Here is a 55995-nt window from a genome sequence, read left to right on the forward strand (position 1 = left end):
CGCGGTGTCGAAATAGCGCATGCCGCCGTCGAAGGCAGCCTGCAGCGTCGCCTGCGCGTCCGCTTCCTCAACCCTGCGATAGAGATTGCCGAGCGGCGCGCCGCCAAATCCCATGCGCGTCAGCGTTACCGGCTGCGCGGTGCTGGCGCGCAGCGCAACCGGATCCGAAGCTCTCATGCCGGCACCCGCTCCCCGGCTGCGCGGTGGCGGTATTTCTCCAGCGAGGCCGGTTTCATCTCGATGGAGAAGCCCGGCGCCCGCGGCGGCATATAGGCCGCGTTGCGGACCACGCAGGGTTCGACAAAATGCTCATGCAGATGGTCGACATATTCGATGACGCGCCCCTCGCGTGTGCCGGCGATGCACAGATAGTCGATCATGGAGAGATGCTGCACATATTCGCAAAGGCCGACGCCACCGGCATGCGGGCAGACCTTGAGCCCGTGCTTCGCCGCCATCAGCATGACGGCGAGAATCTCGTTCACACCGCCGAGCCGGCAGGAATCGATCTGCACCACATCGACGGCCCCACGCATGATTAGCTGCTTGAAGATGATGCGATTCTGGCACATTTCACCGGTGGCAACCTCAACCGGCGCGACACCTTCGCGGATCCTGCGATGCCCTTCGATGTCGTCCGGGCTGGTGGGCTCTTCGATGAACCAGGGTTTGGCGAAGGAGAGCCGGTTCACCCATTCGATGGCTTCGTCCACCTCCCACACCTGGTTGGCATCGATCATCAGATTGACGTCCGGGCCGACCACTTCGCGGGCGATGGTCAAACGGCGAATGTCGTCGTCGATATCCCGGCCGACCTTCATTTTCACATGGTGGAACCCGGCATCCACAGCCTCCCGGCAGAGCCGCCGCAACTTTTCATCGTCATAGCCGAGCCAGCCGGCGGATGTGGTGTAGCAGGGGTAGCCCTCACGCTCGAGCGTGGCGATCCGTTCTTCCTTGCCTGCCGTTTTTTCGCGCAGGAAGGAAAGCGCCTCTTCGGGCGTGATGCAGTCGGTGATGTAGCGGAAATCGATGCAGCGCACGAGTTCCTCGGGGCTCATCTCCGCGACCAGCCGCCAGACGGGCTTGCCTTCGATCCTTGCCCACAGATCCCACACGGCATTGACCACCGCGCCCGTCGCCAGATGGATCGCGCCCTTGTCCGGCCCGATCCAGCGCAACTGGCTGTCGGAGGTGACGTGACGCCAGAAACGGCCCATATCCTCGGCCACCCAGTTCATGTCGAGCCCGACGACGAGATGGCGCATGGCCTCGATGGCCGCACAGCAGATCTCGTTGCCGCGTCCGATGGTGAAGGTCAGGCCATGGCCTTCGTGGTCTCCGTCGGTTTCAAGGATCACATAGGCTGCCGAATAATCCGGATCCGGGTTCATCGCATCCGAGCCATCCAGATGGTCCGAGGTGGGAAAGCGCACATCGATGGTACGCAGGCCGGTAATCTTGGTCATTTTGCGCTCACGACTTTCTGTGTCTGTACGCCCAGCCCTTCAATGCCGAGGCGCATCACTTCGCCACCTTTCAGATAGACCGGTGGCTTCTGCCCCATGCCGACGCCGGGCGGCGTTCCGGTGGAGATCACATCGCCGGGCTGCAGGCTCATGAAGCGGCTGACATAGGCAATCAGCTCCGGCACGCGGAAGATCATCGTTGACGTGGAGCCGTCCTGATAGCGCCTGCCATCGACCTCCAGCCACATGCCCAGACTGTCGACGTCTTTCACCTCGTCTGGCGTCACCAGCCAGGGGCCGGTGGGGCCGAACGTGTCGCAGCCCTTGCCCTTGTCCCAGGTGCCGCCGCGCTCGATCTGGTACTCCCGCTCCGAAACGTCGTTCACCACGCAATAGCCGGCTACATGGGAAAGGGCATCCTGTTCCGCGATGTATTTCCCGCCCTTGCCGATCACCACGCCGAGCTCCACTTCCCAGTCGGTCTTCTGAGAGCCGCGTGGCAGTTCCACATCGTCGTCCGGTCCGACAATGGACGAGGTCCATTTGTTGAAGATGATCGGTTCTTTTGGAATGTCCGCGCCGGTTTCGGCGGCATGGTCGGCATAGTTCAGACCGATGCAGATGAATTTGCCGATGCTTCCCACGCAGGGCCCCAGCCGCAGACCGTCCTGCGGCATGCCTTCGACCGCCGGCAGGCTGGCCGGGTCGAGCGCCTTCAGCCTGGCGATGCCCTCGGGTTCAAGCGCGGGGCCGGCCAGATCGGCAATCACGCCGGAGAGATCGCGCACGCGGCCCTCATTGTCCAGGAGGCCCGGTTTTTCCTGGCCGCGCGGGCCGTAGCGGAGAAGCTTCATGTCATGTCCTGTTGGCTTGAAAGATGCTCCGGGGAGGGTTTCCCCGGAGCGGTCGTGAAGATCCGTCAGTCGTAAAGGACGGCTGCGATTTCCGGATCGTCTATGTTGGTCTTGTCGTAGTAGTAAAAGCCCGTATCGATCGCCGCGGGCACGTCTTCGCCCTTGGCGGCGGCCACGGCGGCCTTGACCGTCTCGTAGCCGATGCCCACCGGGTTCTGCGTGATCGCGCCGGCCATCAGGCCATCGCGGATTGCCTCTTTCTGCTGTGCACCGGAATCGTAGCCGATGATCACCACATTGGTGCGGTCCATCTCGCGCACGCCATTGACCACGCCGATGGCGGAGCCTTCATTGGTGCCGAAAATACCCTTCAGATCCGGGTTGGCCTGTAGGATGGACTTGGTGATCTCCGTCGACTGCAGGTGATCGCCGCCGCCATACTGGATGGTGACGATCTCGATGTCCGGATATTTCTCCTTCACCTGATTGACGAAGCCGTCGCGGCGGTCGATGCCGGTGCGGCTCGTCTGGTCGTGGGCGACGACGGCAACCTGCCCCGCGCCGCCGATCAGCTCTGCCATCTTGTCTGCGGCAAGGGCGGCGGCGGCCAGATTGTCGGTCGAGGCCGTCGCTTTCGGGATGTCGCTGTCGACACCGGAGTCAAAAGCGATCACGGGAATGCCCGCCTCATCTGCCTGTTTCAGAAGCGGGATGGCCGCCTGGCTGTCGAGGGCGGCAAAGCCGAGTGCTGCCGGCTTCTTGGCAAGGGCCGCCGCCAGCATGTCGATCTGGCGGTCGACCATGGTTTCATTGTCCGGCCCCTCGAAAGTGACCTCCACGTCCAGCTCTGCCGCGGCCTTGTCGGCACCGGCCTTCACGGCCTGCCAGAACTGGTGCTGAAACCCTTTCGAGATCAGCGGGATATACATCTTGTCCTGTGCCGAAGCGGCCATACCGCTTGCGACGAGGGCTGCGGCGCTGATGGCGCCCAGCATTGCGCGTCTCGTGAACATGTTTCCTCCTCCGGTTTCTTGTTCACACTCACTCATCTGGTCGAAACCCGGGGCGTTCACCGCCCTCTTCGTGTTGAAACTCATCCCATGCGCCGCTTGCGCATCATGTCGGCATAGACGGCGAGAATGATGATCGCGCCCGTCACCACGGTCTGCCATTCCTGCGCCACCGAGAGGATGCGCAGGCCATTGGCCAGAACCGCCATGATCAAGGCGCCGATCAGCGTGCCGAGGATCGTGCCGCGCCCGCCGGCAAGCGAGGTTCCGCCGATGACGACGGCGGCAATCGCCTCAAGCTCGTAGCCGAGGCCGAGAGCGGGCTGCGCGGAATTGAGGCGCGAGGCGATAAGCAGGCCGGCAATGCCGCATATGCCGCCGGCCAGCGCATAGACCGCCATCTTCCACGCATCCGTGTTGACGCCGGAAAGGCGCACCGATTCCTCGTTGGAACCCAATGCAAAAGTGTAGCGCCCGAGTACGGTGCGGCCCAGAATGTAGCTGGCTGCGATGGCCACGAGAAACAGGATCAGCACGCCATTGGGGATAGGCAGGGCGGGGATGACCTCGCCGATCAGCGACCCGCGCGAAATCTCGGTAAAGCCCGGCGTGTCGTTGAAATAGATCGGCCGCGTGCCGGAGATGACCAGCGACAGCCCCTTGAGCATCAGCATCATGCCGAGCGTGGCGATGAAGGGCGGGATCTTCATCTTGGCGACGAAAGTGCCGGAGGTGAGGCCGCACAGCGCACCGGCGCCAATGGCCGCGAGAACGCCGAACGGCAGCGGCAGGCCCCAATATGTCAGCACCACACCGGCGATAACGGCGCAGAACGTCATCAGCGTGCCGACCGAAAGGTCGATGCCGCCGGTGATGATGACGAGCGTGGCTGCAATGGCCAGAACCCCGTTCACCGAGGTCGCCTGCAGAATGGCGATGATGTTCGAGGTCTGCATGAAGTTGGGTGAAGCCAGCGAAAAGCCGATCAGGAGTATGATCAGGCTCATGAAGGCCAGCAGTTTCTGGTGCGCGCCCGCCTGCAGAAGCCGTGCGGCAAAGCCGGCCTGCGGAGTGGCTTCCACGGTGCTCATTCTTCTCCTCCCACCGGTTCCATGGCGCTCTCGCGTTCTGTGGCAAGGCGCATGATGTCTTCCTGGCTGGTCTCCGCCCCTCCCGGCAGAATGCCTGTCAGCCGCCCCTCGCACATGACGGCGATGCGGTGGCTGAGCCGAAGCACTTCCGGCAGCTCGGACGAGATCACGATGATGGCCCGCCCCTGTGCCGCCAGCCCGTTCAAGAGTTTGTAGATTTCGCTCTTCGCGCCGACGTCGATGCCGCGTGTCGGCTCATCGAAGATGAGGATGTCGCAGTCGCGCAGAAGCCATTTGGCAATGACCACCTTCTGCTGGTTCCCGCCGGAGAGCAGCCGCACCTCCTGCCGGTCGGAAGGGGTGCGAATGGCGAGCTGGTCGATATAGCCGCGCGCGGCGTCGCGCATGCCCGCCTCGTCAAGCGCGCCGAGCCTGCCGGTAAAGCGCTCCAGGCTCGCCATGGCGACGTTGGCGCGCACGTCCATGCCGACCGCAAGACCGAAATGCTTGCGGTCTTCTGAAAGGTAGCCAATGCCGGCAGCGACCGCATCGGCGGGCGTGCGAATGTCGACAGGTGCTCCATGGATGGAGATCTCGCCGGCCTCGCGCGGATCGGCGCCGAAGATCGCCCGCGCCACTTCCGTGCGGCCGGCGCCCATCAACCCGGCAAAGCCGAGGATTTCGCCTTTTCTCACCGAGAAACTGACATTGCGGATTTCGCGCCCGCGCGTGAGACCCTTCACTTCGAGCGCGACTGGCGCCTGATCGAGGTCCGGCACCTCCACCGCGCTGTCGGTCAGCGCCCGCCCCACCATCATGGAGATGATCTCGTTCACCGGCGTGTCGGCGGCGGAAACGGTGTCCACATATTGCCCGTCGCGCATCACCGTTACGCGATCGGCGATGCGCTTCAGTTCGTCCATCTTGTGCGAGATGTAGATGATGCCGACACCTTCCGCCTTCAGCCGGCGGATGATGACGAACAGTTCCTCGATCTCGGCATTGTTCAGGGCCGCCGTCGGCTCGTCCATGATCAGCACGCGCGAATGGAAGGAGAGCGCCTTGGCGATCTCCACCATCTGCTGCTTGGCAATAGTCAGCCCGCCCACCTGTGCCCGGGGGTCGAGCTTCAGGTTCATGGAGGCGAAGATTTCCGCCGTCTGACGGTTGAGCGCGGCCTCGTCCAGCCGGCCGAAACGCAGGCGGGGCTCACGGCCGATGAAGATGTTCTGGGCGGCGGTCAGATCGTTCATCAGGCTGAGCTCCTGATGAATGATGCTGATGCCCAGATCCTGCGCCGCGCGCGGGCTTTCGATCATGACCGGCTGGCCGTCGACCAGCACCTCGCCGTCATCCTTCGGGTAGATGCCCGACAGGATTTTCATGAGCGTGGACTTGCCCGCCCCGTTTTCCCCCATCAGGGCGTGCACTTCGCCAGGCATGAGCTCGAAGCGCACATTTTTCAGTGCGTGCACGCCGGGGAAGCGCTTCTCGATGCCGCGCATGGAGACGACCGGCCGGACACCATCTGTTCCGGCTTCGGTCGTCACGATTGTTGACACCGTTGCCATGGCACGATCCTCAGATCGTCACGCCGCCGTCGACGAGCACCGCCTGCCCGGTGACGAAGCGGCTTTCATCCGAAAGAAGATACAGCACCAGCGGTGTGATGTCGTCCACCGTGGCGAGCCGCCCCATGGGCTGGCGCGCGATGAAGTCCTTCTCCGCCTGCACGGGATCGGCCGCCGAGGCGATGCGACCGCGCAGCGATGGCGTGTCGACCGTGCCGGGGCATAGCGCGTTGCACCGCACGCCCTGCCTGACGAAGTCGGCAGCGACCGATTTCGTCAGGCCGATCACCGCCGCCTTGGTGGTGCCATAGACCGCGCGGTTGGCGAAGCCTTTGATCGAGGAGGCCATCGAGGCCATATTGAGGATGGAGACACTGCCCGTCTCACCTCCCCTCTCCAGCATGCCCGGCAGGAAAGCCTGCGTCATGCGATACATGGAGGTGACGTTGAGATCCGTACTGAACGCCCAGTCTTCCTCCGACACGTCGAGAATCGTCCCGTTGTGGACAAAGCCGGCGCAGTTGAACAGCCCGTCGAGCCCGCCGGTCTTTGCGGCGAGCGCATCGATTGCCGCGCGATCGCGCACGTCGAGACGGTGCGTCTCTATGGCGTCGCTTCCGGCGGCCAGCGAGGCAAGCCCCTCTTCATTGATGTCGACGGCGATGACCGACGCGCCTTCAGCGGCGCAGGCAAGTGCACTGGCGCGGCCGATACCTTGAGCCGCCGCGGATATCAGGATCCGCTTCCCTTGTAGACGCATACGATGACCTCCTCCCTGTTGAGCCGCAGCTCCATCATCGTTTATATACAAATAGTCTATTCATATATAAAAGAGCATTGCAACATCAAAGTTGACAAGAGGCTCAATTCCTCATCAAAGCAGCCGGTCGGAGGACATGACGTGAACAGCAAGAAGACCACCGAAGACCGCTATCGCGCGCCCGCGCTCGACAAGGGGCTCGACATTCTCGAGCTTCTGTCCAGTCAGCCCTACGGCCTCACCCGCGCCGAAATCGTCAAGGCGATGGGCCGGGGGCCAAGCGAAATCTATCGCATGCTGGAGAGGCTCGTCGCGCGGGATTATGTGAGCCGCTCAGTGGAGGGTGACCGCTATGCGCTGACCATGAAGCTGTTCGTGCTCGGCAGCCAGCATCCGCCGCTGCGTCGTCTCGCCGCCCGCGCCCTGCCGCTGATGGACATGTTCGCCCGCGAGACGCATCAGTCGGTGCATCTGGTGGTGCCCGAGCGCGGTTATGCCATCGTGGTCGCCCAGGCGAGCAGCCCCGCCAACTGGGAGTTTCGCCTGCGTCCCGGTGCCCAGCTCGATCTGCTCACCACCGGTTCAGGTCAGACGCTGCTCGCTTTCCAGAGCCCGGACCGGCGCAACGAGACCCTGGCGATCTGGGGCAGTTCCGCGCAGGTGAAACATCTGGCGGAGATGGAGCCGGCGCTGGAAGAGGTCCGCTCGAAAGGCCACCGCATCGGCAACAGCCTCCAGCTCGTCGGGGTGCGCGATATCTCCGTCCCCGTCTTCGGCCCTTCGGGCGATGCGCTCGCTGTGCTGACCTGCCCTTACTTCGAGCAACTCGACGATGCGCAGGCGGCGAATGTCGAAACGGCTCTCGCCAGTCTGAAAAACGTGGCAGAAAGACTGTCGATCTCCTGAGACTTTGAGCAACTTCACTCGTAAACTCTGATTTTTGTTGCCGCCCGGTCATCGCGCTGTAACATAGCGGGAATAACGCCTGCGATCTCAACGCAGAAATCAGGGGAGTGCATTCATGACACTGATCAAACGACGCAACTTCATCAAGGGCGCTGCTTCGGTGGCCGGCCTTTCGCTTGCCGCTCCGTTCATCTCGCGCAGCTATGCGCAGGGCTCCTCCGGTTCGGTCAACATCTTCGCCTGGGCCGGCTATCTGAACGACGAGATGCTCGCCGCCTTCGAAAAAGAGACCGGCATCAAGGCGAACTACACGCCCTACGGCACCAATGACGAGCTTCTGAACCAGCTTCGCGCCAACAATGGCGGCGGGTTCGACATCATCTGGCCGACGGTCGACCGCGTGCCCAACTATGTCGAGTTCGAGCTCGTGCAGCCCATCGACGAGAGCAAGGTCAACGTCGATAACTGCCTGCCGAGCGCCTGGACGAATTCCGCAAATCTCGGCGCGGTGATCGACGGCAAGCGCTATCAGGTGCCCACCGACTGGGGCACGGAAGCCGTTTCCTTCGACAAGGATCAGGCGCCGCTCGAATATGGCACGGCCTCCTATGGCGACATCTGGAAGCCGGAAATGAAGAGCAAGGCAACGGTGCGCGGCCATTCGGGCCTCGTTGGCCTCGGCCTCTGGCTCGAAGGCGAAGGCAAGTTGCCCATGCCGATGACCGATGCCTTCAAGTCCGAAGAGAACATGGTCAAGATCTACGACGTGATTCTCGAGGAAGCGATTGCCCGCAAGGCCAACATCGCGCAGTTCTGGTCCAACGAGAACGAGGCGCAGGGCGCGTTCCGCGTCAATGGCTGCGCCATCGGCCAGACCTGGGATTCGACCGCCGCAGCGCTTTCCAAGGAAGGCCTGCCCATCGGCTTCATCGCGCCGAAGGAAGGCGCGCTGGCGTGGATGGAAGGCGTGGCGATCCCGAAGGGTGCGGAAAATCTCGACCAGGCCTATGCCTTCATCAACTGGTTCCTGACGCCGGAAGCCGGCGCCATGTACACCAACGCGACCTCGATCAACTCCACCGCCGTGGGCGCCGCCGACATGACGTCTGACGACGCCAAGGCGTTCTTCGCCGCCGCCTATCCGGGCGACGCGCTGGACAAGCTGTGGTGGTGGCCGATCCAGGAAAGCTGGTTCGTCGCCAAGCGCAACGAATATCAGGACCGCTTCCTCTCGGCCTGAGGGAACTGGATGAACTGACGGCGCTCGCCCCTCACCCTTACCCTCTCCCCGCAAGCGGGGAGAGGGGGGCATAGACGTTGCGGCCATCTTCCTTCTCCCCGCTTGCGGGGAGAAGGTGCCGGCAGGCGGATGAGGGGCGGGCGCCACCGGACAATCCTTGCGAAAGCCCACAAAACACCGGGGGACCCCGGGGGAGGACCATGTCACATTCCGTAGAGCTCGATCATGTCGGCGTCACATTCGGCGCGACCCGCGCCGTCGACGACGTCTCCTTCACGGTTGAAGGCGGAGAATTCTTCTCCATTCTCGGGCCGTCCGGCTGTGGCAAAACCACGCTCCTGCGCGTCATTGCCGGTTTCCTGAACCCGACCGAGGGCCGCATCCTGATCGGCGGGCAGGACATGACACCGCTCGGTCCCAATCAGCGCCCGACGGCGATGATCTTCCAGTCGCTTGCGCTTTTCCCCCTGATGCCCGTGTGGGAAAACATCGCCTTCGGGCTTGAGGCGCGCGGCGTCTCGAAGGCCGAGCGCCGCAAGAAGGCGAACGATCTTCTGAAACTGATCGCGCTTGAAGGCTATGGCGACCGCATGCCGGGCGAGCTTTCCGGCGGCCAGCGCCAGCGCGTCGCCATTGCACGCGCGCTCGCGGTCGAGCCGCAGGTGCTGCTGCTCGATGAGCCCTTATCGGCGCTCGATTTGAAGCTGCGCCAGCACATGCGCGCCGAGCTTCGCGCCCTGCAAAAGCGCACCGGCGTCACCTTCATCTACATCACGCATGACCAGTCGGAGGCACTTGCCATGTCGGACCGCGTGGCGGTGATGAGCGCCGGCGTGGTGCAGCAGGTGGGCGCGCCGCGCGAGCTTTACGACAACCCGGCCACGCCCTTCGTCGCCACCTTCGTTGGCGAGACCAACGCGCTCTCCTGCACGGTGAAGGGCATCGACAACGGCATCGCCACGGTGGAAACCGCCCATGGCACGCTGACCGGCCGCGCCGGCGACGGGCTTTCCGGCGGCGCGGCGGCAAAGCTTTATGTGCGGCCCGAAGCGCTGAAGCCCAGGGGTGGCGCCAACCGGCTCGCGGCCACCATCGAGCGCATCGATTTCGAGGGCGCCTTCGCGCTGGCGCACGGCGTTGCCGAAGACGGCACGCCACTGGTCGCCTCCATCGCCAGCACCGAACTTGCGAGCGCCCCCGCCATTGGCGAAAAGTCCGGTTTCGGCTTTGAAAGCGCGAATGCGGTGGTGCTGCCCGATGTCTGAGCTTTACAGACGCTTCGGCGGTGGCCTCGGCACGGTCTTTCTGGCGCTGGTCGGCGTGTGGCTCGCCGGCATGGTGCTCGCGCCCAATGTCATGATGATCGACTACGCGCTGCGGCCCAATCTTCCGCCCTCGCAGCTTGGCGGGCCGAACGACGTCTATTCGCTCGACAACATTCTCTATCTCGCCAATGAGGGCGTCCACCGCGCGATCTTCTTCAAGACCGTATGGGCGAGCGCGCTTGTCGCCTTCATCACCTTTCTGGTCTGCTATCCCATGGCGTTCTGGCTTGCCCAGCACGCGACGGTGAACCAGACGGCGGTTGTGCTTCTGGCCCTCACCATTCCGTTCTGGATCAACGAGGTTTTGCGCACACTCGCCTGGTATATCCTGCTCGCGTTTCGCGGGCCGCTGAATGCCTTCCTGCTTTCGCTCGGCATCATAGACGAGCCGGTGCGCTGGTATGGCGATGGCGGCGTGCTGGCCGGCATGACCTATGCCTACATCCTGTTCATGCTGTTCCCGATCTACAACGCCATCGAATCGCTCGACAAATCGCAGATCGAGGCCGCGCGCGATCTCGGCGCCTCCACCTGGCGCATTCACTGGCGGGTGGTCATCCCGCACGCCAAGGCAGGCATCGCCACGGGCTGCGTCTTCACCTTCATGCTTGCCGCCGGCAGCTATGTCGCGCCTGCCCTTCTCGGCGCGCCGGGCAGCCGCTGGTTCACCGAGATCATCTACAACTGGTTCTTCGAGGGCGGCGACTGGAACCGCGGTGCGGCTTACGCGCTGGTTCTTCTGGTGCTGTGCCTTGCGGTGGTGCTCGTCACGCTGCGCATTGCCCGCGTCAGCCTGACGGAGGTGGCGAAATGAGCGCCGTGGCCATCTACAAGCGTGGGCGCTGCCCCTCATCCGCCCTTCGGGCACCTTCTCCCCGCGCACGGGGAGAAGGAAACGCGCCGAGATGCCCATTGCCTTTCCTCGCCCCGTTTACGGGGAGAGGATGCCGGCAGGCAGGTGAGGGGCAGCACCGGCCTCTCCGGCCAGCCCCGGAGGATCGCGCATGAATGCCGCCGACCGCATCGCCCGCGCCCTGTTCGGCTTCTATATGGTGGCGTTCTTTCTCTACCTGTTCGCGCCGCTCGCCATCATGGGCATCGCCACATTCAACACGAGCCGCTTCCCGACCGTGACGCCGTGGCGCGGCACCACTTTGCAATGGTTCGACGCATTGTGGAGCGACAGCGGTATGTGGCAGTCGCTCTGGACGTCCTTTGTCGTCGCCTTCTTCGTCGTTATCACCGTCCTGCCCATCGGCACCGCGGCGGCCCTTGTTCTCACCAGCCTTCATGCGCGCGCCCGCAGCTTCATGTATGCGGTCATGGTCTCGCCGCTGCTTACGCCGGGCGTTGTCATCGGCATCGCCACGCTGGTTCTTTGGCGGCAGCTTGGCGTCGGCGGCGGTGTTTTCCTGATCGTGGTGGCGCAGGCAAGTTTCATCATCTGCTATGTGATGCTGATGATCACGGCGCGTCTCCAGCGTTTCGATCCCACGCAGGAAGAGGCGGCCCTTGGCCTCGGCGCGTCGAAATTCATGGTCTTCCGCCGCGTGCTTTTGCCCTTCCTGAAGCCGGCGCTCATTGCCGCCGGCTTCCTTGCCGTTCTCCAATCCATCGAGAACTACAACACCACGCTCTTCGTGCGCGGGTTCGACACGCCGCTCACGGTCTACATCGCCACCAAGGTGCGCACGGGGCTGACACCCGCCGTGAATGCGCTTGCGCTCATCATGATCGCGATCACGGTGCTGGGCGCCATCGCCTACGAGATTGCCCGCAGGCGGGGAGCGGCGCGGATGGCGGTGGAGTAGCGGTGCAACTTTGACGTCATCCCGGAAGTCCGGAGGGAGAGCCGGGACCCATTGAGCGGCAAGGCCGATCTCCGCAGAAGGCGCCACCGGCATCCATCCAGCCGAACCACTGCCGGGCCGCGCTCCATGGCGTTCTTCCAATGGGTCCCGGATAGCCCTTCGGACTTCCGGGATGACGGTTTCGCGTCAGCGGATCGCTGAAGCCTTACCGGTCGATCCGCGTAGACAGGATGATCGAGCTCATTGTCCGGTCAACGCCCTTCAGCGCGCCGATCGTGTCGATCACCGCGTCGAGCTCGGCCACCGAAGGCGCTTCGACGATGATGATCATGTCGAACGACCCGCTCACCGAGTGCACCGTGCGCACGGCCTCCATCTTCTCCATCGCGGTGATCACGTCGCCGGAAAGCTTTGGCGACACCGTGACGAGCAGATGCGCGCGGATCTGCGCGGCATCATATTCGCCCGAAAGCCGAACCATATAGCCGGCAATCGTTCCGCTGCGCTCAAGCCGCTCGAGCCTGCTCTGCGCGGTGGAGCGCGAGACGCCCAGCCGCCGGGCAATCTCCGACACCGGCATGCGCGCATTCTCACGCAACAGTGCAATCACCGCCCGGTCTGCGTCTGTTGTCGTCATATTGCTAATTCCATTCGTCGATATGCATAAAATCGTGAGTGAAATTACCCGGATTGATACTTCGATTCAACGTCGATCGAAGCCAGACTGGACAAACATCCAGGCAAAATCGCCAGATACAATCGCCAGACAAATTCGAAAGGGAGCGGGATGAAAGAAATCGTTGTCACGGGAGCCGGGCGCATTGGATCCGCTATCGCAGACATGCTGGTCGCCTCGGGCGATTACACGGTCACCGTCGCCGACCGGTCGGCGGAGCAGCTTGCGGCCCTGCCCTCTCACCCGCAGATCTCCGGTGTCGCGGTCGACCTCTCCGACACGAAAGCTCTGGCCGCAGTTCTCAAGGGCAGATTCGCCCTGCTCAACGCCGCCCCCTATCACCTCACGGTTCCCATTGCCGAGGCGGCTGCCGAAGCGGGCGTTCATTATCTCGACCTGACCGAGGACGTGAAAAGCACGCGCCGCGTCAAGGAAATCGCCGCCTCCGCCGAGACGGCCTTCATCCCGCAATGCGGGCTTGCGCCGGGCTTCATCACCATCGCCGCCAATTCGCTGGCCAAGCGTTTCGACACGCTGCACGATGTGCGCATGCGCGTCGGCGCGCTCCCGCAGTTTCCGGCCAATGCGCTCAACTACAATCTCACCTGGTCGCCGGAAGGCGTCATCAACGAATATTGCGAGCCCTGCGAAGCCATCGTCGATGGCGAGATGAAGGAGGTCGCGCCACTTGAGGGCCATGAGGAGTTCTCGCTCGACGGCGTGCGCTACGAGGCATTCAACACCTCCGGCGGGCTCGGCTCCATCTGCGAATCGCTCAAGGGCCGCGTGCGCAATCTCAACTACCGCACGATCCGTTATCCGGGCCATGCATCGATCATGAAGATGCTTCTGAACGATCTGCGCCTCAGCGAACGCCGCGATCTTCTGAAAGAGATTTTCGAGCACGCGCTGCCCACCACCATGCAGGATGTGGTGGTGATCTTCGTGACCATCACCGGCCTGAAAAATGGCCGGCTGGTGCAGGAGAGCTATGCCAACAGCGTGTTTGCGGACCCGGCCGGGCCGAATGCCCGCAGCGCCATCCAGAAGACCACCGCCGCCGGCATCTGCACCGTGCTCGACCTGCTCGCCAACGGCAAGCTGCCATCCAAGGGCTTTGTCCAGCAGGAAGACATCGCGCTCGAGGATTTTCTGGCAAACCGCTTCGGCCGCACCTACCAGCCCGACACCGGCCCGAAGGCACAGGCCGCTTAAGGCCAGTTCGGCCAGCGCGGGATTTCCCTCGCTGGCCGTACCGTTTCGCCGCCATGTGACATTGCGCGGTCTGGCTTCGCTCCATAGGGTCGCGCAATGTCAAACGATCGGCCGCTTGTCGGCATACTTCTGATGATCGGGTTTTGCGCGGTCGCCCCTCTGGGCGACTCGATCGCGAAGCTGTTGGGCGAGACCATTCCGCTGTTCGAGCTTCTGGTCGTGCGTTTCGCCGCTCAGGTGGTGTTCCTCCTGCCTGTCGTGTGGTGGAGCGGCAAGTCGCTTCTTCTGCCGTCGCGCGTCATGCGCCTCACCGTGCTGCGCACGGCTCTCCACATTGCCGGCATCGGCGCGATGTTCATGTCGCTGCGCTATCTGCCGCTGGCCGATGCCGTGGCGATCGCCTTTGTCATGCCCTTCATCATGCTGGCCTTTGGCAAGTTCTTTCTCGGCGAGGATGTGGGGCCACGGCGGCTTGCCGCCTGTTCGGTGGGCTTCGTCGGCACCATGCTCGTTGTGCAGCCGAGCTTCCTCAGTGTCGGTGCGCCCGCGCTTCTGCCGCTTCTCGTGGCGGTCGCCTTCTCCGGCTACATGCTGGTGACGCGCCAGATCTCGCGCGATGCCGATCCCATCGCGCTTCAGGTGGTGAGCGGCATCTATGCCATGATCGGCTTCGGCGCGCTGGCCTTCGTCAATCTCGGGCTCGACCTGCCGCAATTGCGCATGGTGCAGCCCGATCTGCGGGAGATGCTGCTGCTGGCCGCCTCCGGCTTCTTCGGCACGTTCGGCCATCTCCTGATGACATGGTCGCTGCGCTTTGCGCCTTCGGCCACGGTGGCGCCGATCCAGTATCTGGAGATCCCGTTCGCCACGGTCATTGGCTGGCTCATATTCCGCGACCTGCCCAATGGGCTGGCGGCCCTTGGCATCGCCATCACCATGGGTGCGGGGCTCTACATCGTGTTCCGTGAGCGGGCGCTGGCAAGGCCGGTCACTCCGGTTCAGCCAGCACCCGATCCGCAAAGCGTGCAATAATGTTCTGAGCCGCCTCAGCCGGCCAGCGCCTCGCGGCTGGCGGTGAGGAAGATCTCCGCGTTTCTCGAAAGCGAAGGCCCCAGATAACCGCCTTCCTGGATCAGCGCCGTTGGCAGCCCCAGAGCCGTGATTTCGCGCGCCATCGTGGCAAAGCCGTCGCCGGTGAGCTTCACCTCCGAGAGCGGATCGTCCGCCGCCATGTCGAGCCCGAGCGAGATCACCAGCGCCTCCGCGCCGAACGCGGTGATGGCCGAAAGCCCCTCGCGGAAGCGGCCAAGGATCGTTTCCGTATCCGATCCGGGTTTCAGGCAGAGATTGAGCGTCGCCCCCTCGCCTTCGCCCTCGCCGCGCTCGTCCTCATAACCGAGATAATAGGTCGGGTAGAGGTCGGGGTCCGTGTGCAGCGAGCAGACGAAAACGTCGCCGCGATCATAGAAGATGTCGAGCGTGCCATTGCCCGTATGCGTGTCGATGTCGAGCACCGCGACCTTGCCGAAGCGTTCGCGCAGGCTTTGCGCTGCAATGGCAGCGTTGTTGAAGAGGCAGAAGCCGTTCGACGCGTTGGAAAGCGCGTGGTGTCCCGGTGGGCGGCACAGGCCATAGACCATGCGCTCGCCTTCCTTCACCCGTTCGGCAGTCTCAAGCGCGGTCTGCGCCGACCAGTAGACGGCATCCCATGTGCCTTCCGTCAGCGGAACCGACGTGTCGGTCGCCCACCAGCCAAGTTGGCCGAAAACGGATGAGGACGGCCGCCCCCGGCGCGGGCCGGGGTGGCAGTTGGGGATCGGTTCCTGATCCGGTGCCTCCGCGCGCCAGCGCTGATAGGCGTCCTTCCAGAAATCCACATAGTCCGGGTCATGCACGGCCTTGATCGGCCCGTCGCCGAAATCGCGGGGTTTCTCGATGGGGAATTCATTTTTGATCAGCATGTCGCGGATCAGGATCGCGCGTTCGGCCTGTTCGGGATGGGGCATATAGGCCCCGCGCCGGAAATAGCGCTCCGGCGTATGCCGCAATTGGCGTTCGTCGAAAATGGCTTTCATTGTCGTCCTTCAATATCCGTTGGATCTGTCGACCACCGTTTCCGGTATTTCTCCTGCCACCACAGCCTGCGCGGCGCGGACAAGCTGTTCCGCCATCCGGTGCGGCGAGCAGTCGCCCGCCTGATGCGGCGTGACGAGAATGCGTTCATCCGCCCAGAAGGGGTGCTCTTTCGGCAATGGCTCCACGTCGAAAACGTCGAGCGAGGCGGAGGAGATGCGTCCGCTGTCGAGCGCGCGCAGAAGATCGGCCTCGATCAGATGTTCGCCCCGACCCAGTTGAATGAGCGACGCGCCTTGAGGCATCCGGTTGAAGAAATCGAGATTAAGCAGCCCGCGCGTCTCTCCCGTCAGCGGCAGAACGTTGATCAGGATGGCGGCCTGTTCCGCCACCCGGTGGGCGGCTCCTTCCCCGCTCTCGAAGCGTACGCCGGGCATCGTCTCCCTGGGCGCGTTTCGCGCGGCAGCCACCACCGGAAACCCCATGGCCGTCACCGCGCGGGCAATGGCCCGCCCCATCAGGCCGAAACCCAGAATGCCCACCGGCGTTTCACGCGGCGGCTTCATGATGGAGGGGATGAGCCGCGCCCATTCGTGCTTCGCCTCATGCACTATGTGATGGCGCATGTTGCGGTGATGCCAGATCACATGCCATGCTGCGAACCCGGCCATCACATCGCCCTGGTCCTCGTCACGCACCCGCGCAACCAGCGCGTTTTCGGGCAGGCTCGGACAGTTGATGATGCTGTCGACGCCGGCGGCGATGGAGTTCGCCAGGCGCAGATTCGGATAGGGCAGAAAAGCATCATCCGCCGGCCGCCAGCACAGGGCGAAGCGGATTTCCTCCGGATCGTCGATCTCATGCGGGTGTCGCAGCCGGATCGCTTCTGCATGCGGTGCCAGCGCATGGCCATAAAGCGCGTGAAGATCGAAGGCGGTGCTGAGATAAACACCCTCGATCACCTGCCCGTCAGCCATGTGCAGCCTCCGCTTCGATGGGTTCCACCCCGCACCAGTCGGCGATGAAAAGCGCGATAGCGCCCGTCACCCGCTTGATGGAGGAAAGGCTCACGCGCTCATCGAACCCGTGGATGTTCTCGGTGATCGGGCCATAGACGAGGCACGGCATGCCCGCATAGATCACGAAGACCCGCGCATCGAGATAGCCCGGCGTCACGAAGCTTTTCAGTTCGCTCGCGGTCGCCGCGCGGTGCGCTTCGGCCAGCGCCTTTTCGGCATCCGTGCCTTCCTCCAGCACATAGCCGCGCGCGAAAAATCCGTTCCAGATCACCTCTGGAGGACGATTGCCCAGAAAGGGATCATCGGCCAGCTCACGCGCCAGATGCGCCTCGATCTGCGCTGCGCGATCCTTCGGGTCGTCACCGGGATAGATGGCGATGCGGCAGGAGAGCCTGCACCAGGCCGCCACGGTGGAGGCCCAGTCGCCACCCTCGATCTTGCCGACATTGAAGTTGATCGGATGGTCCACATCCTCGAAATAGGGGTAGTTCGCCTTTTCGGCGTTCCACGCCTCGGTCAGGCGTTTCAGGCTTTCGATCACGCGGAAGCTCGCCTCGATGGCGTTGGCCCCCGTGCCCGCCTCGCGCACATGCACGGGGTGGCCCGACACATTGACCTCGAACCACAAAACGCCGGTGTTGGCGCGCACCAGCATCTCGTCTTCCGGCTCGGGGATGATGGCGGCATCCGCCGTATAACCCTCCACCAGACAGGCGAGCGCGCCATTGCCGGTGCATTCTTCCTCCACCACGCTCTGCACATGCACTTTCGCCGCCGGCTGCAGGCCTATGCGGCGCAGCGCGTCGAGTGCGAAAATGTTGGCCGCGATGCCGGCCTTCATGTCTCCGCCGCCGCGTCCGTAAAGCCAGTCGCCCTCGCGCTTCGGCTCATAGGGTGCCGAGACCTCCCACATATCGTGCGGGCCTTCCGGCACCACATCCATATGGCCGTTGAGGATCAGCGACCGGCCCCTGTTTTCACGCGGCTCGTGGGTGGCGATCACGTTGACGGCGTCGGAATAATCGACGGCCACGGGTGAAAAGCCCGGATGATCCTTGATCTTGTCTTCGTCGATATGGAAGGTTTCGACCGCGTAGCCACGCGCTTCAAGCGCCTTGTGCACGAATTCCTGCGCGGGCTTTTCCTTTCCGCGCAGCGAGGGGAAACGGATCAGGTCTTCTGTAAAGCCGATCTGTTCTTCAAAGCCTTCCTCGACGGCTGCGAGGATTTTCTGTGCCAGTTGTTCGTCCACGTTGGTGGTTCCTACGGATTAGTGTTGAGAGTGGTGAGCGATGGCGCGCGTCATCCCGCCCTCGCCCTTCGACAAGCTCAGGATGAGGGCTTGTGGTAGCGAAAGCTCGCTGAGAGCTGGTCTTGGCGACTGCTGGCTGAGCGGTGCAGCTGAGAAACGGCTAAGGGCCGGTGTCGGAAGCGCGGGCGTTTTGCAATCCTTCGCCACAGACGCCAGCCTCTCCCTGCCCGTTCCCTCATCCTGAGCTTGTCGAAGGGCGAGGGAATGGGCACGCACCGCGCTGAAGTGAGCTCCAGTCGTCACCGCGTCACCCCGCCGCCGCCAGCTCCTTCTCGCGGCCGGGAATGGCCTCGATCAGGGTGCGCGTGTAGTCGCTCTGAGGGTTGTTGAAGATGGCATGCGCCGGCCCCATCTCGACCACTTTGCCCTTCTGCATCACCGCGATGCGGTCGCAGATCTGGGCGGCGACCCGCAGGTCGTGGGTGATGAAAATCAGCGCCAGATTGAGCCGTTCCTTCAGCTCCGCCAGAAGATCGAGCACCTGCGCCTGAATGGAAACATCCAGCGCAGAAACCGCCTCGTCGGCAATGATCACGCGCGGCTCCAGCGCCAGAGCGCGGGCAATGCCGATGCGCTGGCGCTGGCCGCCTGAGAATTCGTGCGGATAGCGGTCGATGGCAAGCGCATCGAGGTCCACCAGCTCCAGGAGCTTGACCGCACGCGCATAGGCTTCCTGCTTGGAAACCCCATGCGCCATCGGCCCTTCGGCGATGATGCGGCCCACCTTGGAGCGCGGGTTGAGCGAGGCATAGGGGTCCTGAAAGATCATCTGGATCGATTTGCGCGCCTCGCGCAGCGCCTCGCCGGAGAGTTGCGCCATGTCGTGGCCGGCGAGCTTCACCGTGCCGGAATCGGGCTGCATCAGCCGCACAAGGCAGCGCCCGACGCTCGATTTGCCGGAGCCGGATTCGCCGACAATGCCCAGTGTCTCGCCCTCGCTGAGCGTCAGGTTCACATCGTTGACCGCATGCACCACGCGCGGCTTGGAAAAGAGCAGGCCGCCGCCGGTCACATAGGTCTTGTTGAGCCCTTCCACTTCGAGGATCGGCGTCTTGCTCACTGTCTCCCCGCTCGCCCCGGCGGCAAGCTTCGGGATCGCCGCGATCAGCTTCTGCGTGTACTCATGCTGCGGATTGTCCAAAACCTCGTCGGCGGTGCCGGCCTCGACGATCTTGCCATATTGCATCACCGCCACGCGGTCGGCGATCTCGGCAACGACGCCGAAATCATGGGTGATGAACATCACCGCCATGCCGTGCTTTTCCTGCAGATTGCGGATCAGCTCCAGTATCTGCGCCTGCGTGGTCACGTCGAGCGCGGTGGTCGGCTCGTCGGCGATCAGCATGCGCGGTTCGAGCGCCAGCGCCATGGCGATCATGACGCGCTGCCGCTGGCCGCCGGAAAGCTGGAACGGATAGGCCCGCGCGGCCTTTTCAGGGTCGGGAATGCCCACTTCCGTCAAAAGCTCGATGGCGCGCGCTGCACGCTCCTTCGGTGTCAGGAGACCATGCGCCTCGAACACTTCGGCAATCTGGTCTTCCACCCGCATCAGCGGATTGAGCGCCGACATGGGCTCCTGAAAGATCATGGCGATCTTCTTGCCGCGCAGATCCATCATCTCGGTTTCCGAGAGTTTTAGAAGGTCCATGCCCTCGAAGAGGATCTCGCCGCCCACCGGCCGCACCAGATCGGGCAGAAGCCCCATGGCCGCATTGGCCGACATGGATTTGCCGGAACCCGATTCTCCGACAATGCAGAGAATTTCACCGGCATGAAGATCATAGGAAACATCGTTGACGGCAAAGTCGCGGTCGGCACCCTCCGGCAGCGCGATCTTCAGGTTCCTGATTTTGAGAACGGGGTCTGTCATCGCGCCCTCCTATTTGCCGCGCCGCGCAAGGCGCGGGTTGAGCGCATCGTTCAGCCCTTCGCCGATCAGGTTCAGCGCCAGAACGGTGAGCAGAATGGCAACGCCGGGGAAGAAGGAAAGCCACCAGGCCTGCCGGATCACCGTGCGCGCCGCGCCGATCATGTAGCCCCACGACATGAGGTTGGGATCGCCGAGCCCAAGGAAGGAAAGCGAGGATTCCAGAAGGATCGCCGTTGCCACCATCAGCGAGGCAAGCACGATGATGGGCGAGATCGTGTTGGGCAGAACCTGCCGCAGAATGATCGTCAGGCTGGTCTGGCCCGAAAGGATCGCCGCCTCCACATATTCGCGCGAGCGCAGCGATAGCACCTCGCCGCGCACGAGGCGGGCGACCGGCGGCCAGCTCACAATGGCGATTGCCGCGATGATCGATTCAATCGAGGGCTGGAAGATCGCCACCAGAACGATGGCGAGCGCAAAGCTAGGCACGGTCTGGAAGAACTCGGTAAAGCGCATCAGCGCGTCGTCCACCCAGCCGCCGAAATAGCCGGCAAGCGCACCGATGGGGATGCCGATCAGAAGGGCGGCGACTGTCGAGACGAGGCCGACCAGAAGCGAAACCTGCGCCCCATAGGCAAGGCCGGAGATCACATCGCGGCCAAGCGCGTCCGTTCCCAGTGGATACTGGTCCATGGAAAACGGCGGCAGGAAGGGCCGCTGCACCATGCGCCACGGCGATTGCGGGAAGATCAGCGGCGCAAGCAGCGCCACCAGAATGACGATGGCGAGGATCGCAAGGCCGATCACGGCGCCACGATTGCGGGAGAAGCGTTTCCAGAAATCAGCCATCATGCCACCCGGATTCTTGGATCAACGAACCGATAGAGAATGTCGGTGATGAGGTTGAACAGGAGCACCATGGCGGCGGACACGAAGAACACGCCAAGAAGCAGATTGTAATCGCGCTGGGCGAGCGCCTCGAACATCAGGCGTCCGATGCCGGGCCACGCGAACACGGTCTCCGTCAGCACCGCGCCGCCGACGAGCTGGCCCGCCTGAAGGCCGGCGAGCGTCACCACCGGAAGCATGGCGTTGCGGAAGATGTGGCGGCGCTGGATGATGCCGGGTTTCAGCCCCTTGGCCCGCGCCGTCTTGACGAAATCGAGCTGGCTCACTTCGAGCATCGAGGCCCGCGTCATGCGCATGTAGACCGCCATGAAGAAGAGGCCGAGCGTGGTGGCCGGCAGGATCAGGTGCTGGCCGATGTCGAGCGCACGGCGCAGGCCGGTGTAGTTCGCGCCCACCGTCTCATAGCCGAAGCCCGGCAGCCAGTTGAAATAGACGGAGAACAGAAGCACCGCCATCAGTGCCGCCCAGTAGAGCGGCGTGGCGTAGAAGAGCAGCGCCAGGGTGGAGATCGCCGTGTCCGACCATTTGCCGACACGCGCGGAGGCGAGAACCCCGGCCAGCGTGCCGAGCAGCAGCGAGATGACGAAGGCCGTCATGGTCAGGAGCAGTGTGGCGGGCAGCCGGTCGAGAATGAGATCGGCCACCGGCATCTGCTGGCGATAGGAAAAGCCGAGATCGAACTGAAGCACGCCCTTGAGGTAGATCCCGAGCTGGGTCAGCAGCGGTTTGTCGAGGCCGAACTGCTCGCGAAGCTGCGCGATGAACTTGGCGTCGGCGGCCCCCGCCTCGCCTGCCATCACCGCAGCGGGATCGCCGGGCGCGGCATGGATCAGGAAGAAATTGAGCGTCAGGATGGCAATCAGGATGATCGCCGCCTTGCCCAGGCGCATGAGTATGAAGCGTAGCATCGGGCCCCTGCAGGATCGGACTCAAGGTGAGGATGCGCGGGCGGTTCGCCCGCGCATCCCCGGATCGGGCAGTCGCCTATTTTTCGATATAGGCGTCCTTGAAGCCGTCATTCACGCCGATGGCCGTGGTGACGAGATCCTTCACATTGCAGCGATAGATGGTCGGGAAACCGAGTTCGAGCAGCCAGGCAACCGGCACGTCATCCACCAGCTTCTGCTGCACTTCGGTGTAGAGCTTCTGGCGCTCCTCCGCCGTCACGGCCACCGCGGCCTTGGCAAAGAGATCGTCGATCTCCTTGTTCTCGTAGCCCTCCACATTGTTCCACTGCGAGCCCTTGGCAATGTTCGTGGAAATGTAGGTGCGGGCGACGCCCAGTGCCGGATCGCCATACTGGTAGAGATAGGTGAAGGCCATGTCGTAGTCCCACTCGGCCAGCTTCTGGTTCCAGCCGGCCACATCGGTGGAGACGATCTCGACATTGATGCCGACCTCGCCGAGGTTCTGCTTCACGGCCTCGGCCCAGCGCTGCCAGGTCTCGCCATAGGGCAGCGGCAGAAGGCGCACGGTCTCGCCGTCATAACCCATTTCTTCGAGCAGGGCCTTGGCCTTCTCCGGGTCGTGGTCATATGCGGTCACGTCGTCGGTGAAGAAACGCGTCGACGAGGACACCGGACCTTTCGCAACCTTGCCGAGGCCGTTCCACAGCGCGTCGCGGGCGAAGTCGCGGTCCATCGCATACATCACCGCCTGGCGGAAGCGCTTGTCGGCGGTCGGGCCTTCGCGGTTGTTGAGCCACATCCACGACAGCGGACCGAAATACTCCCAGCCCTTGTCGGTGATGCAGGTGTTCTCCATGTCAGCGATCCGCTGGACGTCGAAATTCTCCACCGAGCCGCCGGGCAGGATGTCCACCACGCCCGTCTCATAGGCGACCGCGCGCGAGGCAGCGTCCGGGATCACATGCCAGTAGATCTCGTCGAGATAGGGTTTGCCCTCCTCGTAATAGTCCTCGAACTTGGTGAGCAGGATGTGCGAGCCCTTCACCCATTCGGCGAACTTGAACGGCCCGGTGCCGATCGGCGTGTTGTTGGCCGGGTTGTTCTTGTAGTCAGTGCCTTCATAGATGTGCTTGGGCACCATCGGCATCGTGCCGGCCTCGAAAATGCCGAGGAAGGGGCCGAAGGGCTGCTTCAGCTTGAAGACGACCGTGGTGTCGTCGGGCGCGGTGATGGATTCCACATGCTCCAGCGAGGTGCGCAGGCGGGCATGCGTCTCACGCAGGAAGACATCGGCGGAGAACACCACATCGGCGGAGGTGAACGGCTCGCCGTCATGCCACTTCACATTGTCATGCAGCTTGAACGTATAGGTCAGGCCGTCCTCGGAAACCTCCCAGGATTTCGCAAGTTGCGGCATGGGCTGCAGCTTTTCGTCGTAGCGCAGCAGGCTTTCATAGATCTGGCCGGCGACCATCTGCGTCGGACCGTTCTGCACCAGGCCCATCATCAGGCTTGGCGGTTCGGGCTGGATCACGACATTGGCGCGCCCGCCCGAAACGGGCTCTGCGTTGAGCGCCGTCGACACCAGCATGGCGGCGGCAAGTGTGGTCAGTCGTTTAAGCATGGCTTTCGTTCCCCTTGTCTGTCGCCCGGCGCAAGATCGTTCTCCCTTGATCGTGCCGGGCAATTGGCTTTGCTTCAGTTCGGTCTCACTCCACGAGGTCGGGATAGTGCTTGATGGCGAGGCGCTGGAAGGCATCCCATTGCGGGTCGGGCTTGTTGCCGGTGTGATGGGTGTCCCAGCCCTCATATTGGCGCGCCGTTTTCTCGGCCAGCTCCTCGGCAATGCGGATCTGCCTGCCGCCCGAAGACATGATGGCGAGCTGCGCGCGGCAGGCACGCTCCATGTTGAACATCAGCGCGAAGGCCTCGCCCACCGTGCGCCCGCAGGTCAGAAGCCCGTGGTTGCGCAGGATCATGACATTGCGGTCGCCGAGATCGGCAACAAGCCGCTCGCGCTCGCCGAGATCGAGCGCAATGCCTTCATAGTCGTGAAAGGCAAGGCGGTTGTGAAACTGCAGCGACCACTGGTTCAGCGGCAGGATGCCCTCTTCCATTGAGGAGATGGCCACACCCGCCACCGTGTGCGTGTGTAAAACGCAGTGCACGTCTGGCCGCGCCGCATGCACGGCGCTGTGGATGGTGAAGCCGGCCTTGTTGATGCCCGCGCCATGATTGTCGCGCAGGATGTCGCCATTGATGTCGACGGTCACGAGGCTCGATGCCGTCACCTCGTCGAAGCGCAGCCCGAACGGGTTGATCAGGAAGGCGTGCTCGCCCTCCTCTGCCGGTGCGCGGGCCGAGATGTGGGTGAAGATGCTGTCATCCAGGTGATAATGCGCGATCAGGCGGTAGGCGGCGGCCAGCTCGATCCTCTCGCGTGGCTGCCCGGTATCGGCTGCCGAAACCGTTTGGGGCTGAACGTTCATCAACATCTCCCTCGCGCGAACCGTCCGGTGCCGAACGGTGTCCATGTCGTTTTTGCGCGGCTCCCCTCAGAGCCGTTTGTTGGACGACAGGCAAGCACAGGCGTGACAGAGTGTCAATTGTCGACAATCGGCATTTTGCCTGTCATAGTGGAACGGCATCCGCCGCGCCTGCGCTGCGATGCCATTGGGAGGGGAAGTTTTGGGAAAACGGCGGTGAGCGTGTTTTCGGAAGTGTCCACGACGGATCTGGTGACGCAGATTGCCCGGCAGATTACCGAGGCGATTGTCACGGGGCATCTGAAGCCTGGCGAGCGGCTGACCGAGCTTCAGCTCTCGCGCGAGTTCGGCACCAGCCGCGCGCCCGTCCGCGAGGCGGCCCGGCTTCTGGAAAGCCAGGGCCTTGTCACCTTTTCACCGCGTCGAGGCTTCTTTGTGCGCACCTTCAGCGCAAGCGAGATGCGCGACATTTACGAGCTGCGCATCGGCTTGGAGCTGCATGCGGGCTATCTCGCCGTGGAACGTGCCACGGATGCCGACATCGCCGCTCTGGAAAAGCAGCTCGGCCGTCTTTACGGCACGGCAGGTCAGGCCTCGATCGAGACACAGATATTCGAAGACTTCGCCTTTCACCGCATGATCTGCAAGGCAAGCGGGAATGCCCGTCTCATAAGGGTCTACGATGAACTGGCAACCGAGATGCGCGCCGGCATCACCCTGATCGGCAAGATCTACGACGATCCGCAGCGCATGGCCGAGACCCACGAGCCGATCATGGACGCGCTGAGGAAACGCGACGGAGACGAGCTGCGCGAGGCCCTGCGCTATCACATCGCCGTTGCCCGCGATGCGGTGGTCGCGCTGTTTGAGGAGCTGGAAAAGGGCGCCTGACGACGCCCCCTTCCCGCGTTCACATCACTGCTTTGACTTCGCGGCTTCGCCGATCATGCCGTTCAGCTTCTGGGCAAGCGCCTCATCGGTCTGGGCCGACTGGATGATCTGGTTGTACTCATCCACCGAAATGCCCTCCGTCTTGTCGACGGCCTGTTCCATCTCTTGTGTCGCTTCGACCTGAACCTTCTGCTTCTCGTCATCGGAAGGGGCCTGACGGAACCGTTCCGTATATCGCTCCTTCACATCGCTGACGGCAAGAAATGCCACCGTGAAGGCCTGCAGCTTCTGATCGTCGAATGATTGCGCCTGCGCCTGGGGTGCCGGCGCAGGCGACGGCACGGCATCCTGGGCCAGGGCCGGCGAGATCATGGCCGCGCCCGCGGAAATCGTGAGGGCAGCCGCGACGGTACGCAGTCCTGTTCGAAGAATCATCATGGAACTCCTTCCTTTCGGGTGTCCCCCTTCCAGCTCTTCAACATGGGGGGAAATGAAATGCCCGACCCCGGGTTCATCCCGGGTGCCACCCTCATCAAGAATGTGGCGAGAAGGAAGGACACGCCCGGGCGCTCCAATCAATTCGGATTGCCGGGGAAAACAAAAAATGAGCCGGCTGCATGGCCCAAAAGAAAGGCCCCGCCGAAGCGGGGCCTGACCTTGCTGCTATTCAGCGGCCGGCGCGGGCTGCGCCTGTTCGTTTGGGTGGTCGTCTTCCTCGGTCACCAGTCTCGCCTTGGCGATGAAGGTGTAGAACATCGGGACCACGAAAAGGGTGAAGGTGGTGCCGATGATCAGGCCGGTGAAGATGACGAGACCCATCGAGTAGCGCGCCGCGGCACCCGCACCTGCAGCCATGATCAGCGGCACGACGCCGAGCGCCATGGCGGCCGTGGTCATGAGGATCGGGCGCAGGCGCACCTTGGCCGATGCGACGATTGCCTCAACGCGCGACAGGCCATGCTCCTCACGCTGCTGGTTGGCGAACTCCACCATCAGGATGCCGTGTTTGGTGATCAGGCCGATCAGCGTGATCAGGCCCACCTGGGTGTAGATGTTCAGCGTCGACAGTCCCAGATTGAGCGGCAGAATGGCGCCGAAGATCGACAGTGGCACCGTCATCATGATGATGAGCGGATCGCGGAAGCTCTCGAACTGTGCCGCAAGCACCAGATAGATCACCACCACGGCGAGCGTGAAGGCGATCAGGATGGTGTTGCCCTGCTCCACTTCAAGCCGCGACTGGCCGGAATACTCAATGAAGAAGCCGTCCGGGATGGTGTTTTTGGCAATGTCCTCGATCACCGCGAGGCCGTCACCGGTCGAAACACCGGGCACCGGCAGGGCCGAGATCGTTGCCGAGTTCAACTGGTTGAACTGCTCGATCGCTGCGGCGGCAACATCCGTCGACACGGTGATGACCGCCGAAAGCGGCACCATCTCGCCCGTCGCGCTGCGCACGAAGAAATCGCCCAGCCGCTCCGGGTTCTCGCGGTATTCCTGCGGCACCTGCATGATGATGTCGTAGCTGTTTGAATCGCGGTCGAACTGCGCGATGGAACCGCTGCCGACAAGCAGGCTGAGTGTCGTGCCGACATCGGAAACCGGCAGGTTGAGTGCCGCCGCCCGGTCGCGGTCCACCGTCACCACCACCTGCTGCGCATTGTAGGCGAGCGAGTTCTGCACGACGATGAAGCGGCCCGAGGCCTGGGCCTCTTCCTTGATCTTCTCGGCCACTTCGAAGACGCGCGCCGAATCGCTTGTCGACTGGATCACGAGCGAGATCGGCAGACCACCGCCGGCGCCGGGAAGCGAAGGCGGCGCGAAGACGAGGGCCTCGACACCGGCGATCTTGGAGAGCCGTGCCTGGATATCCTGCTGGATTTCCTTCTGCGACCGCTCGCGATCCGCCCAGTCCTTGAAGGCCCAGAGCGCGATGCCCGAATTGGTCTGCCCACCAAAACCGACGATGGAGAAGCTGGCCTTGAGCTCGGGGAGATCCTTGGTCAGTTCACGCATCTGCGTCGTGTAGAGGGTGGTATAGTCGGTCGTCGCATAGGATGGCGCGGTGATCAGCGAGAACAGTGCGCCCTCGTCTTCCTCCGGTGCCAGCTCGCTGGATGTGTTCATGAACATGAAGCCGGTAAGCCCGAGAAGGACGAGCACCACCAGCATCGTGACGGGGCGGTATTTGAGCGAACCGCTGACCATCCGTTCATAGAAATTGGCGAGCCTTTCGAACGTGGTGTCGACGATCACCTGGAACCGGCTGTGATTGCCGCGCTTGAGAATGCGCGCCGACATCATCGGCGTGATCGTAAGCGCGACAACACCAGAAATGACCACCGCACCGGCAAGTGTCATCGCAAACTCGCGGAACAGCGAGCCGGTCAGACCGCCGGTGAAAGCCAGAGGCGCGAACACCGCAGCAAGCGTGATCGTCATGGCGACAACCGGGCCCGTGATCTCCTTCATGCCGACAAAGGCCGCGCGGCGCGGCGAAAGCCCTTCCTCGATATGCCGGTGAATGTTTTCCACCACGACGATGGCGTCGTCCACCACCAGGCCGATGGCCAGCACCATGGCCAGCAGCGACAGGAGGTTGATGGAGTATCCGAGCGCGAACAGCACGAAGCAGACGCCGATCAGCGAAAGCGGAATCGTCACGATCGGCATCAGCACAGAGCGGAAGGAACCAAGGAACAGGAGGATGATAACGATAACGATCAGCACCGCTTCCATGATGGTCTTGAAGACCTCGTCAATGGACGCGCTGATGGATTCCGTCGCGTCGTAAAGAACCTCGATGCTCATGCCTTCCGGCAGGCTTGCCTGAATGGACGGCAGCTCCTCCGTCACGGCACCCGCCATGTCGAGCGGGTTGGCGCCCGGCGTCGGGAAGACGCCGATGAACGTGCCCGGCTGACCGTTGAAGCTCACCACCATATCCGTGCTCTCGGCGGCAAGCTCGATATCGGCCACGTCGCGCAGACGCACCACATCGTCGCCCGTTGCCTTGAGCGGCAGGGCTCCAAACGCTTCCGGCGTCTGCAGCGTGGACTCCATCGAGATCGCGTAGGCGACATATTCGTTTTCGGTCTTGCCGGGTGCGGCAAGGAAGTTCGATGCCTTGATGCCGGCTAAGACCTCGGCCGCGGTGAGCTGGCGTGCCGCCAGCCGCACGGGGTCGATCCACACGCGCATCGAATAGTTCGCCGCACCGATGATCTGCACCTCGGCAACGCCGGGGATGGTCGACATGCGCGGGCGGATAACGCGTTCGATGTATTCGGTGAGCTGTTCGCTCGACATGTTCGGGTTCTGCATCGCCAGATACATGGTGGCGAACTGCATGCCCGTGCCCTTGACGATGGTCGGGTCCTTGGCGTCCGCAGGCAGTTCACTGCGCACCTGCTGCACCTTGGACATGACCTCCGTCAGCGCGACGTCCGGATCGGAGCCAAGCCGCATCTGCACGCTGACCGTGCTCGCCGAAGGACGGCTCTGCGACGTGACGTAATCCACGTTTTCCGTGGTCGCCACGGCGCGGGCGATGGGGGCCGTGATAAAACCCTGGATCAGGTCGGCGCTGGCGCCGGGATAGATCGTGGTGACGGTGATCACCGTCTCCTCGACCTCCGGATACTGACGAACCTGCAGGTTGAACAGTCCCTGGAAGCCAAGCAGCAGGATCAGCAGTCCTAGGACGGTCGAAAGGACCGGCCTGCGGATGAAGATATCGGAAAAACTCATTGGGCTGCCGCCTCTTCCGCCTTGGCGTCATCGTTTGCCGGCTTCTGCCCGGTGTCGGGCGTGCCAGAGCTTTGTGAATTGCCGGGATTGATCGTGTTGTCGATCGCAACCGGGGTGCCGTTGGAGAGGCGGTTTTGTCCGGCTGTCACGATGATGTCGCCGGGTTTGACGCCCGAGCGGATTTCCACAAGGTTTCCGGAACGGCGACCGACCTGCACGAAGGTCTGGCGGGCCTCGAGTTTCGTCTCGCCTTCCTCGCCTTCACCTGCGTTTTCCGGCTTCCTGGCGACAAACACGTAGTCGCCGTAGAGGCTGGTAACGACTGCGGTCTGCGGCAGCGAGATCACACCGTCTTCTTCCGGCAGGATGACCTGCACTTGCACGAACTGACCGGGTGTGAGCTTGCCGGACGTGTTGTCGATGCGCGCGCGCAACGAAACGAGGCGGCTCGAAGGATCGACCTTCGGGTCGATGCCGGTGATTTCGCCTTCGAACTCTTCGCTGTCATTGTTGAGCGAAAGCCGCACCGGCTGGCCGATCTTCAGGTTTCCGAGCTGCTGCTCGGGAACGGTGAAGTCCGCGCGCATCGTTTCGATGTCCTGCAGCGTGGCGACGATCGTTCCCGGCGAGAGATACTGACCCTTGTCGATGCGCGGAATGCCGATCGTGCCGGAGAACGGCGCGCGAAGCTGACGCTGCTGCAGGACGGCTTCCGCCTTCTGCACCTGCGCTGCGGACGCCTGGGCGGCGGCCTCGGCATTGTCGAGGGAAACGCCGGAACTCACGCCGCGGCTGCGCAGTTCACGGGCACGATCGAGCGCCTGCTGGTCCAGTGCTGCCTGGGTGCGCGAGGCGCTCAGCTCGGCCTGCTGGATGTTGTCCTCAAGCTGAAGGAGAACGTCGCCGGCCTTGACCTGCTGGTTGGCTTGAAAACGGATCTCCGTGACGATGCCGGTGGTCTCGACCGTGAGGTCAACGCCCTGGTTGGCGTTGACGGTACCGATAGCCTCGATTGCGGGCGTCCATTTCCCCTCTTTCGCTTCGACAGTCGAAACGGTGACGGTGGGAACGGGCATGTTGGCGAAGAACTGCTGGATCGCCTGATCCCGGAACATGTTGAAACCGACTATGCCGCCCGCAACGAGCGCAAGCAGGACGATGGCAATGAGAAGACGCTTGATCATGTCGTCAGACCCCGGAGGCATTGGGAATAATATCGATTAGTTTACATAAGAGTGGCGCAGATAGCGACGCTGCCGCTCCCGAACAAGAGCGCGGCGCTATCTTGGCTTGCCAAATGTCGGCGCTTTACTGTACCGTCTGGACGGTATTGTCAAGCTTCAGGATGTCAGGAATGGTGAGACCGAGCTCCGGCGCACGGGAAAAAATCCTTGATGCAGCGGCCGAGATTGTCCGCGAGGCGGGTGCTGCCAGCATGTCTCTGGATGCGGTCGCCGCGCGCGCCGGGGTCTCGAAAGGGGGGCTGCTCTATCACTTTTCCAGCAAGTCGAAACTGTTCGAAGCCCTTGTCGAGGGCTTCATCAGCGAAGAGTACGACAAGTTCCAGGAGCGCAAACAGGCGCATGAGAAGAGCACCAATGGCGTCGTGCAGGCCTATATCGACCTGTTTGTCGAGGAGCGGAAGGAATGCCAGCCGCCGCCGTCCGGCCTGCTGGCCGCGCTGGCCGAAAACCCGGATTTCCTGAAGCCGGTCCAGAAATACGAGCGCGAAGTGCTCGACCAGATGAAAGCCACCGCGAGCGATCCGTCCCTCGCGGTGATCGCTCTTCTCGTGGTGCACGGGGTGCGGGCGATGGAACTGCTCTCCATCAATGTGGTCAACAATCAGGAAGTTGCCGAAATGATCGCCGCGCTGCGCGGTCTGCTCGAAGACAGGGCGGGCGCGTCCGGCTCCTGACCTGCCTCACGCCGTCTGGTGCGTGCCGATGGCGGCGCGGGTTCCGTGGCCGAGATCGGCGAAGCGCGGTATGGGCTCCTGCAGAAGCTGCAGCGCGCCCGGTCTTTCGCCGGCGATCCTTCGGATCAGCAATCTGCCGAGGTTTTCACCCGCTTCGGCAATGTCCTCGTAGACGGCATCGATGCGAGGGCGCACTTCGTCGTAAAGCAGCGAGGTCTGCTTGACCACAAGATCGAAATCCCTGCCCACGGTGAGACCCTGATCGCTCAGCGCGGCCATGATCGAAAGCGCTGAAACCTCACCGGCGCACACCATCCCGTCCGGCGGGTCCGGCTGCCTCAGCCGCCAGGTGAGCCACGCATATAAGTCGGCTGCATTGCTGTCGAGATTGATATCCCCCGGCAATTCCGATGCGACCCCGGCTCTCTCCACGGCCTCCTGAAATCCGTCGCGCAGGTGCCTCCGGAACATGAAGCGGTCTGGCGGCAGGATCAGCGCCAGCCGGCGCCGACCCTTCGATACAAGGCGCTCCACCGCCATCCGGGCAAAGGCCGCGTTGTCGTAGTCGACAAAGGCGTGCTCGACCCCGAGATCCGTGCGCCCGTGCGACACGAAGGGAAAGTCGTTTTCCATCAGCAGCTTGACGCGGGGATCCTTCGGCTCGGTCCGCGAAAAGACAACGCCGTCGGCCATCCGGTTGCGCAGGATGTATTCGATTGGATCGATCGAGGGCACTTCGGCGAAATGCGGCGTGATCACCAGATGATACTGGGTGTCGCGCAGGGCGCGCGCCAGGCCGCTGATCATCGACGTGGAAAAGCCCAGCAATTCGTCATGAGGGTCGAGCACGAAGCTGATCACATTGGTGCGCCCGGTTCGCAGATGCCGCGCGGCGCGGTCGGGCTGGTAGCCGATCTCGCGCGCCACGCGCTGCACGCGCTGGCGCGTCTCGAACGCGATCTGCGGAGCATCGAGCAGCGCGCGGGAAACGGTGGTGACGGCAAGGCCGGTCATCTCCGCGATGGTCCGCAATGTGGGGCGGTCTGATCGGCGCGCCATGTCATCTCCTCCCGGTTGCCGCTGAACGGCCTTCGATGGCGCCGGATTCGCCAAAAACCGTCATTTCAATCGATATAAATTTATGTTTCCACACGGATGAGGTGGAAAAATCGGAAAAATTCCCCTTGGTTTTCAATGTTTTATCTCCTCCCGTCAAACAGGCAAGAATCTGATTGACCTGTATGGGATTTATAACGTTATAAATAGATAGATCGCAAAGGAGCAAGCGATCCCATTGGGAGGAGTATCATGACCATTCGCAAATTCGCCGCGCTGGCGGCGGGCACTGCCCTTCTTTCCATGGCCGCCGGCAGCAATGCCGTGGCCGAGGACACGGTTGAGGTTCTGCACTGGTGGACGTCTGGCGGCGAAGCCGCAGCGCTGAACGTTCTCAAGGAAGATCTGGAATCCAAGGGCGTCACCTGGCAGGACATGCCGGTGGCCGGCGGTGGCGGTGAAGCCGCCATGACCGCGCTGCGCGCCCGCGTCACCGCAGGCAACGCGCCGACGGCCGTGCAGATGCTCGGCTTCGACATCATCGACTGGGCCGAACAGGGCGTCGTCGCCAACCTGAACGATGTGGCCGAGGAAGAAGGCTGGGCCGACGTTGTTCCGGCTGCCCTCCAGAACTTCTCCAAATATGACGGAAACTGGATTGCCTCGCCGGTGAACGTCCACTCGACAAACTGGGTGTGGATCAACAAGGCCGCGCTCGATGCCGCCGGCGGCAAGGCGCCGGAGAGCTGGGAAGAGCTCGTCGCCGTTCTCGACAAGATGAAGGAAAACGGCATCACCCCGCTCGCCCATGGCGGTCAGCCCTGGCAGGACGCCACGGTGTTTGAGGCCGTCGTTCTCTCACTCGGCAATGACTTCTACAAGTCCGCGCTCAACGATCTCGACCCGGAGGCGCTCGGCTCCGACAAGATGAAGGAAGCCTTCGATCGCATGGCGAAGCTGCGCACCTATGTCGACGACAATTTCTCCGGCCGTGACTGGAACCTGGCTTCGGCCATGGTCATCGAGGGTACGGGCGGCATGCAGATGATGGGCGACTGGGCCAAGGGCGAGTTCCTCAAGGCCGGCAAGAAGCCGGGCGAGGATTTCGTCTGCATCCGCTTCCCCGGAACCCAGGGCTCGGTGACCTTCAACTCCGACCAGTTCGTCATGTTCCAGGTCGGCGAAGACAAGCAGAAAGCCCAGAAGCTGATGGCCTCCGCCGTCATGAACCCGGAATTCCAGTCGGCCTTCAACGTCGTTAAGGGCTCGGTACCTGCCCGCACCGACGTGCCGAACGACGCGTTCGACGATTGCGGCAAGAAGGGCATGGCCGATCTGGCAGAAGCCAATTCCGGCGGCGGCCTGTTCGGCTCCATGGCCCATGGCCACGGCGCGCCGGCTGCGGTGAAGAACGCGGTGAACGACGTGGTTACCCAGCACTTCAACGGTGAACTGACGTCTGAAGAGGCCGTCGAAGAGCTGAAGAGCGCCGTCGCTGCCGCGCAGTAAGGCGGCAGCGTCCAGGGGCTAAGAGAAGCCAGGGGCGGGCGTCATACCCCTCTGGCCTGCCGGCCATCTCCCCCTCAAGGGGGGAGATTGGCTGACATAGCCGCCGAGCCTCCATGCCACCGATGGGATCAGCGAAAACGGCCCCACCGCGTGATCTCCCCTTTGAGGGGGAGATGCCCGGCAAGGCAGAGGGGGGTGCCATCACCCCACACCGTTGAACACGGAAAACCAGCATGAACCGAAATCGCCTGCAGGAGATCATCCCGCGCCTGGTGCTCAGCCCGAGCATGGCGCTGATCCTGATCTTCGTCTACGCCTTCATCCTTTATACCTTCTACCTGTCGATGACGGATTCGCGCATGCTGCCGTCCTACGGGTTTGTCGGGTTCGAGAATTACGCAAAGCTGTGGGATCTGCGCCACTGGTGGCGGGCGCTCACCAATCTGGCGATCTTCGGTTCGCTCTACATCATCATCTGTTCCGTGCTGGGTCTCTTTCTGGCGATCCTGCTCGACCAGAAAATCCGTGGCGAAGGCTTCCTGCGGCCGATCTACCTTTACCCGATGGCGCTCTCCTTCATTGTCACCGGCACGGCGTGGAAATGGTTTCTCGATCCCGGCATCGGGCTTGAAAACACCATGCACCAATGGGGCTGGGCAAGCTTCGAATTCGCCTGGATCAAGGACCGCACGCTGGCGATCTACACGGTGGTCATCGCCGCCGTCTGGCAGTCCTCGGGCTTTGTCATGGCCATGTTTCTTGCGGGCCTCCGCGGCGTCGACAGCGAGATCATCAAGGCCGCGCAGATGGATGGCGCCTCCAGTGTCACCATTTATCGCCGCATCATCATTCCCATGATGCGCCCTGTCTTCCTCTCGGCCTTCGTCGTGCTCGCGCATCTGGCGATCAAGTCCTACGACCTCGTCATCGCGCTCACCGGCGGCGGCCCCGGTCAGGCCACCGAACTGCCGGCGACCTTCATGTATTCCTACACCTTCACCCGCAACCAGATGGGCATCGGCGCATCGTCGGCCATCATCATGCTGGTGATGATCTTCTCGATCATCATTCCCTATCTTTATTCCGAGTTGAAGCCGGGGAGGCAGAGATGAGTGCCGTCAAAACCGTAGGCGCCAGCGGCAACAGGCTCGCCCGCGCCGCGATCTATTCCGTTCTCATCGTCTTTGCGGTCTATTATCTCCTGCCGCTCTACGTGATGCTGGTCAACTCGGTGAAGCCGCTCGACGAAATCCGCCAGGGAGACATGCTTTCCCTGCCAAGCGTCTTTACCTTCGAACCCTGGGCCAAGGCTTGGTCGAGCGCGCAGGTGGGCGTTCAGCCAACGGGCCTGAAACCCTATTTCTTCAACTCCATCCTGATGGTGGTGCCGGCGGTGGCCATCTCCACCATTCTGGGCGCGCTGAATGGTTACGTGTTGACCAAATGGCGCTTCCGGGGCGATGACCTCGTCTTCGGGCTCATCCTTCTGTCCTGCTTCATCCCGTTTCAGATCGCGCTCATTCCAGCCGCGCGCATTTTGGGGCTGCTGGGCATTGCCGGCACGACACAGGGGCTGGTGCTGATCCACGTGGTCTATGGCCTCGGCTTCACCACGCTGTTCTTCCGCAATTATTACGCCGCCTTCCCCACGGAGCTGATCCGCGCGGCGCAGATCGACGGGGCCGGTTTCTTCCAGATCTTCCGGCGCATTCTCCTGCCCTCCTCCGCGCCCATCATTGTGGTCACGGTCATCTGGCAGTTCACCAATATCTGGAACGACTTCCTGTTCGGCGTCTCCTTCGGCGATTTCGATTCCCAGCCGATGACGGTGGCGCTCAACAATCTCGTGTCCTCGTCGGGCGGCGTGAAGGAATACAATGTCCATTTCGCCGGCGCGATCCTCGCCGCCCTGCCCACCCTGATCGTCTACATCGTCTCCGGACGCTATTTCGTGCGCGGCCTCATGGCCGGCGCCGTCAAAGGATAAGCCCATGGCCTTTCTCAAGATCGACAACCTCAGAAAATCCTTCGGCAAGGTGGATGTGCTGAAGGGCATCGACCTCGAAATCGAAGAGGGCGGCTTCCTGGTGCTCGTCGGCCCGTCCGGCTGCGGCAAGTCCACCCTGCTCAACACCATTGCCGGGCTTGAAGCCATCACCAGTGGCTCGATCAGCATCAATGGCAAGGTGGTCAACGACCTGCACCCCTCGCAGCGCGACATTGCCATGGTGTTCCAGTCCTACGCGCTCTATCCCAACATGACCGTGGCCGAGAACATCGGCTTCGGCATGGAGATCCGCGGCACGCCCAAAACCGAGCGCGATGCCGCGATTGCCAAAGTGGCAGAGACACTTCAGATCGGCGCGCTGCTCGACCGCAAGCCGAGCCAGCTTTCCGGCGGTCAGCGCCAGCGTGTTGCCATGGGCCGGGCGCTCGTGCGCGATCCGCTGGTGTTCCTGTTCGACGAACCGCTCTCCAATCTCGACGCCAAGCTGCGTGTCGACATGCGCACGGAGATCAAGCGCCTGCACCAGCGCATGGGCACCACGATTGTCTATGTCACGCACGACCAGATCGAGGCGATGACGCTGGCCACCAAGATCGCCGTTCTGAAGGACGGCGTGCTCCAGCAGTTCGGCACGCCGGCAGAAATCTACAACCGGCCCAACAATCTCTTCGTCGCCGATTTCATGGGCTCTCCGTCGATGAACCTGATCCCGGCAAAGGTGAAGGTCGATGGCAGCGATGTCGCCATCGTCATGGAACGCGAGGATGGCGCGCCGCTCACCCTGCCCATGGCAGGCGCCAACGGCGCGCTTTCAGGCCGCGATGGCAAGGAGGTGGTGTTCGGCATCCGGCCTGAAGCGCTGACGGACCCCGACAGCGCCGACCGCAATGCCAGCCGCATCAGTGAGCTCGACTGCGAGATCGAGGTGATCGAGCCCGCCGGTTCCGACACCTTCGCGGTCACCCGGCTCGGCGGGCGCGAGATCGTCGCCCGCCTGCGCGCCGATGCGCCCATCTCCGCCGGGCAGACCGCCCGCCTCGCCTTCAACCTCGACAAGGCGGTGCTGTTCGACCCGCAGACGCAAGAGCGGATCGGGTGAATCCGGGCCCTTCGATAGACGGCGCTACCCCTTCACCGCTCCTGCCATCATCGTGCCGCTGATCTTGCGATACATGACGAGCCCGAGCAGCATGGGCGGCAGGGCGCCGACCATCATCACCGCCGCCGCCACGCCCCATTGAACGCCGCCACCCGAAGCCGCAAAAAAGAACGATGCGCCGACCGTCACCGGAACCGCTTTCGAGGTGGTCAGCATCAGGCCAAACAGGAACTCGTTCCATGCGGTGATGAAACCGAAGATCATGCTCGTCACGATCGCCGGCCGGCAGACGGGGCCGACGATCTTGAAGAGAATACCCGTGCGGCTCACGCCGTCGATCATCGCCGCCTCGTCCAGCTCGAACGGCACGTCCGAAATGGCGTTGACGAGGATGATCAGCACCAGCGGAATGTTGACGATGGTCATCACCAGCCCGAGGCCCAGCCGTGTGTCGAGCAGGCCCATGAACTGGAACATCATGTAGATGGGAATGGCAAAGATGACGAGCGGCACGGCGCGCAGATTCACGATCAGCGGCAGGAGCGTCTTTTCGCCGAACCGCCCGCGCACGATGGCATAGGCCGCCGGCAGCGCCAGAGCCACGGCCAGAAGCGTGCCCATCGCCGCCACGGCAAAGCTGTTGGCAAGGTATAGGAAAATATTCAGGCGATCGGAGACCGTCAGCACGGTTGCGTAGTTTTCCAGCGTCGGCGCGTTGATCCAGAGCCCCGGATTGGTGGAAATCTCGCGCGCGCTCTTGAACGAGGTGACAAGCGTGACGATGAGCGGAAAGTTCATCGCAAAGGCGGCAAGGGCAAACACGGCCCAGCGGATCGCGTTGAGCATCATCGTCTCCTGCGCCTTGCAAGGCGGTTCAGGCCGTAAAGCACGGCAAAGGACGCGGCAAAGAGGATCACCGATGCCGCCACCGCCTTGCCGATGGCCGCCTGTTTGAAGAAGGCTTCATAGATGTAGATGGAGAGCGACGTGGTCGAGCCCCCTGCCCCGCTGCCGGTCAGCACATAGACATTGTCGAACACGCGGAACCCGTCGATGAAGCGGATCAGAAGGGCCGCCGCGAGTGTGGGCAGCATCAGCGGCAGCTCGATGCGCCAGAAGCGGGCGAAGCCCGTGGCGCCGTCGATCGAGGCGGCCTCCCGCAGCTCTTCGGGGATTGCCTGATAGGCCATGTGAAAAAGCAGGAAGGCAAATGGCGTCCATTGCAGTGTCTCCACCACAATCAGCGTCCAGAAGGCCGAGTTCGGTCCGAGAAAGGCCGGGCTGTTGCCAAACCACGCCCAGAGATAATGCGGCACCGGCCCGGCGAATTCATGCAGGACGAGGCGATACATCAGCCCCATGAGCGCCGGCGCCACCATCAGCGGCAGCATGAGAATGGCAATCGGCCAGCTGCGCTCCTTGAAAAGGGGTGCAAGGAAGACGGCAAGCCCGAGCCCGATCAGGCATTCGAGAATGGCCGTCAGCAGACCGAAGCGCAGCGAAAACCAGTTGGCGCGCCAGAAACCGCTGTCGGTCAAAACGGCGGCAAAATTGCCGAAACCGGAAATCTCGGGGCTCCGCAGCGTCTCGAAGCTGATCTCCGACACGGAATAGATCAGGTTCACGATGGCCGGAAAGCCGAGACACACCAGCAGAAACGCCATCAGCGGTGTGGCAAGCAGCGTCCATTCGAGGCGATGGGTCGTTTCCATTGGGTTTCTTGGTCTGGTTTCCGGATCGGTTTAGCGGTTGGCACCCGCCCCTCATCCGCCTGCCGGCATCTTCTCCCCGCATACGGGGAGAAGGAAGAAGCGGCGACGTCTATGTCCCCTTCTCCCCGCGAGCGGGGAGAAGGTGAGGATGAGGGGCGAGCGCCAGCCAGTGCTATTTCAGCAAGTCCGCCATGCCCTTCTCGACATTGGCCAGCGCCGTATCGAGATCCTGCTGGCCCGACCAGTAGCCGGTGAACTCCTTCGCCTGCAATTCGTAGATCGCAAGCGCATTGGCCGATGCGCCGCCATTCATGACATAGCCATAGGCCCCGGCATATTCGCCAAGCTGCACCAGATCGGGCCGCTCGTCGGCAACCGCCGAAACCGCGTCCGCCGAGAGCGCCGGCGCTCCGCCCGCGCGGGCATAGATCAGGGCCGCTTCCTCGGTCGAGAGCCATTTCAGGAAGGCCTTCGCGCCTTCCTTGTTTTCCGCACTCTTGTTGAGGCCAAGCCCCAGACCGTGGATGTGCGTGGCACGGGCTTCCGGCCCAGCCGGCGGTGCGATTGTCGCCGTCACCTCGCCCACGGCGGGAGATTTTTCCGCACTGGTCAGGTCGGCTGCCGCCGCATTCCACTGCACCATGGCCGCCACCTGGCCTGCCGCATAGGCGGCATTCGCCTCGGCAAACTCATAGGAAAGGGAATCGCGCGGCGTCGCCCCGGCGTCATAGAGCTTCTTGTAGAGCTCCAGCCCCTTGCGGAATGCCTCCGAGTCGACCGTGATCTTGCCATCGGCATCCATCCAGTCGCCGCCGTAAGAGCGCGCGGTGGACTGCCACACCATGATGTTGAAGAGCAGGTTCTTCATCTGCAGCACCGTGCCATAGCGCGTCGGGCTGTCCGGGTTCACCGCCTTGGTGAAATAGAGCGCGGTCGCCGCATAATCGTCCCAGGTCCATTCGTCCGGGTTCTTCGGCTCCATCGCGGTGCCCAGATGCTCCTTGCTGATTTCCGCATAGCGCGCCCTGGCGTCGTCGTCGCTCATCAGCGCGTCGATCAGGTCCTTGCGGTAATACATGAAGTGCAGCGAAAGGTCGGTCGGCACGCCATACTGTTTGCCGTCGAACTGCATGGTCGAAAGCACGGCGTCGCCATAAAGCGCCTGCGCTTCATCCGAAAGCTCTACCGGCTCCATGAAGGGCGCGTAGCGGCCGATGGAATAGGTGGCGAGCAGGTTCAGGTCAAATGCATCGGAGCCTGCGGCCAGATCCGCCTGCAGCTTGTCCCAGAAGCCGTCGCGGTTGAAGAACAGAAGCTCGACCTTGTTCTCCTCGCTCACATCGTCCTTGGCGTTATAGGCGTCGGCAGCCGCCCGCAGTGCCGTTTCTTCCGGGCCGCCCGGCCAGCCGAGCACGGTCACTTCCGCATTGGCTGCACCGGCAAAAAGGCCGGCGGCGAAAACGCTGCCCAGAAGGGCGGCGGCAAATCGTGCAACAGGTTTCATCGTCATTCTCCCATTTATTGGTTTGTCTGGTTTTGGGTCTTGGTATTGCGTGCAAGGTCGGCGATCCCCACCACGCCGGCCTTGTCGCCGAGCCTCGCCGGCACAAGCCGGGGCCTCAGCCTTTCCGGCACATCGTCAAGATGCGCCTCGATGCGCGCCCGGTAGCCCGGCACCAGCCCGATACCGCCGCCGATCACGATGCGCGCCGGGTCGAAGGTGAGCTGTATGTTGCGGCATAGAATGGCCGCGCGCTGCGCCGAAAGATCGAGAATGTCATCGGCCCAGCCCTCGCCCTTCTCCGCTGCGGCAAAAACTTCACGCGCACTCGCGCCCGGCTGATGCGCTGCCGCCTCAGCGGCGATGAAATTGCCCGAGACATGATCTTCAAGCGCGCCGTCGAAATCCTGCCCCTGCATGAGGCCGAAATGGCCGGTGAGACCCGTCCTGAGCTTGCCATCCAGAACGACGCCACCACCAATGCCGGTGGAAATCGTCAAAAAAACCAGATCGCTCTCACCATCGCCGAAACGATATTCGCCCCATGCGGCGGCCTGCGCATCATTGGCGGCGATGGCCGGTTTTCCCGAAAGGCCGGTCACCGTCTGCAGCAGCGGAAACCGGTCTGGAATGTCGAGCGTCCTGCGGTTGAGCGGCGACCACAGCCCGTCATCGACAATGCCCGTCACCGCCACGCCAACACTCTCGTAAGTTCCCTGCCAGTGCGCGATCTCGGCGAAAAGCGCCTCCAGCCATTCGGCAGGCCCGCCGTCTCCTTTCGGCGTCGGCAGGGTCACGCTGTCGGCAACGGTTTCGCCGCGCACGAGTGCCGCCAGCATCTTCGTGCCGCCTATGTCCAGCGCCAGAACGGTTCCCTCCCCGCTCATATGTGCGCTCCCACCGCCTCATCCATGTCGGCGCGGAACCATGAGGTAACATGCTCCGGCCGCGTGATCGCCGAGCCGACCACCACCAGCCGCGCGCCGGCCCTGAGTGCCGCTCCCGCATGCTGCGGCTGGCGGATGCAGCCCTCCGCCACCACATGCGGCGTGAGCGCGCGCATGGCGCGGATCAGGTCGAGATCGGGCTCCGTCGGCTCCGGCCCGCCCGTATAGCCTGAGAGCGTGGAGCCCACCATTTCGGCACCCTCGTCCAGAGCCTGCCGGGCATCGGAAATGACGGAGCAATCGGCCATGGCGAGCTTTCCCGCTGCATGGATACGCTTGACGAGCTCATTCGTCGGAACGGGCCGCTCGCGCTGCGTGGCGTCATAGGCGATCACATCCGCCCCCGCCGCCGCCAGCGCCTCCACGTCCTCGATCCATGGCGTGATACGCACGGGCGAAGTGTCGAGATCGCGCTTCACCAGCCCGATGATGGGGGCGTCGGTCGCTGCCCGCACGGCCTGCACATAAGGGGCGGACTCGATCCGCAGCCCCTGCGCGCCGCCGGCAAGGGCGGCCAGCGCGAAAGCGACGACGATCGGCGCCGTATCCATCGGCCCGCCGGTCACCGGCTGGCAGGAAACGATCAGGCCGTTGTCGAGCGACTGAATGCTGTTTGCCACGCTTGTTCCCCCGTTTGAAGAGGGCATCATAGGCAGATAAAATACCAGAGTACAACCAGTTTTAAACTGGTATTATCGATGCAGCTCGATCACGAAATCATAGACGTCGCCGCGATATTTGGTCTGGGTGAACTCCACGATCTGCCCGTCCTCCAGAAAACAGCGGCGCTCCACCACCAGAAGGCTGGTGTGCGGCGGGGCTTCGAGCAGGCGCGCCTCTTCCGGCGTGATCGGGGTCGACTGCATGCGCTGCACCGCGCGCACCGGCATGGCTCCGCGCGCCTCCAGCGCCTGGTAGAGCGATGCGCCCACCGCTGCGGGTTTGGGCAGAAACCGCACGGGCAGTGCCGCCGTCTCGATGGCGATCGGCATGTCGTCGGCGGTGCGGATGCGCTTCAGCCGCGCAATCTGGTCGCCGCCCGAAATGCCCAGCGCCATCATCTCGGCAGGAGAAGGGCGCGCGGTTTCCTTGGAAATCCAGATGCAGCCGGGCTCCAGCCCGCGCGAGCGCATGTCTTCGGAAAAGCTGGTCATGGTGGAAAGCGATTTTTCCAGCCGTGAGGAAACCACGGTCTTCGCCCCGTGCCGCCGGTGTAAAAGCCCCTCCCGTTCCAGGTCCTCGATGGCGCGGCGTATGGTGACGCGCGACATGGAAAGGGCAGCGCACAGCGTCCGCTCGCTGGGGATCACCGCTCCCCGTTTCAGCCGCGAGGAATGAATGGCTTCCGCCAGCGCCATCTCGACCCTTCGATAGAGCGGTTCGGCGCTGTTGCCGCGCGCGATGTGCCCACGCATGAAATCGAGAAGTGCCGCTTCTTCCATCTGGGGTTCCTCTGGTCTGTCCTTGCCTGTCCATCATGGCAGATTTTTCACAGGTTTTGAACTGGTATTATTTTTTCGCTCATCTGGTGCCGTCATCCCACCGGGTGCATGAGGCCCATGCGGTCCATGTGGTGGGCCTGTTTTCATCAGAAAAGTTGCCAAATGGCATTATCTATATTATTTAATGCCAAAAGGATTTGAGCATGGCGCAATTACAACCGGTCGATACCCGAAGTCAGGAATTCCGCCCCGCACCGATCACGGATGACGAGGCAGCGGCGATGTTTCGCGCCATTGTCAATCTCTTCCGGCTGTGGGACATCACCGACGAGCAAGCGGCCATCCTGCTCGATCTGCCATTGCGCACCTATCGGCGCTGGAAAGCGGAAGGGCCTGGCCGCATCGACCGCGATGGCCGGGCGCGGCTTTCGAACCTGATGGGCATCCACAAGGCGCTGCGTCTCATCTTCCGCGAGCCCCAGCGCGCCTATCGCTGGATCTCCCGGCCCAATGAAGCGTTCGACGGCCGCACCGCACTCGACATCATGCTGGGCGGCGAACTCACCGATCTGATGCGCGTGCGCCGCTATCTCGATGCCGAGCGGGGTGGCTGGTGACCGGCAGTGACACGCCGCCCCTCGCCTCCATCGACTGGCGCGGCGCGGTGCGCATCATCCGCAGCATCTATCCCCCGATCGATCTTTTCGAGGATATTGCCGATCCGGCCGACTGGCCTCTGCTCATCTCCGCCGAGCAGAAGACCAATCCGCGCATCATGGAAACCATCGGCAATCTGGATCTCGTGCCGCCTGCGCGGCGCGTGTCGGGGCCGGGTGCCTCCTTTCTGATGGCGCCCTTCACCCATGTCAGTCCGGATCGCCCGAGCCGCTTCAGCGATGGACGTTTTGGCGTCCTCTATGTGGCGTCCTCTTTCGAGACCGCGCTGTTCGAAACCATCCACCACCATGCGCGCTTCATGGCGGCAACGGGCGAGCCCGCCGGCTGGACCTCCCAGTTCCGCGAGATCGTGCTCGACGTGAAGGCAGAACTCCACGATCTGCGTGGCGGTGGTTTTGATGCAGCACTCGCCCCTGACGACTATGCCGAGGCACAGGCGCTTGCCCTTGCTCTGCGCGCAGCCGGCTCCGAAGGCATTGCCTATCCAAGCGTGCGCCATCCGGGCGGCGAATGTGTCGGCCTCTTTTATCCCGACAGCGCGGCCAACCCGGTGCAGGGCCGTCACATCGACTATCACTGGAATGGCGAGCGTGTGGATTTCTACCGCGATGCCGGCAGCGGCGCGGTGTTCCGGATCGTTTGAAAAGTACGCAAAAATGTCTTACATCTTGCAGGATCAAATGCCCTGCTAGGGTCAGAACCCTAGGGACGTGCCATGCCGCGAATGCAAAACCAGAAAGAAGAGTCGATCACCTTCCGCATTGATGGTGAGACGAAGAATGCGCTTGCGCGTCTTGCCAGAAAAGACCGGAAATCTCTCGGTGCGCTGATGCGCGGTCTCGCTCTTGAGAAGATCGAACAGGACAGGCGCCGCCGGTTTGAGGAGGAGGCCGCGCGGCAGGCACGTGAAGCCGCCGCTGCCAGCCGGGTCTCGTCCGACGAGGCGGCGGTCATGCGTGAGCTGGAAGACGATCTATCTTCCTTTGATGACGAATGGAAATAAGGCGCGGGGATCTGGTGACCATCCCTGTCGCCGGCGATTATGGCAAGCCGCGCCCCGCGCTTGTCGTGCAGGACGATGCCTTTGCCGAATTGCCGTCTGTGGTGGTTTTGCGGATCACCAGCGATGTGCATGAATGGCCGCTTTTCCGCATCACCGTCGCGCCCTCGCAGGAAAACGGCCTCAGGGCCGTCTCGCAGATCATGGTCGACAAGCCCGCGGCCGTGCCGGTGGCGAAGCTCGGACGCCGCATAGGCCATATCGAGACACCATTGCTGGCGGAGGTGGATCAGGCGCTTGCGCGTTTTCTGGGGGTATAATCCCCTCTCCCCTCACCCGTTGCGAAAGGCATAGCTGTAGCCGTTGATGGCCGGCACGCCACCGAGATGCGCATAGAGCACTTTCGAACCTTCGGGAAAGAAACCCTTCTTCACCAGGTCGATCATGCCCTGCATGGATTTGCCCTCATAGACCGGGTCGGTCATCATGCCTTCAAGCCGCGCGCAAAGCCGGATTGCGTCCTTCGTCTCTTCCGAGGGGACGCCATAGGCGGGGTAGGCATAATCCTCGATCAGCACCAGATCGTCATCGGCAATCTCGCGGCCAAGTTCCACCAGCTTCGCCGTGTTGCGCGCGATCTCCAGCACCTGCGCGCGGGTCTGGTCCGGTGTGCCGGACGCATCGATGCCGATCACCTTGCGCGCACGGCCATCGGCGGCAAACCCGACCAGCATGCCGGCATGGGTGGAGCCCGTCACGGTGCAGACGACGATATAGTCGAAGGTGAAGCCGAGCTCTTTCTCCTGCGCGCGCACCTCTTCGGCAAAACCCACATAGCCGAGGCCGCCATATTTATGCACCGAGGCGCCGGCGGGGATCGCATAGGGCTTTCCGCCTTTCGCTTCCACGTCCTTCAAGGCGTTTTCCCAGCTCTCGCGGATGCCGATGTCGAACCCTTCGTCCACCATTTCAACATCCGCACCCATCACGCGGCTTAAGAGAATATTGCCGACCCGGTCGTAGACGGCATCTTCATGCGGCACCCAGCTTTCCTGCACCAGCCGGCACTTGAAGCCGATCTTCGCCGCCGTCGCTGCAACCATGCGGGTGTGGTTCGATTGCACGCCGCCGATGGAAACCAGCGTGTCGGCACCTGAAGCAATCGCATCGGGCACGATATATTCCAGCTTGCGCAGCTTGTTGCCGCCGAAGGCGAGGCCGGAATTGCAGTCCTCCCGCTTGGCATAGAGCGAAACCCCGCCGCCCAGATGCGCGGAAAGGCGCTCCAGCTTCTCGATGGGCGTGGGGCCGAAGGTGAGCGGATAGCGTTCGAATTTCTCCAGCATGGCAGGCCTTTCGATGATGTCTGATCTGAGACGAGCCTAGCCGAGAAATTGCGGAATGTGCTTTCAGATTTAAGCGTCAGATTGCTTATGAAGTGCAGACATGACCTAATAGCTGACTCACTTTCTAATTCTATGGGATTTTGAATGGAAGAATCTTCCACCGAAAGCAATCTTGACCGCACCGACATGCGCATTCTCCGGCATCTGCAGCGCGATGGCCGGCTGAGCAATGCCGATCTGGCAAAGCTTGTCGGCGTCAGTGCCGCCACCTGCCACCGCCGCACCGAGCGGCTTTTCAGGGAAGGCTATGTGCGCGGCGTTCATGCGGCGGTCGCACCAAAGCATGTCGGGCGTGGGGCGCTGGTCATGGTCGGTGTGGTTCTCGATCGTTCCACGCCTGAAAGCTTTTCCGCCTTCGAAGCGGCGATCCGCAAATTGCCCTTCATTCTCGATTGCCATCTGGTGGCCGGCGATTTCGACTATTTCCTCAAGATCCGGGTGCGCGACATGGCCGATTTCAACCGGCTGCATGGCAGCCAGCTGATCGCCCTGCCCGGCGTGCGCCAGACGCGCACCTTTTTCGTCATGAAGGAGGTGGTGGACGGCGCTGCACTCGATTTCTGAGCGCCGCGCCGTCCGTATCGTTCCTATCGGCTTTTCAGCACGTCCACGATGGCTGCACTGACATCCTTCAGCGCCCCATTGCGCGTTTCGAAATCCACATCCGTGTCGGAAATGAAGATTGAGACGAGGAAGGGTGCGCGGCCGGGCGGCGTCACCATGGCCACCAGATTGCGCGTGTGGCTTCCCGCGCCGGACTTGTCGGAGATCGCCCAGTCTTTCGGCAGGGAGGCGCGCATCAGGGCGCCGGTCACGCCGCCATGGCTCATCCATTCGATGAGTTGCGTGCGCGAGGCGGGTTTCAGCACATCGCCCAGAAGCAGGGCATGCCAGGTTTCGGTCATGGCTGCCGGCGTCGTCGTGTCGCGCGGGTCACCGGGCGCAAAAGCGTTGAGCTTCGGCTCCAGCCGGTCGAGGCGGCTGACGGGGTCGCCGATATCGCGCAGAAACGCGGTGACCGCCTTCGGTCCGCCCAGCCGCCCGATCAGAAGGTTCGCTGCCGCATTGTCGCTCATGTCCAGTGTGGCAAGGCAAAGACCTGCGATCGACATGGCCTTGCCCACTTGCTTCTGGGTCACCGGCGAATAGGAAACGATATCGAACTGGCGAATGGGCAGGGCGTCTTTGAGAGCGAGCGCCCCGGCATCGGCCTTCGCAAGCACGCCGCCGCAAATCAGCGCCTTCACCGTGCTGTTCATCAGAAAACGTTCTTCCGCGCGGTGGCTCCAGCGCCAGTCCGAACCGGTGTCGCGGATCATGATGCCCACCCGTGCGCCAAGCGTGCTTTCAATTCGCTCGACTGTCTGGGAGAGCTTGGCGTGGCTCTCGTCTGCGCTGGCGGAGCCCAAAAGCGACAGGCCGATAGCGAGCCCTGCCGCGAAGCGCGACAGAACAGATGTCAGTTTACGCATGTCTTGTTCCTTGTTCATGCCGGCTGGCGTTTGCCTGTCAGCCGGCGGAGATGCCCCGCAATGCCCTTGCATGACATCAGTCAATGTCATGACAATCCTATATTTCGGCTTGCGTTCGCGCCGCAAACGACAAATGATCAGGGGCATCATTAGATAAAGTAATGTCAATGGACAGAGCCGATATTCCGCTCAATGCGCTGCGCGTGTTCGAGGTCGCCATGCGGCAGGGCAGTTTCACCAGGGCGGCGGAGGAGTTGCGGGTCACGCAGGCCGCCGTCAGTCACCAGATCGCCCGGCTGGAGGATAGGCTCGGCGTCGCCCTGTTCCTGCGGGCGTCCGGCGGGCTAGTGCCGACCGATGAGGGGCGCCTCCTCTATCCCGTGCTGGAACACGGGCTCGACGGCATTGCCCGCACGCTGTCCCGCATCACCGGACGGCGCGATGTGGAGCTCCTGAAGATCGGCGTGAACACCACCTTCGCGCTCGGCTGGCTGTTGCCGAGGCTTGCCGCCTTCGAGAACGCCCATCCGGAGGTCGACCTGCGCATCTCCACAAACAACAACCGCGTCGACATTCTGCGTGAAGGGCTCGACATGGCGATCCGCTTCGGCAATGGAAGCTGGACCGGAAACGATGCGCTCCCCCTTGTCGCAGCACCCATGGCGCCGCTCTGCGCGCCGTCCCTCGCGCTGCGCCTTTCAGAGCCGGCGGATCTGGCCCAGATGGTTCTCCTGAGGAGCTATCGCAGTGCCGAATGGCCCGGCTGGTTCGAGGCGGCAGGCACACCCTGCCCGCCCGTCACCGGCCCGGTGCTGGATTCCTCCATCGCCTTGGCGCAGCTTGCCGCTGAGGGCGCGGGCGTCGCGCTTCTGCCGGTCGCCATGTTCGCGCGTCAGGTGGCTGAGGGACGGTTGACCCAGCCCTTTGGCACCACGGTCTCTGCCGGCCGCTATTACCTCACCTGGCACTCGGACCGGCCACAGACAAACGCGATGGCGCGCTTCCGGCAATGGGTCATTAGCGAGTGCGCGCGCGCCACCTGAACCGCGGCATCACCGTCCCTCATAGCGCGGGGTCCGCCGCTCGATCCACGCACCGAGGCCTTCATGTACGTCGCGGGTCACTGCCATCCTGGCAAACTGTTCACTCTCAATCTGCAGCCCCTCCGCAATGGTGGTGTTGAGCCCGCGCGTCACCGCATGGAGGATACGCGCGCTCGCCAGCGGTGAATGACGTGTGATGCGTCCGGCGAGCTCGAACGCGGCGTCAAGAAGCGTCTCATGGGGAACGACCCGGTTGACGATGCCCATCTCGCACGCGCGCTCCGGGCTGAAGGGATCGCCCGTCAGCAGATATTCGAGTGCCCGCTTGCGCCCGGCCAGTCTTGGCAGGCGCTGCGTGCCGCCGAAGGTGGGCGGGATGCCGATGTTGATCTCCGGCTTGGCGAAGAGCGCCCGCTCGCTCGCGATTGCCAGATGCACGGCCTCGGTGATCTCGCAGCCGCCGCCGAATGCAAGCCCGTTCACCGCCGCGATGATGGGCTTCGGAAACGCCTCCATGCGCGACGTCATCGCCTGCCCGCGCCGCACGAAATCGCGCACGGCCACGTCCACGCCGTCCTTGATGCTTCGCGCAAATTCAGGGATGTCGCCGCCCGCCGAGAAGGCGCGCTCGCCTGCCCCCGTCAGGATCACGGCTTCGATGCTCCGGTCCTGCTCGATCTGATCCAGCAGCTCCATGAGCCTGTCATTGGTCGCGTAGTTCAGGGCATTCAACTTTTCGGGGCGGTTGAGCGTCAGCAGCGCTGTCTTGCCGCGTTTTTCGAAGAGCACTGTGCTGGTCGACATGAAAACCTCCAATGTGCTTTGCAGAAACATGCATCGGGGCTAACATCAGATTCGAATTCAATAAACTCACTAGTGAGTATAGATTGCCATGCCGAGAGATGCCGCGCCAACACGGGAAAAGATCGTCAGGACAGCCAGCCGCCTGTTTTATGGCAAGGGCGTTCGCGCCGTCAGTATGGACACGGTGGCCGAGAAGGCGGGCCTCACCAAGAAGACGCTCTATTATCATTTCCGCAGCAAGGACGATCTGGTCACCGCCTGTCTCGCCTCCCGCGACCAGCCCAATCTCGACCTCTTCGCCAATTGGTTTGCGCAAGCGGAGGGACCGCTTCCCGAGCGCATCCGCGCCATCTTCGAGAACATCGCCAAGGGTGCAGCAAGCCGCCGCTGGAAGGGGTGCGGTTTCCTGCGCACGGCCGCCGAACTGGTCGAGACACCGGGCCACCCGGCGGTGAAGCAGGCCTCGGCCCACAAGAAGCGGCTTGAGGCCTGGCTTGCCGGGGTGATCGCCGCCGAACAGCCCGACCACGCGCCGCAGCTCGCGCGCCATGTCCTGCTTCTGCTCGACGGCGCCTTCTCCACCATGCTCGTGCATCACGACACGGCCTATATCCGCAGTGCCGGCGAAGCGGCTGCGGCGTTGCTGCGCGGGAAGGGTTTTATGTCAGCCGGGTCAAAAGCCCCGCCATGAGCTGCGCGCGCTCCACCAGGCTGTCGGTCTCGATATATTCGCCGAGCGTGTGCAGCCCCGCCCCGCGCACGCCGATGGAATCGAGCGTGGGAATGCCAAGCGCGCCAGTGAAATTGCCATCCGAGCCGCCGCCGGCGCTTGCATGGGACAGCTCGAAGCCGATTTCGCCGGCAATGCCGCGCGCCATCTCATAGACAGCCATCGTGCCCGCATCTGGCTCCCACACCGGCCGCGTCACGCCGCGCGTCACCTCGATCACCACGTCGTTTTCCTCGCCCGAAAGCGCCAGCATGCGCTCCACGCCATGGTCGAGATCGGCCTGGCGCTTGGCCATGGAAAGCACCTCCGCATCGCAGGTGGACGACACGCAGTTCACCCATTGCCCCGCATGGATCACACCCACCGAGAAGGTGCAGTCCTCGCCGGTCATGCTTTCGATCTCCAGCACCTTGCGCGCCATGGCGGCGATGGCCGATCGGCCATCCTTGAGCGCCCAGCCGGCATGGCTCGGCCGGCCCGCCGTCTTCACGTTGAAGCGCGCAATGGCATAGCGGCCCGTCACCGCGCCGCCGTCGGGGCGCGCGGGTTCGGGCACCAGAACCACCTTGTTCTTGCGCGCTTCCATTTCGATCAGCTCGCGCGTTGAAGGTGTCCCCACCTCCTCGTCCGGCGTGAACAGAACGGTGATCGGCAGCGGCGTCTCGATGCCGGCGCGGATCAGCTGCCGGATCGCCTCGAGGCTCACATAATTGCCGCCCTTCATGTCCTGAATGCCGGGGCCGTAGCAGCGTCCGTCCTCGATGCGCCACGGATTCTTCTCCAGCGTGCCGATGGGATGCACCGTGTCGAGATGGCCCGAGATGAGAATGCCCGGCTTGCCGAAATCCTTGTGCGGAAAGCGCGCCCGCACGGAGCCGCCAAAGCCCATCCGGCCCGGAATGCGCTCGATCTCCGCGCCGATTGCGGCGAGTTCATAGGCCGCAAGATCCATCATGCGGTCCACGGCGGCCGCGTCGAATGTGGGGCTTTCGCAGAGGATCCAGGGCTTGAGCCCGGCCAGCATCGTTTCGGTGTCGAAGGGCAGGTCTTTGATGTTCATGATGTGTGTCCTGAACTGGAGCAATTCCAGGAAAAGTGGAAACCGGTTTCCGTCCTGAATTGCGCAAAACAATGGATTGGAGCGTTTTCGCATTTCAGCGAAAACGCCGTCGTGTCTGGCTCAGAGCGGAAGGCGCTTTTCGACGATCCGCGCCATGATGCTCGCGCCCACGGGCAGCATGTCGTCGTCGAGAATGAAGCCGGGATTGTGCACCGGGATCGAGCCCTTGTGCCCAAGCGTGCAATAGGCGCCGGGAACAGCCTTCAGCATGTCGGCGAAATCCTCGCTGCCCGTGACCAGCTCTTTGGTGATGGTCGCGTTCTCCTTGCCGACGATCTCTGCTGCCGCCTCGCGATAGGCCTCCGAAAGATCGGCATCGTTCATCAGCACGTCGAAGACGGGCCGCAGGTCCGGCACGATCTCCACCTCATAGCTCGCCGCAAAGCCGGCGCAGAGCTTTGCCACCCGGTCATGGATCAGGTCGCGCACCCCGTCGGAGAAGTAGCGGATCGTTCCGGAGATCACCGCCCTGTCGGGCACCACATTATAGGCCGAGCCGGAATGGATCTGCGTCACCGAAAGCACTGCCGGCTGTGTCGGCTGCACATTGCGGCTGACGATCGATTGCAGGTTTTGCACCAGCGCCGTGGCGATCACGATCGGGTCGCGCGCATGGTGCGGCATCGCGCCGTGGCTGCCGACGCCATTGATGGTGATGTCGAAGAAGGTCGCCCCCGCCATGGCCGGCCCCGGCTTGACGCCGAATTTGTTCGGCTCCGCAAGCGGGTTGTTGTGCATGCCATAGATTTCGTCGCAGGGAAACCTGTCGAACAGCCCGTCGGCCAGCATGGCGCGCGCACCGCCAAGCCCCTCTTCCGCCGGCTGGAAGATCATGATGGCGCGGCCTGCAAAGTCCCGGGTCTCGGCCAGATAGCGCGCCGCCCCCAGGAGCATGGTCGTGTGGCTGTCATGCCCGCAGCCATGAAACGCGCCGGGGTTCTTGGAGGCGTAGGGCAGGTTGGTCATCTCGTCCATGGGCAGCGCATCCATGTCGGCCCGCACGCCAACCGAGCGGCTGCCTTCCTTCCTGCCCTTGATCACGCCGATCACCCCGGTCTTGCCGAGCCCGGTATGGACCTCGTCCACACCCCATTTTTCCAGGAGCTCGGCCACGATGCCCGAGGTGCGCACTTCCTCGAAGCCGATTTCCGGGTGCTGGTGGAAATCGCGGCGGATCTCCGTGAGTTCATCCGCGTAATCGGCGATTTTGGGTAGTACGGGCATGGTAGTCTCCGGTGTTGAATGAAAACTGACGGGCAAGGCGCATGCCCCTCATCCGCCTGCCGCCACCTTCTCCCCGCATGCGGGGAGAAGGGCGAGGTGGGGAAGCGGGCACGCAGTGGTTCGAAGGGTAGGAAGCTGCACCAACGCCCCCTCTCCCCGCAGGGCGGGGAGAGGGTACGGGTGAGGGGCGAGCGCCAGCGCATCTTGGCGTGAGCCGGCAGGCGGCGAGAAGAACATGGACGTTGCGCTCTCCGGCCCCGCGCCGATTGAATGAAGCCATGGCGCCAGCGCCGACGCCCCCTCTCCCCGCGAGCGGGGAGAGGGTAAGGGTGAGAGGCAGGCGGAGGCGGGGAAGCGGCTGCGGCATCGGTCACGAAACACGCCTCAAACACTTTCCAGCTCACGAAAATTGGCGAAATCCCACTGGCGCCCCGGCGCCGCGTCGATCAGCGCGCGCGTATAGGCATGCTGGGGCGCGGAAAGCACATTGGCCGCACTGTCATGCTCGACCACGCGGCCATGCTGCATCACCACGACCTCGTCGCAGATTTGCGCCGCAACGCGCAGGTCATGGGTGATGAACAGAATGGCGATGCCGAGTTTCTGCTGAAGCTCGTCCAGCAGGTCAAGCACCTGCGCCTGGACCGAGACATCGAGCGCTGAAACCGCTTCATCGGCCACCAGCACATCCGGCTCCATGGCGATGGCGCGGGCAATGGCGACACGCTGGCGCTGGCCGCCCGAAAACTGGTGCGGATAGCGGTCCACCGCATCGTCGGGCAGGCCCACCAGCTTCAGGAGTTCGCGAGCCCGCGCAAGTGCCGCCTTTTTGTCCGTCCCCATGTTGAGCGGCCCTTCCACAAGACTTCGCCCGATCGTCCAGCGCGGGTTGAGCGAGCGGAAGGGGTCCTGAAACACGATCTGGATGTGGCGGCGCAGCGGCCTGAGCGCGCGGCGCGTGAGCGTGGCGATCTCCCGGTCTGCCACCCGGATTTCCCCTTCAGTCGGGTCGATCAGCCGCATGATGCAGCGTGCGACGGTGGACTTGCCAGAGCCGCTTTCCCCGACAATGCCGAGCGTGCGCCCGCGCGGAATGGTGAAGTTCACATCGGTTGCCGCTTTCGTTGGCTCCGTGCGTTTGAAGACCCCGTGCGCGCCATAGATCTTTTGCAGGCTGTTGACCGAGAGCACGGGCTCGCCGTCCGGCGCCTCGCGCGCGGCGCGCGGGGTCAGGCTCGGCACGGCCTGAAGGAGCTCGCGTGTGTACTCTTCCCTTGGCCGGCGCAGGAGCTCTTCGACGGGTGCCTGCTCGACAATCCGGCCAAGTTTCATCACGTGGACAGTGTCGGCAATCTCCGCCACCACGCCCATGTCGTGCGTGATGAAGAGTACGGCGGTTCCATGCTTTTCCTGTAGTTCGGCGATCAGGCTCAAAATCTGCTGCTGCGTCGTCACGTCGAGCGCGGTGGTCGGCTCGTCGGCGATCAGAAGCTGCGGCTCGAGGATCAGCGCCATGGCGATCATGATGCGCTGGCGCTGGCCGCCGGAAAGCTGGTGCGGATAGGAGCGGTAGATGCGCTCCACATCGGGCAGATGCACCTGGTTCATGATGTCGAGCACGCGCGCCTTTTTCTCCTTGGTGGAGAGTTTGGTGTGCGTGTTGAGCACTTCCTCGATCTGCTCGCCCACGCGCATCACCGGGTTGAGCGCGGTCATCGGTTCCTGGAAAATCATGGAAATCTTCCGGGCGCGCATGTCTCGCATGGCCTGCGGGCCGAGTTCGAGGAGGTTCTTGCCCTCCAGGCCGATCCGCCCGCCGGTCGCCTCCAGTGCGCCACCTGGCAGAAGCCCCATGACTGAGAGCGATGTGACGGATTTTCCCGAGCCGGATTCTCCGACAAGGCAAACCGTTTCGCCCTGCCTGATCGTGAGCGACACCCGGTCGAGCACGGGTGCGGCCTTCTCGTTTCCGGCCAGGCGCACGGTCAGGTTTTCGATTTCCAGAACGCTCGGCACATCGTCGAAATTGCGAGTCTTGAATTTCATATTGCGTGCTCCGGGATGTGATGATTGGAGCGCTGGCGGGAGTCACCTCCCGTTTCCGTCATCCCGGCCGACCGAAGGAAGAGCCGGGACCCATTGAGAGGCACGGCCGACCTCTGCAGAAGGTGCGGGTGATGCCAGTTCGCGTTCGAACCGGAGCCGGGCCGCGCTCCACGATGTTCTTCCAATGGGTCCCGGACAGCCCTTCGGGCTTCCGGGATGACGCCGTTTGCGAGACAACACAACGAGATGCAGTTGCCGATTGCGACGGGACTGTTTGTAAGCTGGGTATACAACAGCACTGTCATTTCACCCCTCCCGCTTCTTGAGGCGCGGGTCCAGCATGTCGCGCGCGGTGTCGCCCAGAAGGTTGATCGACAGGATGCACAGCGAAAGCATGAGGCCGGGCCAGAAAATGAGCGAAGGCTTCAATTGGAAATACACGCGGCCCTCGGCCATGATGTTGCCCCATGTGGGAATTTCGGTCGAAACGCCGGCCCCCAGAAAGGAGAGGATCGCTTCGGTGAGGATGGCTGACGCGCAGATATAGGTGCCCTGCACGATGAGCGGCGCGAGCGTGTTCGGCATCAAATGCTGCCAGAGGATTTTCGGCATGGAGGAACCGAGCGCGATGGCCGCTTCCACATAGGGTTCCTCGCGCGCCGAAAGCACCACCGAGCGCACCAGCCGCACGACACGCGGTATCTCGGGAATGGTGATCGCGCCCATCACCGACCAGATGCTCGGCCCGTTGAGCGCCACCAGCGCAATGGCGAGCAGGATGGAGGGAATGGCCATCAGGCTGTCCATGATGCGCATGATGATGGCGTCCGCCGTCCGGAAGAAGCCGGAGACAAGGCCGATCAGAAGGCCGATCATCACGCTGACAATCGCTGCCGAGATGCCGATGAAGAGCGAGACACGCCCACCGGTGATGACACGCGAAAGCACGTCACGCCCATAGGCGTCGGTGCCGAGCGGATAGGTTTCGCTCGGTCCCTTGAGGCGCTGGAGGGCGTCGATGGCCATGGGATCATGCGGGACGATCAAAGGTGCGAGTGCCGATAGTAAGACAATCACGGCAAGCACGATGGCCGCGATGATCGGGCCGGCACCGAGCCGCCAGCCTTGCGGCAGGGCAATGGCGCCGAAGAGCCATTGCATGCGGGATGCGGGTTGCGGGGAAGCGGCCATCAGTAGCGGATCCTCGGATCGAAGAATGTGTAGGAAAGATCGATGAGCAGGTTGATCAGAACATAGAGACCGCTCGTCAGAAGGATCATGCCCTGGATGACGGGATAGTCGCGGGCCAGAATGGCATCGACGGTCAGGCGCCCGATGCCGGGAATGTTGAACACGCTTTCCGTCACCACCACGCCGCCGATCAGGAGCGCGAAACCGGTGCCGATGATCGTCATGATCGGCACGGCGGCGTTGGAAAGCGCGTGGCGGAAAAGGACCACCGTTTCCTTCACACCTTTGGCGCGCGCGGTGCGGATGTAATCTTCGCCCAGCACCTCAAGCATGGAGGCGCGTGTCATGCGGGCGATCAGCGCCACATAGATGGTGGCAAGCGTCAGGCATGGAAGAATGGCGCGGGCGAGGAATTTTCCAAAATCCTCCGATGGCGCGACATAGCCCTGAACGGGAAACCAGCGCAGCTCGATCGAGAAGATCTTGATGAAGATGTAGCCGATGACAAAGACGGGAATGGAGAAGCCCAGAACCGAGAAGGTCATCACCGCATAGTCGACCCAGGTGCGGTGCCGCCATGCGGCGAGCACCCCCATGGGCACGGCGATCAGCACCGAAAGCAGGATCGTCAGCACGGCGATGTTGACCGTCGGCCAGATGCGCTGCCCGATCATCTGGGTGACGGGCGTGCTGGAAATGAGCGAGGTTCCAAGCTCGCCCTGCAGAAGCAGTCCCACCCAGGTGATGAACTGTTCGTGCAACGGATCGGCCAGACCGAGCGATGTGCGGATGCGCTCGAGCTGGTCAGGCGTTGCCATGTCGCCGGCGATGATCGCCGCCGGATCGCCCGGGGTCAGCCTGAGCAGCAGGAAAACGAAGATGGCGACGATGATCATGACCGGTATGACGGCCAGAATGCGCCGGGTGATGTAGCCTAGCATCG

General features: G+C 62.9%; 52 protein-coding genes and 1 pseudogene (1 of these 53 cut by a window edge). 20 read left to right on the forward strand and 33 right to left on the reverse strand.

The window, feature by feature from the left end; genetic code table 11:
* The 7 genes from AC07E3_RS09640 to AC07E3_RS09670 all read right to left on the reverse strand — a co-directional run.
* Positions 1–177: the 5' end (the start) of an aldo/keto reductase gene (locus tag AC07E3_RS09640; protein WP_336071300.1), read on the reverse strand. It extends 864 nt beyond the left edge of the window; the window shows 177 of its 1041 coding nt (coding positions 1–177); it begins with the start codon at positions 175–177; its stop codon lies off the left edge, out of view.
* On the reverse strand, positions 174–1469 hold the full coding sequence (locus AC07E3_RS09645; protein WP_478361515.1) for an L-fuconate dehydratase: 1296 nt from the start codon (positions 1467–1469) through the stop codon (positions 174–176). The genes AC07E3_RS09640 and AC07E3_RS09645 overlap by 4 nt, the downstream gene beginning before the upstream one ends.
* A complete protein-coding gene (locus AC07E3_RS09650; RefSeq protein WP_478361517.1) occupies positions 1466–2323 on the reverse strand; it encodes a fumarylacetoacetate hydrolase family protein in 858 nt (285 codons plus the stop codon). Before AC07E3_RS09650 ends, AC07E3_RS09645 begins: the two co-directional genes overlap by 4 nt.
* A gap of 65 nt (positions 2324–2388) precedes the next feature.
* Positions 2389–3336, reverse strand: a complete 948-nt coding sequence (locus tag AC07E3_RS09655; protein WP_478361519.1) for a substrate-binding domain-containing protein — start codon at positions 3334–3336, stop codon at positions 2389–2391.
* An 80-nt stretch (positions 3337–3416) separates the two neighbouring features.
* Complete coding sequence (locus AC07E3_RS09660; protein WP_007007278.1) at positions 3417–4424, reverse strand: ABC transporter permease; 1008 nt, start codon at positions 4422–4424, stop codon at positions 3417–3419.
* The gene (locus AC07E3_RS09665; protein WP_478361521.1) at positions 4421–5995 is read right to left on the reverse strand and encodes a sugar ABC transporter ATP-binding protein; all 1575 of its coding nucleotides are present in this window, start codon (positions 5993–5995) and stop codon (positions 4421–4423) included. The genes AC07E3_RS09660 and AC07E3_RS09665 overlap by 4 nt, the downstream gene beginning before the upstream one ends.
* A gap of 10 nt (positions 5996–6005) precedes the next feature.
* Positions 6006–6755: an SDR family oxidoreductase gene (locus tag AC07E3_RS09670; protein WP_478361523.1), complete on the reverse strand. Its 750-nt coding sequence runs from the start codon at positions 6753–6755 to the stop codon at positions 6006–6008.
* Between the two features lie 141 nt (positions 6756–6896).
* Here AC07E3_RS09670 and AC07E3_RS09675 point away from each other — a divergent pair, with 141 nt between their 5' ends.
* From AC07E3_RS09675 to AC07E3_RS09695, 5 genes are all read left to right on the forward strand, one after another.
* A complete protein-coding gene (locus AC07E3_RS09675; RefSeq protein WP_065817922.1) occupies positions 6897–7661 on the forward strand; it encodes an IclR family transcriptional regulator in 765 nt (254 codons plus the stop codon).
* Between the two features lie 115 nt (positions 7662–7776).
* The gene (locus AC07E3_RS09680) at positions 7777–8901 is read left to right on the forward strand and encodes an extracellular solute-binding protein (protein WP_336071296.1); all 1125 of its coding nucleotides are present in this window, start codon (positions 7777–7779) and stop codon (positions 8899–8901) included.
* 200 nt (positions 8902–9101) lie between these two features.
* Positions 9102–10166 carry an ABC transporter ATP-binding protein gene (locus AC07E3_RS09685; RefSeq protein WP_478361526.1) on the forward strand — a complete coding sequence of 355 codons (1065 nt, stop codon included), beginning with the start codon at positions 9102–9104 and terminating at the stop codon, positions 10164–10166.
* A complete protein-coding gene (locus AC07E3_RS09690) occupies positions 10159–11040 on the forward strand; it encodes an ABC transporter permease (protein ID WP_336071294.1) in 882 nt (293 codons plus the stop codon). Before AC07E3_RS09685 ends, AC07E3_RS09690 begins: the two co-directional genes overlap by 8 nt.
* Before the next feature lie 190 nt (positions 11041–11230).
* A complete protein-coding gene (locus tag AC07E3_RS09695; protein ID WP_478361528.1) occupies positions 11231–12037 on the forward strand; it encodes an ABC transporter permease in 807 nt (268 codons plus the stop codon).
* 205 nt (positions 12038–12242) lie between these two features.
* On the opposite strand, the gene AC07E3_RS09700 is transcribed toward AC07E3_RS09695, so the two are convergent.
* A complete protein-coding gene (locus AC07E3_RS09700) occupies positions 12243–12674 on the reverse strand; it encodes an Lrp/AsnC family transcriptional regulator (protein WP_065817917.1) in 432 nt (143 codons plus the stop codon).
* Between the two features lie 150 nt (positions 12675–12824).
* On the opposite strand from AC07E3_RS09700, the gene AC07E3_RS09705 reads away from it, so the two are divergent.
* Entirely contained in the window at positions 12825–13928 is a 1104-nt protein-coding gene (locus tag AC07E3_RS09705; protein WP_336071291.1) for a saccharopine dehydrogenase family protein, read from the forward strand.
* A 96-nt stretch (positions 13929–14024) separates the two neighbouring features.
* Complete coding sequence (locus AC07E3_RS09710) at positions 14025–14960, forward strand: DMT family transporter (RefSeq protein WP_336071290.1); 936 nt, start codon at positions 14025–14027, stop codon at positions 14958–14960.
* A 14-nt stretch (positions 14961–14974) separates the two neighbouring features.
* Here the strand turns inward: AC07E3_RS09710 and AC07E3_RS09715 are convergent, their stop codons facing one another.
* The 8 genes from AC07E3_RS09715 to AC07E3_RS09750 all read right to left on the reverse strand — a co-directional run bounded on the left by AC07E3_RS09715 (position 14975) and on the right by AC07E3_RS09750 (position 24508).
* Positions 14975–16003: a histone deacetylase family protein gene (locus AC07E3_RS09715; RefSeq protein ID WP_478361530.1), complete on the reverse strand. Its 1029-nt coding sequence runs from the start codon at positions 16001–16003 to the stop codon at positions 14975–14977.
* A 9-nt stretch (positions 16004–16012) separates the two neighbouring features.
* On the reverse strand, positions 16013–16978 hold the full coding sequence (locus tag AC07E3_RS09720) for an NAD(P)-dependent oxidoreductase (protein WP_478361532.1): 966 nt from the start codon (positions 16976–16978) through the stop codon (positions 16013–16015).
* Positions 16971–18272: an ArgE/DapE family deacylase gene (locus tag AC07E3_RS09725; protein ID WP_478361534.1), complete on the reverse strand. Its 1302-nt coding sequence runs from the start codon at positions 18270–18272 to the stop codon at positions 16971–16973. Before AC07E3_RS09725 ends, AC07E3_RS09720 begins: the two co-directional genes overlap by 8 nt.
* Positions 18273–18579: 307 nt before the next feature.
* The gene (locus AC07E3_RS09730; protein ID WP_478361536.1) at positions 18580–20202 is read right to left on the reverse strand and encodes an ABC transporter ATP-binding protein; all 1623 of its coding nucleotides are present in this window, start codon (positions 20200–20202) and stop codon (positions 18580–18582) included.
* Positions 20203–20211: 9 nt separating this feature from the next.
* Positions 20212–21051, reverse strand: coding sequence for an ABC transporter permease (locus AC07E3_RS09735; RefSeq protein ID WP_065818051.1), 840 nt, complete (start codon positions 21049–21051; stop codon positions 20212–20214).
* Positions 21051–22019 (reverse strand): ABC transporter permease, encoded by a 969-nt coding sequence (locus AC07E3_RS09740; protein ID WP_065817910.1) that lies wholly within the window; start codon positions 22017–22019, stop codon positions 21051–21053. The genes AC07E3_RS09735 and AC07E3_RS09740 overlap by 1 nt, the downstream gene beginning before the upstream one ends.
* Positions 22020–22095: 76 nt before the next feature.
* On the reverse strand, positions 22096–23643 hold the full coding sequence (locus AC07E3_RS09745) for an ABC transporter substrate-binding protein (protein WP_478361538.1): 1548 nt from the start codon (positions 23641–23643) through the stop codon (positions 22096–22098).
* An 85-nt stretch (positions 23644–23728) separates the two neighbouring features.
* Positions 23729–24508, reverse strand: coding sequence for a class II aldolase/adducin family protein (locus AC07E3_RS09750; protein ID WP_336071284.1), 780 nt, complete (start codon positions 24506–24508; stop codon positions 23729–23731).
* A gap of 213 nt (positions 24509–24721) precedes the next feature.
* Between AC07E3_RS09750 and AC07E3_RS09755 the strand changes: the two genes are divergently transcribed.
* Complete coding sequence (locus AC07E3_RS09755; RefSeq protein WP_322340860.1) at positions 24722–25396, forward strand: GntR family transcriptional regulator; 675 nt, start codon at positions 24722–24724, stop codon at positions 25394–25396.
* A gap of 24 nt (positions 25397–25420) precedes the next feature.
* Here AC07E3_RS09755 and AC07E3_RS09760 read toward each other — a convergent pair whose 3' ends face one another.
* The 3 genes from AC07E3_RS09760 to AC07E3_RS09770 all read right to left on the reverse strand — a co-directional run bounded on the left by AC07E3_RS09760 (position 25421) and on the right by AC07E3_RS09770 (position 30330).
* Positions 25421–25834: a DUF4168 domain-containing protein gene (locus tag AC07E3_RS09760; protein ID WP_478361540.1), complete on the reverse strand. Its 414-nt coding sequence runs from the start codon at positions 25832–25834 to the stop codon at positions 25421–25423.
* A gap of 225 nt (positions 25835–26059) precedes the next feature.
* Complete coding sequence (locus AC07E3_RS09765) at positions 26060–29146, reverse strand: efflux RND transporter permease subunit (protein ID WP_478361543.1); 3087 nt, start codon at positions 29144–29146, stop codon at positions 26060–26062.
* The gene (locus AC07E3_RS09770) at positions 29143–30330 is read right to left on the reverse strand and encodes an efflux RND transporter periplasmic adaptor subunit (RefSeq protein ID WP_478361545.1); all 1188 of its coding nucleotides are present in this window, start codon (positions 30328–30330) and stop codon (positions 29143–29145) included. The genes AC07E3_RS09765 and AC07E3_RS09770 overlap by 4 nt, the downstream gene beginning before the upstream one ends.
* Before the next feature lie 170 nt (positions 30331–30500).
* On the opposite strand from AC07E3_RS09770, the gene AC07E3_RS09775 reads away from it, so the two are divergent.
* Positions 30501–31064 (forward strand): TetR/AcrR family transcriptional regulator, encoded by a 564-nt coding sequence (locus tag AC07E3_RS09775; protein WP_065817905.1) that lies wholly within the window; start codon positions 30501–30503, stop codon positions 31062–31064.
* Positions 31065–31070: 6 nt separating this feature from the next.
* Here AC07E3_RS09775 and AC07E3_RS09780 read toward each other — a convergent pair whose 3' ends face one another.
* Complete coding sequence (locus AC07E3_RS09780) at positions 31071–32123, reverse strand: LacI family transcriptional regulator (protein ID WP_478361547.1); 1053 nt, start codon at positions 32121–32123, stop codon at positions 31071–31073.
* Between the two features lie 249 nt (positions 32124–32372).
* Here AC07E3_RS09780 and AC07E3_RS09785 point away from each other — a divergent pair, with 249 nt between their 5' ends.
* The 4 genes from AC07E3_RS09785 (at position 32373) to AC07E3_RS09800 (ending at position 36736) form a co-directional block, all read left to right on the forward strand.
* Positions 32373–33629, forward strand: a complete 1257-nt coding sequence (locus AC07E3_RS09785; RefSeq protein ID WP_336071278.1) for an ABC transporter substrate-binding protein — start codon at positions 32373–32375, stop codon at positions 33627–33629.
* A gap of 233 nt (positions 33630–33862) precedes the next feature.
* Entirely contained in the window at positions 33863–34741 is an 879-nt protein-coding gene (locus AC07E3_RS09790) for a carbohydrate ABC transporter permease (protein WP_065817902.1), read from the forward strand.
* Positions 34738–35616, forward strand: coding sequence for a carbohydrate ABC transporter permease (locus tag AC07E3_RS09795; RefSeq protein WP_478361549.1), 879 nt, complete (start codon positions 34738–34740; stop codon positions 35614–35616). Before AC07E3_RS09790 ends, AC07E3_RS09795 begins: the two co-directional genes overlap by 4 nt.
* 4 nt (positions 35617–35620) lie before the next feature.
* On the forward strand, positions 35621–36736 hold the full coding sequence (locus AC07E3_RS09800; protein ID WP_478361551.1) for an ABC transporter ATP-binding protein: 1116 nt from the start codon (positions 35621–35623) through the stop codon (positions 36734–36736).
* Positions 36737–36760: 24 nt separating this feature from the next.
* Here the strand turns inward: AC07E3_RS09800 and AC07E3_RS09805 are convergent, their stop codons facing one another.
* From AC07E3_RS09805 to AC07E3_RS09825, 5 genes and pseudogenes are all read right to left on the reverse strand, one after another.
* Positions 36761–37582: a carbohydrate ABC transporter permease gene (locus AC07E3_RS09805; RefSeq protein ID WP_478361553.1), complete on the reverse strand. Its 822-nt coding sequence runs from the start codon at positions 37580–37582 to the stop codon at positions 36761–36763.
* A complete protein-coding gene (locus AC07E3_RS09810; RefSeq protein ID WP_336071274.1) occupies positions 37582–38448 on the reverse strand; it encodes a carbohydrate ABC transporter permease in 867 nt (288 codons plus the stop codon). The genes AC07E3_RS09805 and AC07E3_RS09810 overlap by 1 nt, the downstream gene beginning before the upstream one ends.
* Before the next feature lie 172 nt (positions 38449–38620).
* Complete coding sequence (locus tag AC07E3_RS09815) at positions 38621–39952, reverse strand: extracellular solute-binding protein (protein ID WP_478361555.1); 1332 nt, start codon at positions 39950–39952, stop codon at positions 38621–38623.
* Between the two features lie 14 nt (positions 39953–39966).
* A pseudogene (locus tag AC07E3_RS09820) lies at positions 39967–41543 on the reverse strand (putative N-acetylmannosamine-6-phosphate 2-epimerase).
* Positions 41544–41588: 45 nt separating this feature from the next.
* Positions 41589–42338, reverse strand: coding sequence for a GntR family transcriptional regulator (locus AC07E3_RS09825; RefSeq protein ID WP_322340662.1), 750 nt, complete (start codon positions 42336–42338; stop codon positions 41589–41591).
* 203 nt (positions 42339–42541) lie between these two features.
* Here AC07E3_RS09825 and AC07E3_RS09830 point away from each other — a divergent pair, with 203 nt between their 5' ends.
* The 4 genes from AC07E3_RS09830 to AC07E3_RS09845 all read left to right on the forward strand — a co-directional run bounded on the left by AC07E3_RS09830 (position 42542) and on the right by AC07E3_RS09845 (position 44336).
* Positions 42542–42955 (forward strand): antitoxin Xre/MbcA/ParS toxin-binding domain-containing protein, encoded by a 414-nt coding sequence (locus AC07E3_RS09830; protein WP_478361557.1) that lies wholly within the window; start codon positions 42542–42544, stop codon positions 42953–42955.
* Entirely contained in the window at positions 42952–43659 is a 708-nt protein-coding gene (locus AC07E3_RS09835) for an RES family NAD+ phosphorylase (protein ID WP_478361559.1), read from the forward strand. Before AC07E3_RS09830 ends, AC07E3_RS09835 begins: the two co-directional genes overlap by 4 nt.
* Positions 43660–43731: 72 nt before the next feature.
* Positions 43732–44019: a hypothetical protein gene (locus tag AC07E3_RS09840; RefSeq protein ID WP_478361561.1), complete on the forward strand. Its 288-nt coding sequence runs from the start codon at positions 43732–43734 to the stop codon at positions 44017–44019.
* A complete protein-coding gene (locus AC07E3_RS09845) occupies positions 44010–44336 on the forward strand; it encodes a type II toxin-antitoxin system PemK/MazF family toxin (protein WP_223006497.1) in 327 nt (108 codons plus the stop codon). The genes AC07E3_RS09840 and AC07E3_RS09845 overlap by 10 nt, the downstream gene beginning before the upstream one ends.
* 12 nt (positions 44337–44348) lie before the next feature.
* Here AC07E3_RS09845 and AC07E3_RS09850 read toward each other — a convergent pair whose 3' ends face one another.
* Entirely contained in the window at positions 44349–45362 is a 1014-nt protein-coding gene (locus tag AC07E3_RS09850; RefSeq protein ID WP_223006496.1) for a 1-aminocyclopropane-1-carboxylate deaminase, read from the reverse strand.
* A gap of 144 nt (positions 45363–45506) precedes the next feature.
* Here AC07E3_RS09850 and AC07E3_RS09855 point away from each other — a divergent pair, with 144 nt between their 5' ends.
* Complete coding sequence (locus AC07E3_RS09855) at positions 45507–45986, forward strand: Lrp/AsnC family transcriptional regulator (RefSeq protein ID WP_229450748.1); 480 nt, start codon at positions 45507–45509, stop codon at positions 45984–45986.
* Positions 45987–46009: 23 nt separating this feature from the next.
* On the opposite strand, the gene bla is transcribed toward AC07E3_RS09855, so the two are convergent.
* A complete protein-coding gene (bla, locus tag AC07E3_RS09860; RefSeq protein ID WP_478361564.1) occupies positions 46010–46894 on the reverse strand; it encodes a class A beta-lactamase in 885 nt (294 codons plus the stop codon).
* Positions 46895–47061: 167 nt separating this feature from the next.
* Between bla and AC07E3_RS09865 the strand changes: the two genes are divergently transcribed.
* The gene (locus AC07E3_RS09865; RefSeq protein WP_336071266.1) at positions 47062–47937 is read left to right on the forward strand and encodes a LysR family transcriptional regulator; all 876 of its coding nucleotides are present in this window, start codon (positions 47062–47064) and stop codon (positions 47935–47937) included.
* Between the two features lie 9 nt (positions 47938–47946).
* Here AC07E3_RS09865 and AC07E3_RS09870 read toward each other — a convergent pair whose 3' ends face one another.
* On the reverse strand, positions 47947–48741 hold the full coding sequence (locus AC07E3_RS09870; RefSeq protein ID WP_478361566.1) for a crotonase/enoyl-CoA hydratase family protein: 795 nt from the start codon (positions 48739–48741) through the stop codon (positions 47947–47949).
* Positions 48742–48829: 88 nt separating this feature from the next.
* On the opposite strand from AC07E3_RS09870, the gene AC07E3_RS09875 reads away from it, so the two are divergent.
* Entirely contained in the window at positions 48830–49432 is a 603-nt protein-coding gene (locus AC07E3_RS09875; RefSeq protein WP_478361568.1) for a TetR/AcrR family transcriptional regulator, read from the forward strand.
* On the opposite strand, the gene AC07E3_RS09880 is transcribed toward AC07E3_RS09875, so the two are convergent.
* The 5 genes from AC07E3_RS09880 to AC07E3_RS09900 form a co-directional block, all read right to left on the reverse strand.
* Positions 49401–50531, reverse strand: a complete 1131-nt coding sequence (locus tag AC07E3_RS09880) for a M20/M25/M40 family metallo-hydrolase (protein WP_478361570.1) — start codon at positions 50529–50531, stop codon at positions 49401–49403. The genes AC07E3_RS09875 and AC07E3_RS09880 overlap by 32 nt on opposite strands.
* Before the next feature lie 120 nt (positions 50532–50651).
* Positions 50652–51815, reverse strand: a complete 1164-nt coding sequence (locus AC07E3_RS09885) for a M20 aminoacylase family protein (protein WP_478361572.1) — start codon at positions 51813–51815, stop codon at positions 50652–50654.
* A 384-nt stretch (positions 51816–52199) separates the two neighbouring features.
* Positions 52200–53861, reverse strand: a complete 1662-nt coding sequence (locus tag AC07E3_RS09890) for an ABC transporter ATP-binding protein (protein ID WP_478361574.1) — start codon at positions 53859–53861, stop codon at positions 52200–52202.
* 306 nt (positions 53862–54167) lie between these two features.
* Positions 54168–55022, reverse strand: a complete 855-nt coding sequence (locus AC07E3_RS09895; protein WP_336071410.1) for an ABC transporter permease — start codon at positions 55020–55022, stop codon at positions 54168–54170.
* A 29-nt stretch (positions 55023–55051) separates the two neighbouring features.
* Entirely contained in the window at positions 55052–55993 is a 942-nt protein-coding gene (locus tag AC07E3_RS09900; protein ID WP_090330131.1) for an ABC transporter permease, read from the reverse strand.
* Positions 55994–55995 lie beyond the last annotated feature (2 nt).

This window comes from Nitratireductor lacus, from assembly GCF_056431025.1.

Excerpts from the sequence above, each read along its gene's own strand:
- AC07E3_RS09645 (WP_478361515.1), bottom strand. The coding sequence starts at position 1,469 with ATGACCAAGATTACCGGCCTGCGTACCATCGATGTGCGCTTTCCCACC.
- AC07E3_RS09650 (WP_478361517.1), bottom strand. The coding sequence starts at position 2,323 with ATGAAGCTTCTCCGCTACGGCCCGCGCGGCCAGGAAAAACCGGGCCTC.
- AC07E3_RS09655 (WP_478361519.1), bottom strand. The coding sequence starts at position 3,336 with ATGTTCACGAGACGCGCAATGCTGGGCGCCATCAGCGCCGCAGCCCTC.
- AC07E3_RS09660 (WP_007007278.1), bottom strand. The coding sequence starts at position 4,424 with ATGAGCACCGTGGAAGCCACTCCGCAGGCCGGCTTTGCCGCACGGCTT.
- AC07E3_RS09665 (WP_478361521.1), bottom strand. The coding sequence starts at position 5,995 with ATGGCAACGGTGTCAACAATCGTGACGACCGAAGCCGGAACAGATGGT.
- AC07E3_RS09670 (WP_478361523.1), bottom strand. The coding sequence starts at position 6,755 with ATGCGTCTACAAGGGAAGCGGATCCTGATATCCGCGGCGGCTCAAGGT.
- AC07E3_RS09680 (WP_336071296.1), top strand. The coding sequence starts at position 7,777 with ATGACACTGATCAAACGACGCAACTTCATCAAGGGCGCTGCTTCGGTG.
- AC07E3_RS09685 (WP_478361526.1), top strand. The coding sequence starts at position 9,102 with ATGTCACATTCCGTAGAGCTCGATCATGTCGGCGTCACATTCGGCGCG.
- AC07E3_RS09690 (WP_336071294.1), top strand. The coding sequence starts at position 10,159 with ATGTCTGAGCTTTACAGACGCTTCGGCGGTGGCCTCGGCACGGTCTTT.
- AC07E3_RS09695 (WP_478361528.1), top strand. The coding sequence starts at position 11,231 with ATGAATGCCGCCGACCGCATCGCCCGCGCCCTGTTCGGCTTCTATATG.
- AC07E3_RS09700 (WP_065817917.1), bottom strand. The coding sequence starts at position 12,674 with ATGACGACAACAGACGCAGACCGGGCGGTGATTGCACTGTTGCGTGAG.
- AC07E3_RS09705 (WP_336071291.1), top strand. The coding sequence starts at position 12,825 with ATGAAAGAAATCGTTGTCACGGGAGCCGGGCGCATTGGATCCGCTATC.
- AC07E3_RS09710 (WP_336071290.1), top strand. The coding sequence starts at position 14,025 with ATGTCAAACGATCGGCCGCTTGTCGGCATACTTCTGATGATCGGGTTT.
- AC07E3_RS09715 (WP_478361530.1), bottom strand. The coding sequence starts at position 16,003 with ATGAAAGCCATTTTCGACGAACGCCAATTGCGGCATACGCCGGAGCGC.
- AC07E3_RS09720 (WP_478361532.1), bottom strand. The coding sequence starts at position 16,978 with ATGGCTGACGGGCAGGTGATCGAGGGTGTTTATCTCAGCACCGCCTTC.
- AC07E3_RS09730 (WP_478361536.1), bottom strand. The coding sequence starts at position 20,202 with ATGACAGACCCCGTTCTCAAAATCAGGAACCTGAAGATCGCGCTGCCG.
- AC07E3_RS09735 (WP_065818051.1), bottom strand. The coding sequence starts at position 21,051 with ATGGCTGATTTCTGGAAACGCTTCTCCCGCAATCGTGGCGCCGTGATC.
- AC07E3_RS09740 (WP_065817910.1), bottom strand. The coding sequence starts at position 22,019 with ATGCTACGCTTCATACTCATGCGCCTGGGCAAGGCGGCGATCATCCTG.
- AC07E3_RS09745 (WP_478361538.1), bottom strand. The coding sequence starts at position 23,643 with ATGCTTAAACGACTGACCACACTTGCCGCCGCCATGCTGGTGTCGACG.
- AC07E3_RS09750 (WP_336071284.1), bottom strand. The coding sequence starts at position 24,508 with ATGAACGTTCAGCCCCAAACGGTTTCGGCAGCCGATACCGGGCAGCCA.
- AC07E3_RS09760 (WP_478361540.1), bottom strand. The coding sequence starts at position 25,834 with ATGATGATTCTTCGAACAGGACTGCGTACCGTCGCGGCTGCCCTCACG.
- AC07E3_RS09765 (WP_478361543.1), bottom strand. The coding sequence starts at position 29,146 with ATGAGTTTTTCCGATATCTTCATCCGCAGGCCGGTCCTTTCGACCGTC.
- AC07E3_RS09770 (WP_478361545.1), bottom strand. The coding sequence starts at position 30,330 with ATGATCAAGCGTCTTCTCATTGCCATCGTCCTGCTTGCGCTCGTTGCG.
- AC07E3_RS09775 (WP_065817905.1), top strand. The coding sequence starts at position 30,501 with ATGGTGAGACCGAGCTCCGGCGCACGGGAAAAAATCCTTGATGCAGCG.
- AC07E3_RS09780 (WP_478361547.1), bottom strand. The coding sequence starts at position 32,123 with ATGGCGCGCCGATCAGACCGCCCCACATTGCGGACCATCGCGGAGATG.
- AC07E3_RS09785 (WP_336071278.1), top strand. The coding sequence starts at position 32,373 with ATGACCATTCGCAAATTCGCCGCGCTGGCGGCGGGCACTGCCCTTCTT.
- AC07E3_RS09790 (WP_065817902.1), top strand. The coding sequence starts at position 33,863 with ATGAACCGAAATCGCCTGCAGGAGATCATCCCGCGCCTGGTGCTCAGC.
- AC07E3_RS09795 (WP_478361549.1), top strand. The coding sequence starts at position 34,738 with ATGAGTGCCGTCAAAACCGTAGGCGCCAGCGGCAACAGGCTCGCCCGC.
- AC07E3_RS09800 (WP_478361551.1), top strand. The coding sequence starts at position 35,621 with ATGGCCTTTCTCAAGATCGACAACCTCAGAAAATCCTTCGGCAAGGTG.
- AC07E3_RS09805 (WP_478361553.1), bottom strand. The coding sequence starts at position 37,582 with ATGCTCAACGCGATCCGCTGGGCCGTGTTTGCCCTTGCCGCCTTTGCG.
- AC07E3_RS09810 (WP_336071274.1), bottom strand. The coding sequence starts at position 38,448 with ATGGAAACGACCCATCGCCTCGAATGGACGCTGCTTGCCACACCGCTG.
- AC07E3_RS09815 (WP_478361555.1), bottom strand. The coding sequence starts at position 39,952 with ATGAAACCTGTTGCACGATTTGCCGCCGCCCTTCTGGGCAGCGTTTTC.
- AC07E3_RS09825 (WP_322340662.1), bottom strand. The coding sequence starts at position 42,338 with ATGGAAGAAGCGGCACTTCTCGATTTCATGCGTGGGCACATCGCGCGC.
- AC07E3_RS09830 (WP_478361557.1), top strand. The coding sequence starts at position 42,542 with ATGGCGCAATTACAACCGGTCGATACCCGAAGTCAGGAATTCCGCCCC.
- AC07E3_RS09840 (WP_478361561.1), top strand. The coding sequence starts at position 43,732 with ATGCCGCGAATGCAAAACCAGAAAGAAGAGTCGATCACCTTCCGCATT.
- AC07E3_RS09845 (WP_223006497.1), top strand. The coding sequence starts at position 44,010 with ATGGAAATAAGGCGCGGGGATCTGGTGACCATCCCTGTCGCCGGCGAT.
- AC07E3_RS09850 (WP_223006496.1), bottom strand. The coding sequence starts at position 45,362 with ATGCTGGAGAAATTCGAACGCTATCCGCTCACCTTCGGCCCCACGCCC.
- AC07E3_RS09855 (WP_229450748.1), top strand. The coding sequence starts at position 45,507 with ATGGAAGAATCTTCCACCGAAAGCAATCTTGACCGCACCGACATGCGC.
- bla (WP_478361564.1), bottom strand. The coding sequence starts at position 46,894 with ATGCGTAAACTGACATCTGTTCTGTCGCGCTTCGCGGCAGGGCTCGCT.
- AC07E3_RS09865 (WP_336071266.1), top strand. The coding sequence starts at position 47,062 with ATGGACAGAGCCGATATTCCGCTCAATGCGCTGCGCGTGTTCGAGGTC.
- AC07E3_RS09870 (WP_478361566.1), bottom strand. The coding sequence starts at position 48,741 with ATGTCGACCAGCACAGTGCTCTTCGAAAAACGCGGCAAGACAGCGCTG.
- AC07E3_RS09875 (WP_478361568.1), top strand. The coding sequence starts at position 48,830 with ATGCCGAGAGATGCCGCGCCAACACGGGAAAAGATCGTCAGGACAGCC.
- AC07E3_RS09880 (WP_478361570.1), bottom strand. The coding sequence starts at position 50,531 with ATGAACATCAAAGACCTGCCCTTCGACACCGAAACGATGCTGGCCGGG.
- AC07E3_RS09885 (WP_478361572.1), bottom strand. The coding sequence starts at position 51,815 with ATGCCCGTACTACCCAAAATCGCCGATTACGCGGATGAACTCACGGAG.
- AC07E3_RS09890 (WP_478361574.1), bottom strand. The coding sequence starts at position 53,861 with ATGAAATTCAAGACTCGCAATTTCGACGATGTGCCGAGCGTTCTGGAA.
- AC07E3_RS09895 (WP_336071410.1), bottom strand. The coding sequence starts at position 55,022 with ATGCAATGGCTCTTCGGCGCCATTGCCCTGCCGCAAGGCTGGCGGCTC.
- AC07E3_RS09900 (WP_090330131.1), bottom strand. The coding sequence starts at position 55,993 with ATGCTAGGCTACATCACCCGGCGCATTCTGGCCGTCATACCGGTCATG.